Origin of the sequence: Streptomyces sp. NPDC059861 (assembly GCF_042731435.1) — a bacterium.
In the GTDB taxonomy this organism is placed as follows: domain Bacteria; phylum Actinomycetota; class Actinomycetes; order Streptomycetales; family Streptomycetaceae; genus Streptomyces.
In genome coordinates this window covers 167272-224260 of sequence record NZ_JBHWJQ010000005.1, presented here as the reverse complement: position 1 = coordinate 224260, position 56989 = coordinate 167272, and the positions used below count along the sequence as shown (strand labels likewise).

Annotated in this window: 51 protein-coding genes and 2 tRNA genes (2 of these 53 running past the window's edge); 33 read left to right on the top strand and 20 right to left on the bottom strand. The window is 71.9% G+C overall.

Annotated features, from left to right (window positions below):
• Positions 1 to 660: the beginning of a sodium:solute symporter gene (locus ACFV6X_RS06790; RefSeq protein ID WP_385378662.1), read on the bottom strand. The gene continues 801 nt to the left of window position 1, outside the view; the window shows 660 of its 1461 coding nt (coding positions 1-660); its start codon is at positions 658 to 660; the stop codon falls past the left edge of the window.
• Positions 661 to 846: 186 nt separating this feature from the next.
• Between ACFV6X_RS06790 and ACFV6X_RS06785 the strand changes: the two genes are divergently transcribed.
• Together ACFV6X_RS06785 and ACFV6X_RS06780 are read left to right on the top strand one after the other, a co-directional pair.
• On the top strand, positions 847 to 2577 hold the full coding sequence (locus ACFV6X_RS06785) for a helix-turn-helix domain-containing protein (RefSeq protein ID WP_385378660.1): 1731 nt from the start codon (positions 847 to 849) through the stop codon (positions 2575 to 2577).
• Positions 2578 to 2653: 76 nt separating this feature from the next.
• Positions 2654 to 3442, top strand: coding sequence for a phosphatase (locus tag ACFV6X_RS06780; protein ID WP_385378657.1), 789 nt, complete (start codon positions 2654 to 2656; stop codon positions 3440 to 3442).
• On the opposite strand, the gene tesB is transcribed toward ACFV6X_RS06780, so the two are convergent.
• From tesB to ACFV6X_RS06760, 4 genes are all read right to left on the bottom strand, one after another.
• On the bottom strand, positions 3435 to 4307 hold the full coding sequence (gene tesB, locus ACFV6X_RS06775) for an acyl-CoA thioesterase II (protein ID WP_365449742.1): 873 nt from the start codon (positions 4305 to 4307) through the stop codon (positions 3435 to 3437). The two genes, ACFV6X_RS06780 and tesB, sit on opposite strands and share 8 nt — an antisense overlap.
• A 35-nt stretch (positions 4308 to 4342) precedes the next feature.
• Complete coding sequence (locus ACFV6X_RS06770; protein WP_385378654.1) at positions 4343 to 5500, bottom strand: acyl-CoA dehydrogenase family protein; 1158 nt, start codon at positions 5498 to 5500, stop codon at positions 4343 to 4345.
• Between the two features lie 109 nt (positions 5501 to 5609).
• Positions 5610 to 6311 (bottom strand): CPBP family intramembrane glutamic endopeptidase, encoded by a 702-nt coding sequence (locus tag ACFV6X_RS06765; protein ID WP_385378651.1) that lies wholly within the window; start codon positions 6309 to 6311, stop codon positions 5610 to 5612.
• 51 nt (positions 6312 to 6362) lie between these two features.
• The gene (locus ACFV6X_RS06760; protein ID WP_365449736.1) at positions 6363 to 6947 is read right to left on the bottom strand and encodes a TetR/AcrR family transcriptional regulator; all 585 of its coding nucleotides are present in this window, start codon (positions 6945 to 6947) and stop codon (positions 6363 to 6365) included.
• 87 nt (positions 6948 to 7034) lie between these two features.
• On the opposite strand from ACFV6X_RS06760, the gene ACFV6X_RS06755 reads away from it, so the two are divergent.
• The 10 genes from ACFV6X_RS06755 to ACFV6X_RS06710 all read left to right on the top strand — a co-directional run bounded on the left by ACFV6X_RS06755 (position 7035) and on the right by ACFV6X_RS06710 (position 20013).
• Positions 7035 to 8651, top strand: a complete 1617-nt coding sequence (locus tag ACFV6X_RS06755; RefSeq protein ID WP_385378648.1) for a carboxyl transferase domain-containing protein — start codon at positions 7035 to 7037, stop codon at positions 8649 to 8651.
• An 8-nt stretch (positions 8652 to 8659) separates the two neighbouring features.
• A complete protein-coding gene (locus tag ACFV6X_RS06750; protein WP_385378645.1) occupies positions 8660 to 10660 on the top strand; it encodes a biotin carboxylase N-terminal domain-containing protein in 2001 nt (666 codons plus the stop codon).
• On the top strand, positions 10657 to 11604 hold the full coding sequence (locus ACFV6X_RS06745) for a hydroxymethylglutaryl-CoA lyase (protein WP_385378642.1): 948 nt from the start codon (positions 10657 to 10659) through the stop codon (positions 11602 to 11604). The genes ACFV6X_RS06750 and ACFV6X_RS06745 overlap by 4 nt, the downstream gene beginning before the upstream one ends.
• Positions 11605 to 11610: 6 nt before the next feature.
• The gene (locus tag ACFV6X_RS06740; RefSeq protein ID WP_385378639.1) at positions 11611 to 12771 is read left to right on the top strand and encodes an acyl-CoA dehydrogenase family protein; all 1161 of its coding nucleotides are present in this window, start codon (positions 11611 to 11613) and stop codon (positions 12769 to 12771) included.
• Between the two features lie 131 nt (positions 12772 to 12902).
• Positions 12903 to 13949, top strand: a complete 1047-nt coding sequence (locus ACFV6X_RS06735) for an ABC transporter substrate-binding protein (protein WP_385378636.1) — start codon at positions 12903 to 12905, stop codon at positions 13947 to 13949.
• 48 nt (positions 13950 to 13997) lie between these two features.
• Positions 13998 to 14834, top strand: coding sequence for a siderophore-interacting protein (locus ACFV6X_RS06730; RefSeq protein WP_385378633.1), 837 nt, complete (start codon positions 13998 to 14000; stop codon positions 14832 to 14834).
• Positions 14835 to 14980: 146 nt separating this feature from the next.
• Positions 14981 to 16447: a lysine decarboxylase DesA gene (desA, locus tag ACFV6X_RS06725; RefSeq protein WP_385378630.1), complete on the top strand. Its 1467-nt coding sequence runs from the start codon at positions 14981 to 14983 to the stop codon at positions 16445 to 16447.
• Positions 16431 to 17708, top strand: a complete 1278-nt coding sequence (locus tag ACFV6X_RS06720) for a lysine N(6)-hydroxylase/L-ornithine N(5)-oxygenase family protein (RefSeq protein ID WP_385378627.1) — start codon at positions 16431 to 16433, stop codon at positions 17706 to 17708. Before desA ends, ACFV6X_RS06720 begins: the two co-directional genes overlap by 17 nt.
• Complete coding sequence (locus ACFV6X_RS06715; RefSeq protein WP_385378624.1) at positions 17705 to 18244, top strand: GNAT family N-acetyltransferase; 540 nt, start codon at positions 17705 to 17707, stop codon at positions 18242 to 18244. The genes ACFV6X_RS06720 and ACFV6X_RS06715 overlap by 4 nt, the downstream gene beginning before the upstream one ends.
• Positions 18241 to 20013: an IucA/IucC family protein gene (locus ACFV6X_RS06710; protein ID WP_385378621.1), complete on the top strand. Its 1773-nt coding sequence runs from the start codon at positions 18241 to 18243 to the stop codon at positions 20011 to 20013. The genes ACFV6X_RS06715 and ACFV6X_RS06710 overlap by 4 nt, the downstream gene beginning before the upstream one ends.
• Positions 20014 to 20069: 56 nt before the next feature.
• Here ACFV6X_RS06710 and ACFV6X_RS06705 read toward each other — a convergent pair whose 3' ends face one another.
• The gene (locus tag ACFV6X_RS06705; RefSeq protein ID WP_385378753.1) at positions 20070 to 21749 is read right to left on the bottom strand and encodes a beta-N-acetylhexosaminidase; all 1680 of its coding nucleotides are present in this window, start codon (positions 21747 to 21749) and stop codon (positions 20070 to 20072) included.
• Between ACFV6X_RS06705 and ACFV6X_RS06700 the strand changes: the two genes are divergently transcribed.
• The 3 genes from ACFV6X_RS06700 to glmS all read left to right on the top strand — a co-directional run bounded on the left by ACFV6X_RS06700 (position 21748) and on the right by glmS (position 24821).
• Positions 21748 to 22632 (top strand): DUF4429 domain-containing protein, encoded by an 885-nt coding sequence (locus ACFV6X_RS06700; protein ID WP_385378618.1) that lies wholly within the window; start codon positions 21748 to 21750, stop codon positions 22630 to 22632. The two genes, ACFV6X_RS06705 and ACFV6X_RS06700, sit on opposite strands and share 2 nt — an antisense overlap.
• 99 nt (positions 22633 to 22731) lie before the next feature.
• Positions 22732 to 22989 carry a hypothetical protein gene (locus ACFV6X_RS06695; protein WP_385378615.1) on the top strand — a complete coding sequence of 86 codons (258 nt, stop codon included), beginning with the start codon at positions 22732 to 22734 and terminating at the stop codon, positions 22987 to 22989.
• 14 nt (positions 22990 to 23003) lie between these two features.
• Positions 23004 to 24821, top strand: a complete 1818-nt coding sequence (gene glmS / locus ACFV6X_RS06690) for a glutamine--fructose-6-phosphate transaminase (isomerizing) (RefSeq protein ID WP_385378612.1) — start codon at positions 23004 to 23006, stop codon at positions 24819 to 24821.
• A gap of 107 nt (positions 24822 to 24928) precedes the next feature.
• Here the strand turns inward: glmS and ACFV6X_RS06685 are convergent, their stop codons facing one another.
• Positions 24929 to 25486 (bottom strand): GPR1/FUN34/YaaH family transporter, encoded by a 558-nt coding sequence (locus ACFV6X_RS06685; RefSeq protein WP_385378609.1) that lies wholly within the window; start codon positions 25484 to 25486, stop codon positions 24929 to 24931.
• Between the two features lie 150 nt (positions 25487 to 25636).
• A complete protein-coding gene (locus tag ACFV6X_RS06680) occupies positions 25637 to 26164 on the bottom strand; it encodes a universal stress protein (RefSeq protein WP_385378607.1) in 528 nt (175 codons plus the stop codon).
• A gap of 309 nt (positions 26165 to 26473) precedes the next feature.
• Between ACFV6X_RS06680 and ACFV6X_RS06675 the strand changes: the two genes are divergently transcribed.
• From ACFV6X_RS06675 to ACFV6X_RS06660, 4 genes are all read left to right on the top strand, one after another.
• A complete protein-coding gene (locus ACFV6X_RS06675) occupies positions 26474 to 26806 on the top strand; it encodes a hypothetical protein (protein WP_385378604.1) in 333 nt (110 codons plus the stop codon).
• Between the two features lie 377 nt (positions 26807 to 27183).
• Positions 27184 to 28434 carry a helix-turn-helix domain-containing protein gene (locus ACFV6X_RS06670; RefSeq protein ID WP_385378601.1) on the top strand — a complete coding sequence of 417 codons (1251 nt, stop codon included), beginning with the start codon at positions 27184 to 27186 and terminating at the stop codon, positions 28432 to 28434.
• Positions 28435 to 28551: 117 nt separating this feature from the next.
• Positions 28552 to 29160, top strand: a complete 609-nt coding sequence (orn, locus tag ACFV6X_RS06665; RefSeq protein ID WP_385378598.1) for an oligoribonuclease — start codon at positions 28552 to 28554, stop codon at positions 29158 to 29160.
• 108 nt (positions 29161 to 29268) lie between these two features.
• Positions 29269 to 29341: transfer RNA gene (locus tag ACFV6X_RS06660), tRNA-His, on the top strand.
• Between the two features lie 33 nt (positions 29342 to 29374).
• On the opposite strand, the gene ACFV6X_RS06655 is transcribed toward ACFV6X_RS06660, so the two are convergent.
• Positions 29375 to 29671, bottom strand: coding sequence for a hypothetical protein (locus ACFV6X_RS06655; RefSeq protein WP_385378595.1), 297 nt, complete (start codon positions 29669 to 29671; stop codon positions 29375 to 29377).
• A gap of 89 nt (positions 29672 to 29760) precedes the next feature.
• On the bottom strand, positions 29761 to 30816 hold the full coding sequence (locus tag ACFV6X_RS06650; protein WP_385378592.1) for a LacI family DNA-binding transcriptional regulator: 1056 nt from the start codon (positions 30814 to 30816) through the stop codon (positions 29761 to 29763).
• A 360-nt stretch (positions 30817 to 31176) separates the two neighbouring features.
• On the opposite strand from ACFV6X_RS06650, the gene ACFV6X_RS06645 reads away from it, so the two are divergent.
• From ACFV6X_RS06645 to ACFV6X_RS06630, 4 genes are all read left to right on the top strand, one after another.
• Complete coding sequence (locus ACFV6X_RS06645; RefSeq protein ID WP_385378589.1) at positions 31177 to 32478, top strand: ABC transporter substrate-binding protein; 1302 nt, start codon at positions 31177 to 31179, stop codon at positions 32476 to 32478.
• Positions 32479 to 32483: 5 nt separating this feature from the next.
• Positions 32484 to 33518, top strand: coding sequence for a carbohydrate ABC transporter permease (locus ACFV6X_RS06640; RefSeq protein WP_385378586.1), 1035 nt, complete (start codon positions 32484 to 32486; stop codon positions 33516 to 33518).
• Positions 33515 to 34411 (top strand): carbohydrate ABC transporter permease, encoded by an 897-nt coding sequence (locus tag ACFV6X_RS06635; protein ID WP_385378583.1) that lies wholly within the window; start codon positions 33515 to 33517, stop codon positions 34409 to 34411. Before ACFV6X_RS06640 ends, ACFV6X_RS06635 begins: the two co-directional genes overlap by 4 nt.
• Positions 34412 to 34491: 80 nt before the next feature.
• Positions 34492 to 35919 carry a GH1 family beta-glucosidase gene (locus tag ACFV6X_RS06630; protein ID WP_385378580.1) on the top strand — a complete coding sequence of 476 codons (1428 nt, stop codon included), beginning with the start codon at positions 34492 to 34494 and terminating at the stop codon, positions 35917 to 35919.
• 76 nt (positions 35920 to 35995) lie between these two features.
• Here the strand turns inward: ACFV6X_RS06630 and ACFV6X_RS06625 are convergent, their stop codons facing one another.
• The 3 genes from ACFV6X_RS06625 to ACFV6X_RS06615 form a co-directional block, all read right to left on the bottom strand.
• A complete protein-coding gene (locus tag ACFV6X_RS06625) occupies positions 35996 to 37474 on the bottom strand; it encodes a cellulose binding domain-containing protein (RefSeq protein WP_385378577.1) in 1479 nt (492 codons plus the stop codon).
• A gap of 109 nt (positions 37475 to 37583) precedes the next feature.
• Entirely contained in the window at positions 37584 to 38993 is a 1410-nt protein-coding gene (locus ACFV6X_RS06620) for a sensor histidine kinase (RefSeq protein ID WP_385378574.1), read from the bottom strand.
• Positions 38990 to 39694 (bottom strand): response regulator transcription factor, encoded by a 705-nt coding sequence (locus ACFV6X_RS06615; RefSeq protein WP_365449969.1) that lies wholly within the window; start codon positions 39692 to 39694, stop codon positions 38990 to 38992. The genes ACFV6X_RS06620 and ACFV6X_RS06615 overlap by 4 nt, the downstream gene beginning before the upstream one ends.
• 129 nt (positions 39695 to 39823) lie before the next feature.
• Between ACFV6X_RS06615 and ACFV6X_RS06610 the strand changes: the two genes are divergently transcribed.
• A complete protein-coding gene (locus ACFV6X_RS06610) occupies positions 39824 to 40348 on the top strand; it encodes a hypothetical protein (RefSeq protein ID WP_385378571.1) in 525 nt (174 codons plus the stop codon).
• 40 nt (positions 40349 to 40388) lie between these two features.
• Here ACFV6X_RS06610 and ACFV6X_RS06605 read toward each other — a convergent pair whose 3' ends face one another.
• Complete coding sequence (locus ACFV6X_RS06605) at positions 40389 to 41258, bottom strand: spermidine synthase (protein ID WP_385378568.1); 870 nt, start codon at positions 41256 to 41258, stop codon at positions 40389 to 40391.
• Positions 41259 to 41368: 110 nt separating this feature from the next.
• A complete protein-coding gene (locus ACFV6X_RS06600; RefSeq protein ID WP_385378565.1) occupies positions 41369 to 41785 on the bottom strand; it encodes a hypothetical protein in 417 nt (138 codons plus the stop codon).
• Positions 41786 to 42065: 280 nt separating this feature from the next.
• Between ACFV6X_RS06600 and ACFV6X_RS06595 the strand changes: the two genes are divergently transcribed.
• Positions 42066 to 43517, top strand: coding sequence for a hypothetical protein (locus ACFV6X_RS06595; protein ID WP_385378561.1), 1452 nt, complete (start codon positions 42066 to 42068; stop codon positions 43515 to 43517).
• A 127-nt stretch (positions 43518 to 43644) separates the two neighbouring features.
• Here the strand turns inward: ACFV6X_RS06595 and ACFV6X_RS06590 are convergent, their stop codons facing one another.
• A complete protein-coding gene (locus tag ACFV6X_RS06590; RefSeq protein WP_385378558.1) occupies positions 43645 to 44241 on the bottom strand; it encodes a histidine phosphatase family protein in 597 nt (198 codons plus the stop codon).
• A gap of 204 nt (positions 44242 to 44445) precedes the next feature.
• On the opposite strand from ACFV6X_RS06590, the gene ACFV6X_RS06585 reads away from it, so the two are divergent.
• The 7 genes from ACFV6X_RS06585 (at position 44446) to ACFV6X_RS06555 (ending at position 50861) form a co-directional block, all read left to right on the top strand.
• Entirely contained in the window at positions 44446 to 45399 is a 954-nt protein-coding gene (locus tag ACFV6X_RS06585; RefSeq protein ID WP_385378555.1) for a phosphatase PAP2 family protein, read from the top strand.
• Positions 45350 to 46612 carry a hypothetical protein gene (locus ACFV6X_RS06580; protein ID WP_385378552.1) on the top strand — a complete coding sequence of 421 codons (1263 nt, stop codon included), beginning with the start codon at positions 45350 to 45352 and terminating at the stop codon, positions 46610 to 46612. The genes ACFV6X_RS06585 and ACFV6X_RS06580 overlap by 50 nt, the downstream gene beginning before the upstream one ends.
• Positions 46603 to 48249: a hypothetical protein gene (locus tag ACFV6X_RS06575; RefSeq protein WP_385378549.1), complete on the top strand. Its 1647-nt coding sequence runs from the start codon at positions 46603 to 46605 to the stop codon at positions 48247 to 48249. The genes ACFV6X_RS06580 and ACFV6X_RS06575 overlap by 10 nt, the downstream gene beginning before the upstream one ends.
• Entirely contained in the window at positions 48246 to 49589 is a 1344-nt protein-coding gene (locus tag ACFV6X_RS06570; protein ID WP_385378546.1) for an AAA domain-containing protein, read from the top strand. Before ACFV6X_RS06575 ends, ACFV6X_RS06570 begins: the two co-directional genes overlap by 4 nt.
• 99 nt (positions 49590 to 49688) lie before the next feature.
• The gene (locus tag ACFV6X_RS06565) at positions 49689 to 50051 is read left to right on the top strand and encodes a hypothetical protein (protein ID WP_385378543.1); all 363 of its coding nucleotides are present in this window, start codon (positions 49689 to 49691) and stop codon (positions 50049 to 50051) included.
• Positions 50052 to 50215: 164 nt separating this feature from the next.
• Entirely contained in the window at positions 50216 to 50797 is a 582-nt protein-coding gene (locus ACFV6X_RS06560) for a bifunctional DNA primase/polymerase (protein ID WP_385378540.1), read from the top strand.
• Positions 50788 to 50861, top strand: a tRNA-Lys gene (locus ACFV6X_RS06555). The genes ACFV6X_RS06560 and ACFV6X_RS06555 overlap by 10 nt, the downstream gene beginning before the upstream one ends.
• 58 nt (positions 50862 to 50919) lie before the next feature.
• Here the strand turns inward: ACFV6X_RS06555 and ACFV6X_RS06550 are convergent.
• A complete protein-coding gene (locus tag ACFV6X_RS06550; RefSeq protein WP_385378537.1) occupies positions 50920 to 52263 on the bottom strand; it encodes a M6 family metalloprotease domain-containing protein in 1344 nt (447 codons plus the stop codon).
• A 337-nt stretch (positions 52264 to 52600) separates the two neighbouring features.
• On the opposite strand from ACFV6X_RS06550, the gene ACFV6X_RS06545 reads away from it, so the two are divergent.
• Positions 52601 to 54436, top strand: coding sequence for a putative bifunctional diguanylate cyclase/phosphodiesterase (locus tag ACFV6X_RS06545; protein WP_385378534.1), 1836 nt, complete (start codon positions 52601 to 52603; stop codon positions 54434 to 54436).
• Here the strand turns inward: ACFV6X_RS06545 and ACFV6X_RS06540 are convergent.
• The 3 genes from ACFV6X_RS06540 to ACFV6X_RS06530 all read right to left on the bottom strand — a co-directional run.
• Positions 54415 to 55545 carry an LLM class flavin-dependent oxidoreductase gene (locus tag ACFV6X_RS06540; RefSeq protein ID WP_385378531.1) on the bottom strand — a complete coding sequence of 377 codons (1131 nt, stop codon included), beginning with the start codon at positions 55543 to 55545 and terminating at the stop codon, positions 54415 to 54417. The two genes, ACFV6X_RS06545 and ACFV6X_RS06540, sit on opposite strands and share 22 nt — an antisense overlap.
• 104 nt (positions 55546 to 55649) lie before the next feature.
• A complete protein-coding gene (locus tag ACFV6X_RS06535; RefSeq protein WP_385378528.1) occupies positions 55650 to 56381 on the bottom strand; it encodes an aspartate/glutamate racemase family protein in 732 nt (243 codons plus the stop codon).
• Positions 56378 to 56989 carry the 3' portion of an aspartate/glutamate racemase family protein gene (locus ACFV6X_RS06530; protein WP_365449939.1) on the bottom strand. The gene runs 204 nt beyond the window's last position, so 612 of the gene's 816 nt are visible here — the last part of the coding sequence; its start codon lies off the right edge, out of view; its stop codon occupies positions 56378 to 56380. Before ACFV6X_RS06530 ends, ACFV6X_RS06535 begins: the two co-directional genes overlap by 4 nt.

Genomic DNA, 56989 nt, shown 5'->3' with positions numbered 1-56989 from the left:
GCCGATGCCCAGGGGGTCGAAGTACTCCGTGGGCAGCTGGGCCTTCATCTCGCTGAAGCCGCCGGCCTTGACGACCGCGATCGGCAGCAGGAGCAGCAGCACGCCGATCGTCTTGACCACGAACTGCACCATGTCGGTCAGCGTGATCGACCACATGCCGCCCAGGGTCGAGTAGGCGACGACGATCGAGCCGCCGAGGACGATCGCGAGGGTGCGGTTCATGTCGAAGAGGACGTCGAAGATCGTGGCGTACGCGATGGTCGACGTCACCGCCAGCATGAGGGTGTACGCCCACATGACCACGCCCGAGATCACGCCCGCCCGGCCGCCGTAGCGCAGGTCGAGCATCTCGGAGACGGTGTAGACCTTCAGGCGGGCGATACGGGCGGAGAAGAAGATCGACAGGGCCAGCAGGCCGAGGCCGATGGTGAAGACCATCCAGGCGCCGGAGAGGCCGTACTGGTAGCCGAGGCCGACGCCGCCGATGGTGGAGGCGCCGCCGAGGACGATCGCGGCCATGGTGCCGGAGTACATGGCCGGGCCCAGGCGGCGGCCGGCCACCAGGAACTCACTCTTCGACTTGGCGCGGCGCATGCCCCACCAGCCCATGGCCAGCATCCCGGCCAGATAGACGACGATCACGATGTAGTCGACGGCCATGGGGCCCTCCTTCGCGCACTCTCGGTGGCGTGTCGTGCAGATGGGAGTTGTCCGGTGTGACGGCGCGGGGACATCCGCCCGTACCCGCGGCTGCCGGTCTGGACCGACCTTAGGTGGCCGGAAAGCGACTGCGAAGTGTACGTTTCATCCATTCATGCGGAACGGGCTGGAGGAAACGTACACAGCATGTCCGAGACACCGGCCCTCCCTCCGACTCCCGCGGTTCCCCTCTCGGCCCTGCTGGCCAGGGAGGACCTCGCGCTGCGCCAGATCGCCGGGCCGTCCGGTCCCGAAATCGTGCTGCACGGGGCGCACACCTCGGAGATGTCCGATCCGTACCCGTATCTGCTGGGTGGCGAGCTGCTGCTCACGGCCGGGGTGCACATTCCGGATGCGGCGGGGTCGGGCACGTACTTCGACGACTACGTCTCGCGGATCGTCGCGGCGGGCGGCGCGGCCCTCGGCTTCGGGGTGGCCCCGGTGCACGACACGGTGCCGCGCGCGCTGGTCGAGGCCTGCGAGGCATACGGCCTGCCGCTGCTGGAGGTCCCGCCCCGGACCACCTTCTCCGGCGTCGCCCGCGCCGTCTGGCAGCTGATCGCCCGGGCCCGGCTCACCGAGCTGCGCCGGGTGACGGAGGCCCAGCAGAGCCTCGCCACGGCCGCCGCCCGCCCGGACCCGGTGCCGTCGGTACTGCGCCAGCTGTCCCAGCGGGTGAGTGGCTGGGCGGTGCTGTACGGCCCCGACGGCGCCCGGATCGCCACCGCGGGCAGGCCCCCTTCGGACGAGGCACGACGGGCCCTGGAGGAACTGACGGCGGTGGTACGCCCGGGCACCGACCGCCCGTCACCCGCCGAGAGCCGGACCACTCACACGCCGCCTGCCACCCCGCGAGGCACCCCACCGCCAACCGCCACCCACCCCGGGCCCCCGCAGACGGGCACGCCACGCACGACCCCACCGCCCACCAGCGCCACCCACTCCGCCCCACCGACCACCAGCTCTCCGCGCACGACCCCAGCGGCCACGCCGCCCACACGCCCCACCGCACCCGCCACCACCAGCCCTCCGCGCACCGCCCCACCGCCGACATCCCCCTCCCGCCCCGCTCCCTCGTCCGCCGCCGACGCTGTCGGTGGTACGCACCTCTCCGCCTACGCCCTCGGGGCCGGGCAGGGGTTCGTGCTCGGGATCGCCGCCCCCCAGCGTGAACCCGCCGATCACGCGATCGCCTCCGTCGCCTCCGTGCTGCTCTCCCTCCTCACCGGCGAGCACCACAGCGGCGCGGGCGCCGCGCGCTCCTCCGCGCTGGTGCGGCTGCTGCTGGGGGCCGGGCCGGAGACGGTGGCTCCGCTGCTCGGGGCCGAGCGGTGGCTGGTCGTGCACGCGCGGCCGGACGCGCACGCCCCCGACCCGGTCGCCGCCTCGGCGCTCGGCGCGGCGCTGGGCTCGCCGCTGGTGGACGTCGCCAAGGACGTCGTACGCGTCCTGCTGCCCGCCGATCGTGAACCGGCCCCGCAACCCGGCTGGACCCTGGGCGTCAGCGCCTCCGCCGGCCCGCGGGAGTGGCCGGCCGCGGACACCCAGGCGGCCCGTGCGCTGGCCCGCGCCCGGGCCACCCGCACGGCGCTGGTACGGCACGGCGGCCGGCAGGCGCTGGCGGACCTGGTGCCGGGCGGCGAGGCGGAGGCGTACGCCCGCGCGCTGCTGGGCCCCGTGGCGGGCAACACCGCCCTCACCGACACCCTGCGCACCTGGCTGTCGCTGCACGGCAGTTGGGACCGCACCGCCGTCGCCCTGTCGGTGCACCGCAACACCGTCCGGCAGCGGATCACCCGGTGTGCCGCGCTGCTGGAGGTGGACGTGGACGATCCGGACGTGCGGATGGAGCTGTGGTTCGCGCTGCGGCAGCTGTGACCCCGGGTGAGTGACCCACGTCCCAGCGTGCGGGACGCCGGGGACGGGCCCGGGCTCGTACCGCACAATAAGAGCCATGCCGATATCCGGGACACCCAGCCGCGCCGAGCTCGTCGAGCACCTTGTGAAGACCCGTATCGCGGGCGACGTCGCCACCCCGCGAGAGAACAACCTCTCCCACTACCGCCAACTGTCGAACGGCGTCCGCAACTTCTGGCTCGGCCTGGAGCTCGGCGACCGCTGGACCGACGAGCAGGACGTGCTCGCGGTGATGGCGGAGCGGGTCGGCGTGAACGACGACGCCGAGTACCGGCACGGCCAGGACACCATCGACCCCGAACTGACGGTCGCCGCCCTGGAGCGCCTCGCGGCCCGGCTGCGCAAGGCGGCGGACAGCGGGCAGCGGGTGCTCTTCGCGACCGGCCACCCCGGCGGCCTGCTCGACGTGCACCGCGCCACGGCGGCCGCGCTGCGCGCCGCGGGCTGCGAGATCGTGGTGATCCCGGACGGGCTGCAGACGGACGAGGGTTACGTCATGCAGTTCGCGGACGTGGCGGTGCTGGAGCACGGCGCCACCCTGTGGCACACCCACTCGGGCGAACCCATGAAGGCCATCCTCACCGCCCTGGAGCGCGAGGGCCGCCCGCTGCCGGACCTGGTCGTCGCCGACCACGGCTGGGCGGGTTACGCGGGCCGGCACGGCGTCGACTCGGTCGGCTACGCCGACTGCAACGACCCGGCCCTGTTCATCGCGGAGGCCGAGGGAACCGTCCAGGTGACGGTCCCCCTCGACGACCACGTGGTCAGCCCGCGCCACTACGACCCGATGACGGCGTACCTGCTGTCGGAGGCGGGGCTCAGCTAGTACGCGGGATCCGGACGACGCCTTCCTGGATCACCGTCACGGCGAGGCGGCCGTCCTGCGTGTAGATGCGGGCCTGGCCGAGGCCCCGGCCGCCGTACGCCGACGGGGACTCCTGGTCGTACAGGAGCCACTCGTCGGCGCGGAACGGACGGTGGAACCACATCGCGTGGTCCAGCGAGGCCCCGACGACGTCACCGACGGCCCAGCCGCCGCGGCCGTGCGCGAGCAGCACGGAGTCGAGGAGCGTCATGTCGGAGACGTACGTCGCCAGTACGACGTGCAGCAGCGGGTCGTCGGCGAGCTTGCCGTTGGTGCGGAACCACACCTGCGAGTGCGGCTCGCGCGGCTCGCCGAACCTGCCGTACGGCGGCTCGTCGACGTAGCGCAGGTCGACGGCGGCACGCGCCTCCAGGAACTTCTCGACGACCTGCGGCGGGATGTGGCCGTACCCGCGCAGCCGCTCCTCGGAGGTGGGGAGCGTCTCGGGGTCGGGTGCGGACGGCATCGAGTTCTGGTGGTCGAAGCCTTCCTCGTGCTTCTGGAAGGACGCGGAGAGCGCGAAGATCGGCTGCCCGTGCTGGACCGCCACCACCCGGCGGGCGGTGAAGGAGCGGCCGTCGTTCATCCGGTCGACCGTGTAGACGATCGGCGCGCCCGGGTCGCCGGTGCGCAGGAAGTACGCGTGCAGGGAGTGCGGGTGCCGGTCCTCGGGGACCGTACGCCCGGCGGCGACGAGCGCCTGGGCCGCGACCTGTCCGCCGAAGACGCGCGGGACGACGGCGGACCGGGACTGGCCGCGGAAGATGTTCTCCTCGATCTGCTCCAGGTCGAGCAGATCGAGGAGACCCTGTAGTGCCTGGTTCATGGCACCTTTTCTACTGGCCGGTAATTGCGGGAACCTTACAGGCCCATGTCCTTCGCGATGATCGACTTCATGATCTCGCTGGTCCCGCCGTAGATGCGGTTCACGCGGTTGTCCGCGTACAGGCGGGCGATCGGGTACTCGTTCATGTATCCGTAGCCGCCGTGCAGCTGGAGGCAGCGGTCGATCACGCGGTGCGCGACCTCGGTGCAGAACAGCTTGGCGGAGGCGGCCTCGGCGGGGGTCAGCTCACCGGCGTCCAGAGCCTCCGTGGCGCGGTCGGCGACGGCCTCGGCGGCGTCCACCTCGGCCTGGCAGGCGGCCAGCTCGAACTTGGTGTTCTGGAAGTGGGCGACCGGCTTGCCGAAGACCGTGCGGTCCTGCACGTACTGCTTGGCGAACCGGACGGCGGCCTTGGCCTGCGCGTAGGCGCCGAAGGCGATGCCCCAGCGCTCGGACGCGAGGTTGTGGCCGAGGTAGGAGAAGCCCTTGTTCTCCTCGCCGAGCAGGTCCTCGACCGGGACCTTGACGTCGACGAAGGCCAGCTCTGCCGTGTCGGAGGTGCGCAGACCCAGCTTGTCCAGCTTGCGGCCGACCGAGTAGCCGTCGGACTTGGTGTCGACGGCGAAGAGGGAGATGCCGAAACGGCGGTCCTCGGCGGTCGGGGCGGAGGTCCGGGCGCAGACGATGACCTTGTCGGCGTGCACACCGCCGGTGATGAAGGTCTTGGCGCCGTTGAGGACGTAGTGGGTGCCGTCCTCGGAGAGCTTGGCGGTGGTCTTCATGCCCGCGAGGTCGGAGCCGGTGCCCGGCTCGGTCATCGCGATGGCCCACATCTCCTCGCCGGTGACGAACTTCGGCAGGTAGCGCTTCTTCTGCTCGTCCGTGGCCAGCATCTTGATGTAGGGCAGAGCGAGCAGCACGTGCACGCCGGAGCCGCCGAACTGGACGCCCGCGCGGGCGGTCTCCTCGTACAGGACGGCCTCGAACTTGTGGCTGTCCATGCCCGCGCCGCCGAACTCCTCGGGCACGTTGATGCCGAAGATGCCCAGCTCACCGAGCTTGTGGTAGAACTCGCGCGGCGCCTGGCCGGCGGCGAACCACTCGTCGTAGACGGGCACGACCTCGGCCTCGATGAAGGCGCGCAGGGTCTCCCGGAACGCCTCGTGATCCTCGTTGAACACCGTACGGCGCACGCCGCCACCTCCACCGTCACATGTCTAAGCGCTTGCTCACCCAACCGTACCGGCGAGTACGAACCGCCGACAAGACCGGGCCGTGCGTAACGCTCGTCACGCCCGCGACTCAGCCGGCGGGCCACCACCGGGGCGCGGCCCAGGCCAGCGCGTAGCCGAAGCCGTTGACCGCCCAGTGCAGGGCCGCGGGCGCGAGCAGGCTGCCGGAGCGGCGGCGCAGCTCGCACAGCACCACACCGGCGGCGGCCGTGACGGCGACGGCCACCGCCACCGTCACCGCCACGTCCGCCGGGCCACCGCCGAACGCCGTCCCCACGGCGGCGTTGGAGCGGTTGAGGCCACGGGAGGGCAGCACATGCCACAGGCCGAACAGGAGCGAGGAGGCGGCAGTCGCCCACGCCGTGCCCCACCGGCGCCGGACCATGGCCCACAGCACTCCGCGGAAGGCGGTCTCCTCCAGCAGCACGGTGCCGACAGGCACGCGCACGAGGACGCTCCCCAGCAGTTGCCCGCCGGTCAGGCCGGCGGCGCGGGCGTCCTGGAACACCTCCCGGCCGGCCGGGACGGCGAGCAGGAGCAGGTAGCCGGCGAGGACCGCACCGGCCAGGTAGGGCGCCCACCGCGCCCCCCGGCGCAGCCCCGCCGCGTCGAGCCCCAGATCGGCCCGGGTCAGCCCGTCCCGGCGGGCGATCAGCAGCAGGACGGCCGTCGCGACGACGCACGGCAGGACGTACGCGAGGGGGCCGCGCACGAGCCGGTTGTTGACCAGGTTCGCGACGGCCAGGACAGCGACGACACAGACGACCCGCACCCTGCCTCCAGCAGTCCGGCAACACCCTCGGGGCCACTCCCGGCGGAGCGCCTACGCCGAGGCGAACGCCCCCCTGGCCATCCGGTGCAGCAGCTCCGCCGTGGCCTCGCGCCCCGGGAGCGAGCCCGGCCGGCCCAGGTGCGGGGTCGAGTTCAGCAGGCCGAAGACCGAGTGGACGGCGGAGCGGGCCGTCGGCTCGGGCAGTTCCGGGTAGACCTCGCGGACCACCTCCACCCACAGCTCGACGTACTGGCGCTGGAGCTGGCGCACCATCTTGCGGTCGCTGTCGCGCAGCCGGTCCAGCTCGCGGTCGTGCAGCGTGATGAGCGGGCGGTCGTCGAGCGCGAAGTCGATGTGCCCCTCGATGAGCGAGTCGAGGAGCGCCTCGGGGTCCCCGTCCGCCTCCGCCACCCGGCGCTTCCCGCCGGTCAGGAGCTGACCGCTGATCCCCACCAGCAGCTCGGCGAGCATCGCGTCCTTGCCCGGGAAGTGGCGGTAGAGACCGGGGCCGCTGATGCCCACCGCGGCGCCTATCTCGTCCACCCCCACGCCGTGGAAGCCGCGCTCGGCGAAGAGCCGCGCGGCCTCCTTGAGGATCTGTTCGCGGCGGGTCGGGGCGTCGGTTCGCGTGGCCATGGAACCAATTCTAGACAGGGAGGTTAGCGGTCGTTAACCTGAAGGAAATGCGTTAACGCTCATTAACAAGGTGAGGGGACCGCAAGGATGGACCAGGCACCGGAGCTGCACGGCGCGGCGGACCCCGCGTCGGCGGCCTGGCGGGTCAACGAGGCAGCGCACCTCGCACTCGTGGAGGAGCTGCGCGGCAAGCTCGCCGCCGCCCGGCTCGGCGGGGGCGAGAAGGCACGCGCCCGGCACACCGCGCGCGGCAAGCTGCTGCCGCGCGACCGGGTCGACACCCTGCTCGACCCCGGCTCGCCCTTCCTGGAGCTGGCCCCGCTCGCCGCCGACGGGATGTACGACGGCCAGGCCCCGGCCGCCGGCGTCGTCGCCGGCATCGGGCGGGTCGGCGGCCGGGAGTGCGTCGTCGTCGCCAACGACGCCACCGTCAAGGGCGGGACGTACTACCCGATGACGGTGAAGAAGCATCTGCGCGCGCAGGAAGTGGCCCTGGAGAACCGGCTGCCCTGCCTCTATCTGGTGGACTCCGGCGGCGCCTTCCTGCCCATGCAGGACGAGGTCTTCCCGGACCGCGAGCACTTCGGCCGGATCTTCTACAACCAGGCCCGGATGTCCGCCGCCCGGATCCCCCAGATCGCCGCCGTCCTCGGCTCCTGCACCGCCGGCGGGGCGTACGTCCCGGCGATGAGCGACGAGGCCGTCATCGTCCGGAACCAGGGCACGATCTTCCTCGGCGGCCCTCCGCTGGTGAAGGCCGCCACCGGCGAGGTCGTCACCGCCGAGGAGCTCGGCGGCGGCGAGGTGCACTCCCGTGTCTCCGGCGTCACCGACCACCTCGCGGAGGACGACGCCCACGCCCTGCGGATCGTGCGGAACATCGTCGCCACCCTCCCCGCGCGCGGACCGCTGCCCTGGGAGGTGAAGCCGGCGGTCGAGCCCAAGGCCGACCCGTACGGGCTGTACGGAGCCGTGCCCGTCGACTCCCGCACCCCCTACGACGTCCGCGAGGTCATCGCGCGCGTGGTCGACGGTTCCCGGTTCGCCGAGTTCAAGGCCGAGTTCGGGCAGACCCTCGTCACCGGCTTCGCCCGGATCCACGGCCACCCGGTCGGCATCGTCGCCAACAACGGCATCCTCTTCTCGGAGTCCGCCCAGAAGGGCGCCCACTTCATCGAGCTGTGCGACCAGCGCGGCATCCCGCTGCTGTTCCTGCAGAACATCTCGGGCTTCATGGTCGGCAAGGACTACGAGGCCGGCGGCATCGCCAAGCACGGGGCGAAGATGGTCACCGCCGTCGCCACCACACGGGTCCCGAAGCTGACGGTCGTGGTCGGCGGATCGTACGGCGCGGGCAACTACTCGATGTGCGGCCGGGCGTACTCGCCCCGCTTCCTGTGGATGTGGCCCAACGCCAAGATCTCCGTCATGGGCGGCGAACAGGCCGCCTCGGTCCTCGCCACCGTCAAGCGGGACCAGTTGGAGGGCCGCGGCGAGGCCTGGCCCACCGAGGACGAAGAGGCCTTCAAGGCGCCGATCCGCGAGCAGTACGACCGCCAGGGAAATGCCTACTACGCGACGGCCCGCCTCTGGGACGACGGGGTGATCGACCCCCTGGAGACCCGTCAGGTGGTCGGCCTGGCCCTGACCGCGTGCGCCAACGCGCCCCTGGGTGACCCCCAGTTCGGCGTCTTCCGGATGTGAGGGGACCGATGTTCGACACCGTTCTTGTGGCCAACCGCGGCGAGATCGCGGTCCGGGTCATCCGTACGCTCCGCTCGCTGGGCGTGCGCTCGGTCGCCGTCTTCTCCGACGCCGACGCCGACGCCCGGCACGTGCGCGAGGCCGACACGGCGGTACGGATCGGGCCGGCGCCGGCCGTCGAGAGCTACCTGTCCGTGGAGCGCATCCTGGAGGCGGCGGCCACGGCGAAGGCCCAGGCCGTCCACCCGGGGTACGGCTTCCTCGCCGAGAACGCCGCCTTCGCGCGCGCCTGCGCCGACGCCGGACTGGTCTTCATCGGGCCGTCGGCCGACGCCATCGCCCTGATGGGCGACAAGATCCGCGCCAAGGAGACCGTGGCGGCGGCCGGCGTCCCGGTCGTCCCCGGCGGCCGCGACCCCGAACTCGCGCGGGCCGCGCGGGAGCTGGGCGCCCCCGTGCTGCTCAAGCCCTCCGCGGGCGGCGGCGGCAAGGGCATGCGCCTGGTGCGGGACCTCGGCGTGCTCGACGACGAGATCGCCGCCGCCCGGCGCGAGGCCGCCGCCTCCTTCGGCGACGACACCCTCCTCGTGGAGCGGTGGATCGACCGGCCCCGCCACATCGAGATCCAGGTCCTGGCCGACGGCCACGGGGGCGTCGTCCACCTCGGCGAGCGCGAGTGCTCCCTCCAGCGGCGCCACCAGAAGGTCGTCGAGGAGGCGCCGAGCGTGCTCCTGGACGAGGCCACCCGCGCGGCGATGGGCGAGGCGGCGGTGCAGGCGGCCCGCTCCTGCGGGTACGTCGGGGCGGGCACGGTCGAGTTCATCGTCCCCGGCGGCGACCCGGACGCGTACTGCTTCATGGAGATGAACACCCGCCTCCAGGTGGAGCACCCCGTCACCGAGCTGATCACCGGGCTCGACCTGGTGGAGTGGCAGCTGCGGGTCGCGGCGGGCGAGCGCCTCGCCTTCACGCAGGACGACATCACCCTCACCGGCCACGCGATCGAGGCCCGCGTCTGCGCCGAGGACCCGACCCGCGGCTTCCTGCCGTCCGGCGGCACGGTGCTCGGCTTGCGCGAACCGCAGGGCGACGGCGTCCGCACCGACTCCGGCCTCAGCGAGGGCACGGAGGTCGGCAGCCTGTACGACCCGATGCTGTCGAAGGTCATCGCCTACGGCCCCGACCGCGCCACCGCCCTGCGCAAGCTGCGGGCCGCCCTCGCCGGGACGGTCGTCCTGGGCGTGCCCACGAACGTCGGGTTCCTGCGGCGGCTGCTCGCCCATCCGGCGGTCGCCGAGGGCGACCTGGACACCGGGCTGGTCGAGCGGGAGGTGGCGGGCCTCGTGACGGACGAGGTCCCGGACGAGGTCTACGCGGCGGCGGCGCTGCTGCGCCACGGCGCGTTGTCCCCCGCGCCCGGCAGCGGCTGGATCGATCCGTTCTCCGTCCCGCGGGGCTGGCGTCTGGGCGGCGAGCGGGCCTGGACGGCGCACCACTTGCGGGTGCCGGGGCACGACCCGGTGACCGTACGCCTGCGCGGCGCGGCGGACGGCGGGTTCGAGCTGCTGCTCGACGGCGCCGGGGCCCCGGTCCCGGTGTCCGCGGGCCCGGCCCCGGCCGGACCCGGTTCCCCGTTCACGCTCCGGCAGGGCGGCGTCGCCCACACCTTCGCCGCCCTGCCCGACGGCACCTGGCTCGGGCGCGACGGCGACGCCTGGCAGGTGCGCGACCACGACCCGGTCGAGGCGTCCCTCTCCCGCACCGCCCATGCCGGTGCCGACTCGCTGACCGCGCCCATGCCGGGCACAGTGACGGTGGTGAAGGTCGCGGTGGGCGACGCGGTCGAGGCCGGTCAGAGCCTGCTGGTGGTGGAGGCGATGAAGATGGAGCACGTCATCTCCGCCCCGCACGCCGGGACGGTCGCCGAGCTGGACGTGGCCCCGGGGACGACCGTCGCCATGGACCAGGTCCTCGCCGTCATCACGCCGACCGAGGAGGAACCGGCATGAGCACCCCCGACCCAGCCCTCCCCATGGTCGTACCGGCGCCGGGCCTGCCCGCCCGGATCCGGATCCACGAGGTCGGCCCCCGCGACGGCCTGCAGAACGAGAAGGCGCAGGTCCCGACGGAGGTCAAGGCGGAGTTCATCCGCCGGCTGGCCGAGGCGGGTCTGACGACGATCGAGGCCACCAGCTTCGTCCACCCCAAGTGGGTGCCCCAACTGGCGGACGCCGAGGAACTGTTCCCGCTCGTGCGGGACGTGCCGGTGGCCCTGCCGGTGCTCGTCCCCAACGACCGGGGGCTGGACCGGGCGCTGGCCCTGGGCGCCACCCGCGTCGCCGTCTTCGCCAGCGCCACGGAGTCCTTCGCGAAGGCCAACCTCAACCGCACGGTCGACGAGGCGCTGGCCATGTTCGACCCGGTGGTCTCCCGGGCGAAGGCCGAGGGGCTCCAGGTCCGCGGCTATCTGTCGATGTGCTTCGGCGACCCCTGGGAGGGCCCGGTGCCGGTGCACCAGGTCGTGCGGGTCTGCAAGGCCCTGCTGGACATGGGCTGCGACGAGCTGAGCCTGGGCGACACGATCGGCGTGGCGACCCCGGGCCATGTCGCCGAGCTCCTCACCGCGCTGAACGCCGACAAGATCCCCACCACCGCCCTCGGCGTGCACTTCCACGACACCTACGGCCAGGCACTGGCCAACACCCTCGCCGCGCTCCAGCACGGCGTCACGACGGTCGACGCCTCGGCGGGCGGCCTCGGCGGCTGCCCGTACGCCAAGAGCGCCACCGGCAACCTCGCCACCGAGGACCTCGTGTGGATGCTGCACGGCCTCGGCATCGACACCGGCGTCGATCTCGGCCGTCTCACCGCCACCAGCGTGTGGATGGCCGGCCGACTGGGCCGACCCAGCCCGTCCCGCACCGTAAGAGCCCTCTCCCACCAGGAGCAGTGACGCACCATGGACCACCGCCTCAGTCCCGAGCTGGAAGAACTCCGCCGCACGGTGGAGGAGTTCGCGCACGAGGTCGTCGCCCCCAAGATCGGCGACTACTACGAGCGGCACGAGTTCCCGTACGAGATCGTCCGCGAGATGGGCAGGATGGGCCTGTTCGGGCTGCCGTTCCCGGAGGAGTACGGCGGCATGGGCGGCGACTATCTCGCCCTGGGCATCGCCCTGGAGGAACTGGCCCGCGTCGACTCCTCGGTGGCCATCACCCTGGAGGCGGGCGTCTCGCTGGGTGCCATGCCGATCCATCTGTTCGGCACCGAGGAGCAGAAGCGTGAGTGGCTGCCCCGGCTGTGCTCCGGCGAGATCCTCGGCGCCTTCGGCCTGACCGAGCCCGACGGCGGTTCGGACGCGGGCGCGACCCGCACGACGGCGCGGCGCGACGCGGAGACCGGCGAGTGGGTGATCAACGGCACCAAGTGCTTCATCACCAACTCGGGCACGGACATCACCAGCCTGGTGACGGTCACGGCCGTGACGGGCCGCAAGCCGGACGGCACGCCGCAGATCTCCGCGATCATCGTCCCGACCGGAACGCCGGGCTTCACGGTGGCACCCCAGTACTCCAAGGTCGGCTGGAACGCCTCCGACACCCGGGAGCTGTCCTTCGACGACGTCCGGGTCCCGGCGGCGAACCTGCTGGGCCAGGAGGGCCGCGGGTACGCCCAGTTCCTGCGCATCCTCGACGAGGGCCGGGTCGCCATCGCGGCGCTCGCCACCGGCCTGGCGCAGGGCTGTGTGGACGAGTCGGTGAAGTACGCGAAGGAACGTCACGCCTTCGGCCGGCCGATCGGCGCCAACCAGGCCATCCAGTTCAAGGTCGCCGACATGGAGATGAAGGCCCACACGGCCCGCCTCGCGTGGCGGGACGCGGCCTCCCGGCTGGTGGCGGGCGAGCCCTTCAAGAAGGAGGCGGCCCTGGCGAAGCTGTACTCCTCCACCATCGCGGTGGACAACGCCCGTGACGCCACCCAGATCCACGGCGGGTACGGCTTCATGAACGAGTACCCGGTGGCCCGGATGTGGCGGGACTCGAAGATCCTGGAGATCGGCGAGGGCACCAGCGAAGTGCAACGGATGCTGATCGCCCGCGAGTTGGGGCTCGTGGGCTGAGCCACCGCCCGCCCGGCCGACGGACGGCGGCGCCCCTGGAGGGCCCGCCCCTGGACAAGTTCTGAGGTTAGGCTAACCTACCTTCGAATTGTCCGGCGGGCCCTCCGCCCTGTTCGAAAGCAGCCATTCCCATGTCCAACGCCCGTGCCACCCACCTCACCCGTCGCGGCATCCTCGCCGCCGGCGGTGCCCTCGGCCTCGGTGCCGTGCTCGCCGCCTGCGGCGACGAAGACACGAACAGCGGCGGCTCGGACGCGAAGGCCTCCGCCAAGGCCTCCGGCCCCTGGTCGTTCAAGGACGACCGCGGCGAGACCGTGAAGCTGGACCAGGCCCCGGCGAACATCGCCGCCTTCGTCGGCGTCGCCGCCGCCCTGTACGACTACGGCATCGAGGTCAAGGGCGTCTTCGGCCCGACCACCACGCAGGACGGCAAGGCCGACGTCCAGGCCGGCGACATGGACGTCAGCAAGCTGACCGTCTTCGGCAACGTCTGGGACCAGTTCAACGTCGAGCAGTACGCCGCCTTCCAGCCGGACGTGCTGATCTCCACCACCTTCGACAGCGCGGGCACCCTGTGGTACGTCCCCGAGGCCTCCAAGGACAAGATCGCCAAGCTCGCGCCGAGCGCCGCCATCTCCGTCTACGACCGCCAGCTGACCGCGCCGCTGCAGCGCATGTGGGAGCTCGCGGAGTCGCTCGGCGCGGACATGAAGGCCGACGAGGCCGTGAAGGCCAAGCAGGAGTTCGAGGCGGCCGCCGAGCGGCTGCGCAAGGCCGCCAAGTCCCGGCCCGAGATCAAGGTGCTGGCCGGCTCCGCGAGCCAGGAGATCTTCTACGTCTCCGGCACCAACCTCTCCATCGACCTGGAGTACTTCAAGGCGCTCGGCGTGAACTTCGTCGAGCCGCCGGAGAAGGCCAAGTCCGAGGGTGGCGGCTGGTTCGAGTCGCTGAGCTGGGAGAACGTCGACAAGTACCCGGCCGACATCATCATGATGGACGACCGTTCCTCGACGATCCAGCCCGCCGACATCGCCGAGGGCACGTGGAAGAAGCTGCCCGCGGTGAAGGCGGGCCAGGTCATCGCGCGTTCCCCCGAGCCGATCCTGTCGTACGCGAAGTGCACGCCGCTGCTGGTCGATCTGGCCGAGGCCATCGAGAAGGCCAAGAAGGTCAGCTGACACCCGCGCCCAGGTGATCCCCCCTGACGTCGCATCAGGAGCCACCCCATGACGACGGCCGTGGCCGCCCCGTTCCGTTTCTTCTCCCTGCAGGTCGTGCGGACGAGGCGGCTCGGCCCGTCTCTCGTCCGGGTCACCTTCGCCGGGGAGGACCTGCGGCACTTCTTCTCCGACGGGCGCGACCAGTCCCTGTCGCTGTTCCTGCCGCAACCCGGCCGGCGCGAGCCGCGGGTTCCGGTCGAACTCGGTGACGGGTGGTGGCAGGGCTGGCGTGAACTCCCGGACGGCGTACGGGCCGTGATGCGGTCCTACACGCTGCGGGCACTGCGCCGGAATCCCGACGAGATCGACATCGACTTCGTCCTGCACACCCCGGCCGGACCCGCCTCCCACTGGGCCTCCCGGGCCGCCGCCGGGGACCGGGTGCTGCTGCTCGGACCGGCGGTCGCGGACAACCGGGCGATCCGGTTCCGTCCGCCGCAGGACACCGACCTGGTGGTCGTCTGGGGCGACGAGACCGCCCTACCGGCCGTCTCGGCCATCCTGGAGTCGCTGCCGGCCGGCCTGCGCGTGCGCGTCTGGCTGGAGGTGCACGACGCCGGGACCATCCAGGACCTGGCGACCGCGGCGGACGCCGACATCACCTGGCTGGTGCAGGACGCACAGGCCGCCGAGAGCTCCCCCATGGCTCTCGGCCCTCTGCGCGACGCCCGACTGCCGCCCGCCGAGCGCCCGTACGTCTGGATCGCGGGCGAGTCCTCCTGCGTGAAGCGGTTGCGCCGGCACTTCGTGGGCGAGCGCGGCATCGACCGCCGCCGGGTCACCTTCGTCGGTTACTGGCGACAGGGGCTCAGCGAGGAGCAGTTGCGCGAGCGGGGCGAGTAACTGCCCGCCGCCAGGCGGTCGTTCACAGTGACGGCTGTCACGGCACGGGGCCGCGTTTGACCAGAGGTACTTAGCTTAGGCTAACCTAAGTTAAACGCGGCCTTCACCCGTCCCGTCACGGACCGTCCCCACCGGAGGACCCCCCCATGCGCTCGCACCTGCTCAATGACACGACCGCGGAGCAGTACCGCCGCTCCGTGACCGATGGAGTAGAGCGGGTGGCGGCGAAACTCGCCACCACCGACCGTCCGTTCACCGGCGTCACCGTCGACACCCTCTCCCCCCGCATCGAGCAGATCGACCTCGACCAGCCGCTGCACGACACCACCGCGGTGCTGGACGAGCTGGAGGACGTCTACCTCCGCGACGCGATCTACTTCCACCACCCCCGCTACCTCGCCCACCTCAACTGCCCGGTCGTCATACCGGCGGTGCTCGGCGAGGCGATCCTCTCCGCCGTCAACTCCTCCCTCGACACCTGGGACCAGTCGGCAGGCGGCACCCTGATCGAGCGCAAGCTCATCGACTGGACCACCGAGCGAATCGGCCTCGGCCCCGCCGCCGACGGGGTGTTCACCTCGGGCGGCACCCAGTCCAACCTCCAGGCGCTGCTGCTGGCCCGCGAGGAGGCCAAGCCAGGGCCGGCGGGGTGGGAAGAAGGGCGCTCCCTGGCGAAACTGCGCATCTTCGCCTCCGACGTCAGCCACTTCAGCGTGAAGAAGTCGGCGAAACTGCTCGGCCTCGGACCCGACGCCGTCGTGGCGATCCCCGTCGACCACGACAAGCGGATGCAGACCGTCGCGCTCGCCAACGAGCTGGAGCGGTGCAAGGAGGACGGCCTCGTCCCCATGGCCGTCGTCGCCACCTCCGGCACCACCGACTTCGGCTCGATCGACCCGCTCCCCGAGATCGCCGAGCTGTGCTCCCAGTACGGCACCTGGATGCACGTCGACGCGGCCTACGGCTGCGGGCTGCTCACCTCGCTCAGGCGCCGGGCCCTGCTGGACGGCATCGAGCGGGCCGACTCGGTCACCGTGGACTTCCACAAGTCCTTCTTCCAGCCGGTGAGTTCGTCGGCCGTGCTGGTCCGGGACGCCGCCACCCTGCGCCACGCCACCTACCACGCGGAGTACCTCAACCCGCGCCGCATGGTGCAGGAACGTATTCCCAACCAGGTGGACAAGTCCCTCCAGACCACCCGCCGCTTCGACGCCCTCAAGCTCTGGGTGACCCTGCGCGTGATGGGCGCCGACGGCATCGGACAGCTCTTCGACGAGGTGTGCGACCTGGCCCAGGAGGGCTGGAAGCTGCTCGCCGCCGACCCGCGCTACGACGTCGTGGTCGAGCCCTCCCTGTCCACCCTGGTCTTCCGCTACATCCCGGCCGCCGTCACCGACCCGGCCGAGATCGACCGCGCCAACCTCTACGCCCGCAAGGCCCTGTTCGCCTCCGGCGAGGCCGTCGTCGCGGGCACCAAGGTGGGCAACCGCCACTACCTGAAGTTCACCCTGCTCAACCCCGAGACCAAGGCGTCCGACATCGCCGCCGTCCTCGACCTGATCGCCGGCCACGCCGAGCAGTACCTGGGAGAATCCCTTGACCGCGCTTCCTGACACCACGAAAAAGACCTACGACTTCGTGGGGATCGGGCTCGGCCCCTTCAACCTCGGCCTCGCCTGCCTGACCGAGCCCATCGCCGAACTCGACGGCGTCTTCCTGGAGTCCAAGCCGGACTTCGAGTGGCACGCGGGCATGTTCCTGGACGGCGCCCACCTCCAGACGCCGTTCATGTCGGACCTGGTGACGCTGGCCGACCCGACCTCCCCGTACTCCTTCCTGAACTACCTGAAGGACAGGGGACGGCTGTACTCGTTCTACATCCGCGAGAACTTCTACCCGCTGCGCGTCGAGTACGACGACTACTGCCGCTGGGCCGCGAACCAGCTGAGCAGCGTCCGCTTCAGCACGACGGTCACCGAGGTGACGTACGAGGACGAGCTGTACGTCGTGCGCACCACGGCCGGCGAGGTCTTCCGCGCCCGTCACCTGGTCCTCGGCACCGGCACCCCGCCCCACATCCCGGACGCCTGCCAGGGCCTCGGCGGTGACTTCCTGCACAACTCCCGCTACGTCCAGCACAAGGCGGAGCTCCAGCGCAAGGAGTCGATCACGCTGGTCGGCAGCGGCCAGTCCGCCGCCGAGATCTACTACGACCTGCTCGGCGAGATCGACGTGCACGGCTACCAGCTGAACTGGGTGACGCGCTCCCCGCGGTTCTTCCCGCTGGAGTACACCAAGCTCACGCTGGAGATGACCTCCCCGGAGTACATCGACTACTACCGCGAGCTGCCCGAGGCGACCCGCTACCGCCTCACCACCGAGCAGAAGGGCCTGTTCAAGGGCATCGACGGCGATCTCATCAACGAGATCTTCGACCTGCTCTACCGGAAGAACCTCGGCGGGCCGATCCGCACCCGGCTGCTCACCAACTCCGCGCTCACCGGCGCCCGGTACGAGAACGGCACGTACACGCTGGGCTTCCGCCAGGAGGAACAGGAGCGGGACTTCGAGCTCGACACGCAGGGCCTGGTGCTCGCCACCGGCTACAAGTACGCCGAGCCGGAGTTCCTGAAGCCGGTCCGCGACCGTCTGCGCTACGACTCCCAGGGCAACTTCGACGTCGCCCGCAACTACGCCGTCGACGTCACCGGCAGAGGCATCTTCCTCCAGAACGCCGGCGTCCACACCCACAGCATCACCTCGCCCGACCTGGGCATGGGCGCGTACCGGAACTCGTACATCATCCGCGAGCTGCTCGGCAGCGAGTACTACCCCGTCGAGAAGTCCATCGCGTTCCAGGAGTTCGCCGTATGAGCATCGGCAAGTTCACCGTCCGCCCCCTCGACCCCCTGAAGGACGCCGAGCTGCTGCACAGCTGGGTCACCCACCCCAAGGCGGCCTTCTGGATGATGCAGGACGCGAAACTGCAGGACGTCGAGCGCGAGTACATGCGCATAGCGGCGCACGAGCACCACCACGCCCATCTCGGCCTGCACGACGGCGCACCGGCCTTCCTGATGGAGCGGTACGACCCCCGTCACGTCGAGCTGGTCGGCCTGTACGACCCCGAGCCCGGCGATGTCGGCATGCACTTCCTGGTCGCCCCCACGGACCGGCCGGTGCACGGCTTCACCAGGGCCGTCATCACCGCCGTGATGGAGGAGCTGTTCGCCGACCCGGGCACCCGGCGGGTCGTGGTCGAGCCCGATGTGAGCAATGAAGCGGTGCACGCGCTGAACGAGGCCGTCGGTTTTGTGCCCGCACGAGAGATCGACAAGCCGGAGAAGCGCGCGCTGCTCAGCTTCTGCACGCGCGAGCAGTTCGTGGCCGCCCGAGGAGTAGCCGTATGACCCTGTCCGACGCCGTGGCGCACCTTTCCCCCCACCGCTGGGCGCGGGCCAACCGCCTCCTGATCCGCAAGGCCCTCGCCGAGTTCGCCCACGAGCGGCTCCTGTCGCCGGAGTCCACCGGTGACGGCGGCTATGTCGTCCGCAGCGACGACGGCCTGACGCGGTACACCTTCACGGCAGTGGTCCGGGCCCTGGACCACTGGCAGATCGACGCCGACTCCATCGCCCGGCACCGCGACGGCGCCGAGTCGGCTCCGGCCGCGCTGGACTTCTTCATCGAGTTCCGGCAGGCGCTCGGCCTGAGCGACGAGATCCTCCCGGTCTACCTGGAGGAGGTCTCCTCGACCCTCTCCGGCACGTGCTACAAGCTCACCAAGCCGCAGATCCCGGTCGGCGAGCTGGTGACCGGCGGTTTCCAGGCCATCGAGACCGGCATGACCGAGGGCCACCCCTGCTTCGTCGCCAACAACGGCCGGCTCGGCTTCGGGATCCACGAGTACCTCTCGTACGCCCCCGAGACCGCGAGCCCGGTCCGGCTGGTGTGGCTGGCCGCGCACCGCTCGCGCGCCGCCTTCACGGCCGGCGTCGGCATCGAGTACGAGTCGTTCCTGAGGGAGGAGCTGGGCGCGGAGACGGTCGAGCGGTTCGGCCGGCAGCTCACGGACCAGGGCCTCGACCCCGCCGACTACCTCCTCATCCCCGTCCACCCCTGGCAGTGGTGGAACAAGCTCGCCGTCACCTTCGCCGCCGAGGTGGCCCAGCGGCACCTCGTCTGCCTCGGCGAGGGCGACGACGAGTACCTGGCCCAGCAGTCCATCCGTACCTTCTTCAACGCCACCCACCCCGAGAAGCACTACGTGAAGACGGCCCTGTCCGTCCTCAACATGGGCTTCATGCGCGGGCTCTCGGCCGCCTACATGGAGGCCACCCCGGCGATCAACGACTGGCTCGCCCAGCTGATCGAGGGCGACCCGGTGCTGAAGTCGACGGGCCTGTCGATCATCCGGGAGCGCGCGGCGGTCGGCTACCGGCACCTGGAGTACGAGAAGGCGACGGACCGCTACTCGCCGTACCGCAAGATGCTGGCCGCGCTGTGGCGGGAGAGCCCGGTGGCCTCGCTCCGGCAGGCCGAGTCGCTCGCCACCATGGCCTCGCTGCTGCACGTCGACCACGAGGGCCGGGGTTTCGCGGCCGCGCTGATCGAGCAGTCGGGCCTCACCCCGCAGGAGTGGCTGCGCGGCTACCTGCGCGCCTACTTCACGCCGCTGCTGCACAGCTTCTACGCCTACGACCTGGTGTACATGCCGCACGGCGAGAACGTCATCCTGGTCCTGAAGGACGGCGCCGTCGAGCGCGCGATCTACAAGGACATCGCCGAGGAGATCGCCGTCATGGACCCGGACGCGGTGCTGCCGCCGGCGGTGGAGCGGCTGCGCGTCGACGTCCCCGAGGACAAGAAACTCCTGTCGATCTTCACGGACGTCTTCGACTGCTTCTTCCGCTTCCTCGCCGCGAACCTCGCCGACGAGGGGGTCCTGGAGGAGGACGGCTTCTGGCGCACGGTCGCGGAGGTCACCCGTGAGTACCAGGAGTCGATGCCCGAACTCGCCGACAAGTTCCGGCAGTACGACATGTTCGCCCCTCGGTTCGCGCTGTCCTGCCTGAACCGGCTCCAGCTGCGCGACAACAAGCAGATGGTGGACCTGGCCGACCCGGCGGGCGCGCTCCAGCTGGTCGGCGATCTGGAGAACCCGATCGCCGGGTTCTGACCCCCAAGGACAGGCGGGCACCCCGGAGTACGGTCCTGCGGGGTGCCCGCCGTCATCTACTCAGCCGGCCAAGGGACCTGCGGCGCCCGGTAGTACCCGATCCCGAGCGCCTCCCACCGCGGCCCCTGGGCCGCGAGCCGCTGCTTGTAGCCGTCCCAGCCGTGAGCGGCACGGGGCGACCAGCCGAGCTCGGCGACGCCCGGCAGCCTCGGGAAGGCCATGTACTCGATATGGCGGGAGTTCTCGAGGGTCTCCGACCACAGCGGCGCCTCGACGCCCTTGACCGCCGACGCGGGCGCTCCAGGAAGATAGGCGCCCGGGTCCCAGTCGTAGGACCGCCGCACGTCGACGTATCCGGCCCAGGACAGCCCGAGCGGGGTCTGGGCGTCGTACTTCATGTCGAGGTAGACCCGGTCGGCCGGGGACAGGACGAGCCCCGTGCCGTTCCGCGCGGCGGCCGCGACCTGCTCCTTCTCCGCGGCGCCGGTGCCGTCCAGGCCCCAGTACTGCGCGATGGCGCCCTTGGCCGGGGTCGCGCCGGTCAGCTGGTGCCAGCCGACGACCGTCTTGCCGTACTTGGCGACGACCGGCTGCACCCGGTCCATGAACTTCACGTAGTCCTCGTGGCTGGTGGAGTGCGCCTCGTCGCCGCCGATGTGGAGATGGCGGCCCGGGGTGAGCGCCGCGATCTCCCGCACCACGTCGTCCACGAAGTCGTACGTGATCTCCTTCGGCACGCACAGCGAGCTGAAGCCGACCTGGGTGCCGGTGTAGAGCGGGGGCGCCACGCCGTCGCAGTTCAGCTCGGCGTACGAGGCGAGGGCCGCGTTGGTGTGGCCGGGCATGTCGATCTCGGGGACGACCTCCAGGTGCCGGGAGCCCGCGTAGCGCACGATCTCCTTGTAGTCGGCCTTGGTGTAGTAGCCACCGGGACCGCCGCCGACCTCGGTCGAGCCGCCGTACGTCGCCAGCCGCGGCCAGGAGTCGACGGCGATCCGCCAGCCCTGGTCGTCGCTGAGGTGCAGATGCAGCTTGTTGAACTTGTAGAGCGCCAGCTGGTCGATGTAGCGCTTGACCTCCTCGACGCGGAAGAAGTGCCGGGACACGTCCAGCATCGCGCCGCGCCAGCCGTAGCGCGGGGTGTCCTTGATGGTGCCGCCCGCGACGACCCAGGGGCCGGGCTGTACGGAGTCCCGCTCGACGGCGGCCGGCAGGAGCTGGCGCAGGGTCTGGACGCCGTGGAAGAGGCCGGCCGGGCGGGCGGCGGTGATGGTGACGCCACTGCGGCCGGAGTCCAGGCGGTAGCCCTCGTCGCCGTAGGGGCCCTTGGCGAGCCGCAGCCGGATGCCTCCGTCGCCGTGGGTGGTGACGGGGAGGCGGTAGCCGGTCGAGGGGCGCAGCACGTCCGCGAGATAGCCGCCGACCCCGCGGGCCTCACGGGAGTCGTCGACGCGGATGCGGGTGCGCTCGGTGATGCGGTACGGCGATCCGCCAGGGTCGACGGAGGCCGGGGCGGGGATCACGTCGCCGAGCGCGGCCCGGGTGCCGGAACCGGCAGCGGTAGCAGGCGCCGCCGCGGTGAGGGAGGCGCCGACCGCGGTGACGAGCAGCAGCGAAGCCAGAAGGCGAGGCGCTCGATGGTGCAGTTTGCGGTGCTGTCTCACAAACGTCCCTTCCTGGAGCTCCAACAGGTATGGACCACTCTCTCGCGAGACCGGTGAAACAATCCCTCGCATGGCGGAAATCATCCAGAAGGACGGCACGTGGATCTTCGACGGCGACGCCCTGCGCCTGACTCCCGGACGGGACAAGAACGTCGGTCTGCTCCGCAGGACACTGGGTGAACTGGTCGTGCCGCTGCGGGCGTTGGCGGGCATCTCCTTCGAGCAGGGCCGCAGGGCAGGGCGGCTGAGGCTGCGGTTGCGGGACGGCGCCGACCCGCTGCTGCACGCCACCGCCGGCCGGCTCGACGAACCCCACGACCCCTACCGGCTGACCGTCGAGTCCGACCGCTACGGCGTCGCCGAGTACCTGGTGGACGAGGTGCGCCAGGCGCTGCTGCTGGACCAGGTGCCCTCGGACCCGGTCTCCGAGTACCTGCTGCCGGGCCCGTCCGTGCCGTTGTCGGCCGCCGCCGGGGACGGCACCGCGAGCTTCGACGGCGAGCAGGTCCGCCTGGAGTGGAACTGGAAGACGGAGGACGCCAAGGCAGCCGCGGGCACCCGCACGCTCGCCGTCACCGACATCGCGGCCGTGGAGTGGCATCCGGCGGCCGGCCTGGAGAACGGCTACCTGCGCTTCACGGTGAAGAACGCCCCGACCAAGGCGCCGCCCAAGTACGACCCCAACTCGGTCGAGCTGTGGGGCTTCAAGAAGGACCCCCTGATGGCCCTGATCGCCGCCGCCGTCCAGGCCCGGCTCCCGCACCCGGCGGCCCCGGCGCCGGCCGCCGCCCTGCACGGCCCCGCGCAGGAGCCGGAGCCCGCCGCGGGCGCCCGCGAGGACGACCACGACGCGCTGCTGCGGCGCCTGCGCGAGCTCGGCGAACTGCACCGCACCGGCGTGCTGACCGACGAGGAGTTCGCCCTGGCCAAGCAGGCGATCCTGAAGCGGATGTGACCCCGCCCGGCCGATCGGCCGAGGACACGACACCGCCCCCCTGCCCGAAATCGGGCAAGATTGTTGCGAAAGCTTCGCCGGTACCCCAGGATCTACCGGGTGCACGACGAACTCGTTGATCATCTGACGCGCTCCACGCCCCTCAACCGGGGTGAGGCGCTGCGCGTGATCCAGGACGTGCTCGCCTACTTCGACGAGACGACCGAGGAGTTCGTCCGTCGCCGCCACCGCGAGCTCCAGGCCCAGGGTCTGGTCAACGCGACGATCTTCGAACAGATCTCGGCGGACCTGAAATACCGGGCGGTGGCACCGCCGGAGCTCACCCTCCGGCAGCTGCGCCGCATCGTCTACGGCTGAGGGAATACATCTCTATGTGCGGAATCGTCGGATACATCGGGAAGCGCGACGTCGCCCCCCTGCTCCTGGAAGGCCTGCAGCGCCTGGAGTACCGCGGCTACGACTCGGCCGGCATCGTCGTCACCTCCCCCAAGGCCGCCGGCCTGAAGATGGTCAAGGCCAAGGGCCGGGTGCGCGACCTGGAGGCCAAGGTCCCGGCGCGCTTCAAGGGCACCACCGGCATCGCCCACACCCGCTGGGCCACCCACGGCGCCCCGTCCGACGTCAACGCCCACCCGCACCTGGACGCCGAGGGCAAGGTCGCCGTCGTCCACAACGGCATCATCGACAACGCCTCCGACCTGCGCCGCAAACTGGAGGCGGACGGCGTCGAGTTCCTCTCCGAGACCGACACCGAGGTCCTCGTCCACCTGATCGCCCGCTCGCAGGCCGAGAAGCTGGAGGACAAGGTCCGCGAGATCCTCCGGCTCATCGAGGGCACCTACGGCATCGCCGTCCTGCACGCCGACTTCCCGGACCGCATCGTCGTCGCCCGCAACGGCTCCCCCGTCGTCCTCGGCATCGGCGAGAAGGAGATGTTCGTCGCCTCGGACATCGCCGCGCTGGTCACCCACACCCGGCAGATAGTGACCCTCGACGACGGCGAGATGGCCACCCTCAAGGCCGACGACTTCCGCACCTACACCACCGAGGGCACCCGCACGACGGCCGAGCCCACCACCGTGGAGTGGGAGGCCGCCTCCTACGACATGGGCGGCCACGACACCTACATGCACAAGGAGATCCACGAGCAGGCCGAGGCCGTCGACCGCGTCCTGCGTGGCCGGATCGACGACCGCTTCTCCACCGTGCACCTCGGCGGCCTGAACCTCGACGCCCGCGAGGCCCGGCGGATCCGCCGCGTGAAGATCCTCGGCTGCGGCACCTCGTACCACGCCGGCATGATCGGCGCCCAGATGATAGAGGAGCTCGCCCGCATCCCCGCGGACGCCGAGCCTGCCTCCGAGTTCCGCTACCGCAACGCGGTCGTCGACCCCGACACCCTCTACATCGCGGTCTCCCAGTCCGGTGAGACCTACGACGTGCTGGCGGCCGTCCAGGAGCTGAAGCGCAAGGGCGCCCGGGTGCTGGGCATCGTGAACGTCGTCGGCTCGGCGATCGCCCGCGAGGCCGACGGCGGCATCTACGTGCACGCCGGCCCCGAGGTCTGCGTGGTCTCCACGAAGTGCTTCACCAACACCTGCGTGGCCTTCGCCCTGCTGGCCCTGCACCTCGGCCGCACCCGCGACCTCTCCGTGCGCGACGGCAAGCGGATCATCGAGGGCCTGCGCAAGCTGCCCGCGCAGATCGCCGAGATGATGGAGCAGGAGGGGGAGATCGAGGAGCTGGCCAAGGGGTACGCCGACGCCCGCTCGATGCTCTTCATCGGCCGGGTCCGCGGCTACCCGGTCGCCCGCGAGGCCTCCCTCAAGCTCAAGGAGGTCTCGTACATCCACGCCGAGGCCTACCCCGCCTCCGAGCTGAAGCACGGCCCGCTCGCCCTGATCGAGCCCGCGCTCCCGACGGTGGCGATCGTCCCCGACGACGACCTGCTGGAGAAGAACCGCGCAGCGATGGAGGAGATCAAGGCGCGCAGCGGCAAGATCCTGGCGGTCGCCCACCGCGAGCAGGAGAAGGCCGACCAGACGATCGTGGTCCCGAAGAACGAGGACGAGCTCGACCCGATCCTGATGGGCATCCCGCTCCAACTCCTCGCCTACCACACGGCACTTGCCCTCGGCCGGGACATCGACAAGCCCCGCAACCTCGCCAAGTCGGTGACGGTCGAGTAGTTCCCTGCTCCGAGGCCGGACAAGAGGACGGACCCCATGTGTCGCCACCGAACACAGGGGGTCCGTCTCGTGTGCCGGGAAGCCGCCCAACTCCCCGGCCTGCGCCGCTAACCGGCAGCCGTCACCCCCCGGCCCGCGGCGCGTCGCGGAAGTGCCGTCGGCCAGTGCGCCAGCGCCGCGGTCGCCGCGTACCAGGCGACCGCCCCGGAGGCGACGGCGAACCAGCCGCCCGCCTTGCCCAGCGCCCCGCTGTCCGCGAACTGCCCGATGGCGAGCAGCAGGAGCGCGACGAAGAACAGTCCGTACATGGCCTGCCCGAGCGTGTCCCCACCGGCGAGCGTGAGGGTGAGGACGACGAGGGCGAACAGCAGCAGGAACAGCCCTGCGGCGTTGTCGGAGACGTCGGGCGAGACGGCCCAGGTGAACCAGAGCGCGCCGAGCGCGGCGAACGCGGTGCCCGTCCCGGCGTCACCTTCCCGGAACGCGAACAGTCCGGCGACGAACAGCGCGACGCCGCCTACGTAGTGAGCCAGTGTCACGGCGTCCGCCGCCGTCACTCCGTCGATCAGCCCGGTGTGACCGAGGCCGACGGCCAGCAGGGTGACACCGAGTGCGAGTCGGCCGACGATCGTGGTGGTGCTTCCCGCAGAGACGACGTTGTCCACGGCGGGCTCCCTTCATGCATGTGCAGTTGTACGGTGACCGGTATATGCCCTTCACAAGGGCACAAACACCTCTACGCGCCAGTAGATTCGCGTTGCGCACAAAGGGGGACGGCCCTGCCCACGGGGCATCTCACCTGGGCCAACGGGGAGTTACGGAATGACAACGACAGGACGCTTGGCACGCTTGGCCAACCGCCCCGCGACGGAGCCGAAGATGCGCCCGACGATGCCGTGCGTGGAGCCGACGACGATGGCGTCCGCCTCGTACTCCCGCCCGACCTCCTCGAGTTCGTGGCAGATGTCCCCGCCACGCTCGACGAGGATCCAGGGCACCTCTGCGAGATAGTCGGCGCAGGCCAGCTCCAGGCCGAGCACCTCGGTGCGGTGGTCCGGCACGTCGACGAAGACGGGTGGCTCGCAGCCGGCCCACACCGTGGTGGGCAGCCGGTTGGCCACATGGACGATGATCAGTCCTGAGCGGGAGCGGAGCGCCATCCCGATCGCGTACGCGAGGGCACGCTCGGAGGAGGTGGAGCCGTCGAAGCCGACGACTACGCCGTGCTTGAAGGCGGGATCGCACGCGTGGCGTGACTCTTCCGCCGCCAGGGGATCGGCCGCCGTCGGGTCGACGACCGGCCGCTTGCGGTCCGCGGGTTCGAAGAATTCGTGACCGGCCATGGCTGTCTCGGCGTTGTGATCCTTTATGGGTGGGACGACACTGTGCGGCGGAGCTGTGTCCGGGAATAATCTTCCCAACCCCATACCCCCAAGGGTACGGCGGCACGCCTCCTTCGCCCAGATCCCGCTCACGTCCGCGGCGGGTTCCAGGGAGCATGCACGAGGGGGCGCCCGTAACGCAATGGTTGCTGCCCCGTACAGGCGGTTCGCTCAGGATTCACCTACGCCGCCGACCCGACCCTGTATAGCAGTGACCGACCGGTGCGCCGGGCGTTGATCCACGTGAGCCCGCCACGACAGGGAGTAGTGATGTCCGCACCCCGCCCGACCCCCGAGACGCGCCCCGGGACCGCGTCCGGACCGGACGCGGTGACCGACCTGGTGCGGTGGGCCGTCTTCAGCTGCCTGCTCGTACCGGTGGTCCTCCTGTGGTGCGGCAGCTCCCTCGCGGGCGCCACCGGCACCGCCGTCGGCCTCGCCGCCGTCACGGCGGCCTGCCGGGCCCTGCTGCGCGGATCCGAGCGAGGCGCCGCCCGGCTGCGGGCGGCGGAGGGGGCGCCGCACCGGGGCCGGCATCAGCGCAGCGGTTCGGGGGCACACAGGGGTGGGCGACGCCCTGGCGGGCATACACCGGTCGCCTGACCGGTTTCCGCGCACGCGCCCGTATCTTTTCAGCCAACTTCTGGGGAGTGTGCATCAGCACCCCTCGGCACCCCCCAACCCCCGTTCGACCTGCACGGATAGGACCCCAGGGGGCGCACGCACCCTATGTGGATTGGCCACTGCGACAAGGCGCACTTCCCTGCGCGGCCCGCTAGTGCAACGCTTCGTGATCGAATGCTTCACGCCAAGTTGCCAAGTCGACAATGCGCCGGGTGATGAACTGGCCACACCGGCACAACGCGACACAGTAGATTCGATCTTGACTGTCTACGGCGGGGGACTCGTGCAGGACCGAGGGGAAACGTGCAGGAGCGACACAACCGAGGAGCCGCGACCACCGAGGGGGGCTTAGCAGTATGAGCCACGACTCCACTGCCGCGCCGGATACCGCGGCCCGGAAACTGTCCGGGCGCCGCCGCAAGGAGATCGTCGCGGTGCTGCTGTTCAGCGGCGGCCCCATCTTCGAGAGTTCCATACCGCTGTCGGTGTTCGGGATCGACCGCCAGGACGCCGGCGTCCCGCGTTACCGACTACTGGTGTGCGCGGGAGAGGAAGGCCCTCTGCGGACCACAGGGGGCCTTGAACTCACCGCGCCGCATGGCCTGGAAGCGATCTCCCGCGCGGGCACGGTGGTCGTGCCCGCCTGGCGATCGATCACCTCGCCACCGCCGGAGGAGGCGCTCGACGCCCTGCGGCGGGCGCACGAAGAGGGCGCCCGGATCGTGGGCCTGTGCACGGGGGCGTTCGTCCTCGCGGCGGCGGGCCTGCTGGACGGCCGCCCGGCCACCACGCACTGGATGTACGCGCCGACACTGGCGAAGCGCTACCCGTCGGTCCACGTGGACCCACGGGAGCTGTTCGTCGACGACGGCGACGTGCTGACGTCGGCGGGCACGGCGGCCGGAATCGATCTCTGTCTGCACATCGTGCGGACGGACCACGGCAACGAGGCGGCCGGTGCGCTGGCCCGCCGGCTGGTGGTCCCGCCGCGCCGGGCCGGCGGGCAGGAGCGCTACCTCGATCGGTCTTTACCCGAGGAGATCGGCGCCGACCCGCTCGCCGAGGTCGTCGCCTGGGCGCTGGAGCACCTCCACGAGCAGTTCGACGTGGAGACGCTCGCGGCACGCGCGTACATGAGCCGTCGTACGTTCGACCGCCGCTTCCGCTCGCTGACGGGCAGCGCGCCCCTGCAGTGGCTGATCACCCAGCGGGTGCTCCAGGCGCAGCGCCTGCTGGAGACGTCGGACTACTCGGTGGACGAGGTGGCGGGCCGCTGCGGCTTCCGCTCGCCGGTCGCGCTGCGCGGCCACTTCCGCCGCCAGCTGGGCTCGTCCCCGGCCGCGTACCGGGCGGCGTACCGAGCACGCCGCCCGCAGTCCGAGCGCCCCTCGGACAGCGACGGTCCGTCGAGCACGTCCGCGCCGATGACCGGCCCGCCGCAGCAGGCAGGCCCGCCGTCCACCCCGCTGCACCCGGAGGGCCCGGTGCCGATCCAGGCCCGCCGCACGGCGGCGGCCGGCGCGGTCGGCTCCGCGTCCCTGCCGGGGGACCACGCCCGGGAGACGTACGCCCGGGCCAGTCTGCCGGGGCAGCGAAGCGGGTCGTGACGGCGGCAACGGTGTGACGGGGTCCACAGGGTGCAAACCGCCCCTGTGGGCCCCCGGTACGGTCCCGGCGCCTGCACGGCAGACCTCACACGCGCGTCTCGGCCGTAGGGTGGACGCATGAACGATCGCATGGTGTGGATCGACTGCGAGATGACCGGTCTCTCGCTGTCCGACGACGCTCTCATCGAGGTGGCCGCCCTCGTCACCGACTCCGAGCTGAACGTACTCGGCGAGGGGGTGGACATCGTCATCCGCCCGCCGGACCGGGCGCTGGAGACGATGCCGGAGGTGGTCCGTCAGATGCACACCGCGTCCGGCCTGCTCACGGAGCTCCCGGGCGGCACGACCCTCGCGGACGCCGAGGACCAGGTCCTCACCTACGTACGTGAGCACGTCAAGGAGCCCGGCAAGGCCCCGCTGTGCGGCAACTCGGTCGGCACCGACCGCGGCTTCCTGGTGCGCGACATGCCCACGCTGGAGGACTACCTCCACTACCGCATCGTCGACGTCTCCAGCATCAAGGAGCTGGCCCGCCGGTGGTACCCGCGGGCGTACTTCAACAGCCCCGAGAAGAACGGCAACCACCGCGCCCTGGCCGACATCCGCGAGTCCATCGCGGAACTGCGCTACTACCGCGAGGCCGTCTTCGTACCGCAGCCGGGCCCCGACTCGGACACCGCGAGGACGATCGCCGCCAAGCACGTCCTGCCTGCTCAGCCCGCCTGACGAAGCCCGCGTGAGGGGCGCCGCGAAAGCCGTGCGCGAGCACCCCTTCGGACCCTGTACACTTTTTCTCGGCCGGTCGGGGAAACGACAGTAGAACCGCCGGTCATGGTGGGTGTAGCTCAGCTGGTAGAGCACCTGGTTGTGGTCCAGGATGCCGCGGGTTCGAGTCCCGTCACTCACCCTTTCCGACGGAGGGCTGATCCCTGATGAGGGATCAGCCCTCCGTCGTGTCCCGATGCGCCTCCGGGTCCGGCAGGACCTTCCGCAGCTCGGCCTCGACCTCCGCGCGCGTCGTCCCCTTCTCCTTCGCGTACTCGGTCACCGTCTGACCCAGATCGCGGTCGAGGTCGCGCCAGGCCCGCCACGCCGTCTCGTACGTCTCGCGCTGAGGCGCGTTCCAGCCGCCCTCCCGGGTCGGCGCACCGTAGGAGTCCCGAAGCTCCAGGACCCTCGTGTGCGCCTCGTCCGCGGCCCGCTGTTTCGCCAGAAGTTCCTCGAAGGTATGTGCCACGCGCGGATCCTATGCGCGGCCCCGGCGGCACGCGTCCCGACCGGGCCGTCCGCGCGGCGCCCCCTGACTCACCCGGCGCAAGCCGGCCGCTACGACGAGGCGCGCTCCACCAGCTCGGTCGCGAGCACCATCTGGCGCCGCTGCGGCCCCCGGGACACCACGGGGCGCCGGTCGGCGATCTCGGTGAGCAGCAGGTCGATCATCCGGCGGCCCATCTCCTCTATGGGCTGGCGGACGCTGGTGAGCGGCGGGTCCATGTGGCGGGCGATCGCCGAGTCGTCGTAGCCGACCAGGGCCACGTCCTCGGGGATACGGCGGCCGGCCTGGCGCAGGGCATGGCGGGCGCCGGCCGCGGTCACGTCGGAGGCCGCGAAGACCGCGTCGAGGCCGGGGGCGCGGCCGAGCAGCTCGGTCATGGCGCGCCGGCCGCCCTCCTCGGTGAAGTCACCCGCCTCGATCAACCGTTCGTCGGCCGGGTGCCCGGCGTCGCGCAGCGCGTCGCGGTAGCCGTCGATGCGCCGCTGGGCGCCGTAGACGTCGAGGCGGCCGGTGATGTGCGCTATCCGCCGGCGGCCCCGGGCGACCAGGTGCTCCACGGCGGACCGGGCGCCGCCGTAGTTGTCCGAGTCCACCGACGTGAGGGTCTCCTCGGCGGACCGCGGACCGCTGATCACCGCCGGGATCTCCAGCTGGGACAGCAGGTCCGGCAGCGGGTCGTCCGCGTGCACCGAGACCAGCAGGACGCCGTCCACCCGGTGCGCCGCGAGGTACTGGGCCAGGCGCCGGCGTTCCCGGTCGCTGCCCGCGAAGATCAGCAGCAGCTGCATCTCGGTGTCGGACAGCTCGGCGCCGACACCGCGCAGCATGTCGGAGAAGTACGGTTCGGCGAAGAACCGGGTCTCCGGCTCGGGGACGACGAGGGCGATCGCGTCGGTGCGGTTCGCGGCCAGGGCGCGGGCCGCGGTGTTCGGGACGTAGCCGAGTTCGGCGACCGCCGCCTGGACCGCCGCGCGGGTCGCGTCGCTGACCCGGGGCGAGCCGTTGATCACCCGGGAGACCGTGCCCCGGCCCACTCCGGCGCGCGCGGCGACCTCCTCCAGGGTGGGCCGGCCACCGCTCCGGCCCCGCGCTCCGTGGCCTGCCATGGGCTCCGCCTTCCGCCGCCGTTCATCACGCTGGCCTGGAATCTAACAGCCCCGCGTGCTGGGGTGACCTGCACCGCGGGCGCCCCGGACGGGCCAGAACCCGTCGCCCGCGCCCGCCGGACCGGACCCTCAGGTTCCAGTTAACAGCCCGATAACTGAACGCATCTTGCGCTGTCCGCTCCCTTGACACCCCCGCGGGAAGCGACGACTCTTCAACTCATCACTGGTGGGAGCGCTCCCACGGTACCTGACACCTACACAACCCGCACGTTCCCCGCCCGAGCCGCAGCGAGTACAACTTACGGGACCAACCATGCAGTTGGCCGGGGGGTCGGCACGTCAGGGCAACAGGAGGACGCAATGCGAGCACGTAAGTCGGTGGTCCTCGCGGCCATCGCGACGCTGGGCGCCGGGCTGCTGGCCGGCTGTGCCGACGACGGCGGCGACGAGGGCGGCTCCGGCTCGTCGGGCGGCGAGGGCAAGACCACGATCACCCTCGGCCTGTTCGGGACGATGGGCTTCAAGGAAGCCGGTCTCTACGACGAGTACATGAAGCTCAACCCGGACATCACCATCAAGGAGAACGTCACCGAGCGCAACGAGAACTACTACCCCGCGCTCGTCAACCACCTCACCACCAACAGTGGCCTGATGGACATTCAGGCCGTCGAGGTCGGCAACATCGCCGAGGTGGCCAAGACCCAGGGCACCAAGCTGCTCGACCTGTCGAAGTACGGCAAGGAGAGCGACTACCTGGAGTGGAAGTGGAAGCAGGCGGCCACCGCCGACGGCCAGACGATCGGTCTCGGCACCGACGTCGGCCCGATGGCCATCTGCTACCGCAAGGACCTGTTCGAGAAGGCCGGACTGCCCACCGACCGTGAGGAAGTGGGCAAGCTGTGGGCGGGCGACTGGGCGAAGTTCGTCGACGCCGGCCGCGACTACCAGAAGAAGGCGCCCTCCGGCACCACCTTCATGGACTCCCCCGGCGGTCTGATCCAGGCGATCCTCAGCAGTGAGACCGAGCGCTTCTACGACTCCTCCGGCGAGGTCATCTACAAGACCAACCCGGCCGTAAAGTCCGCGTTCGACCTGACCGCGGCCGCCGCGGAGGACGGACTGGTCGGCAACCAGACGCAGTTCCAGCCGGCGTGGGACACGACCATCGCCAACAGCAAGTTCGCCGCGATGTCCTGCCCGCCGTGGATGCTCGGCTACATCAAGGGCAAGTCGAAGCCGGACGCGGCGGGCAAGTGGGACGTGGCCGCGGCGCCCAAGTCCGGCAACTGGGGCGGCTCCTTCCTGTCCGTGCCCAAGTCCGGCAAGAACGCGGAGGCGGCGGCGAAGCTCGCCGCCTGGCTGACCGCGCCCGAGCAGCAGGCCAAGCTGTTCAAGGTGCAGGGCAACTTCCCGAGCACGCCGGCCGCGTACGACATGGACGAGGTCAAGAGCGCCAAGAACGAGATGACCGGTGACGCCCCGATCGGCGAGATCTTCGCCGAGGCCGCCAAGAGCGCCCCGGTCCAGGTGATCGGTCCGAAGGACCAGATCATCCAGCAGGGTCTGACCGACAACGGCGTGATCCTGGTCGCCCAGGGCAAGTCGGCCAAGGAGGCCTGGGAGACGGCCGTGAAGACCATCGACAACAACCTGGACCAGTGACCCGTATGACCACTGGGCACGACACCGCCGCCGCGTCCCCCTCGAAGGAGGGGGGCGCGGCCCCGGCCCGCCCGTCGGCCGGCGCGTCGGTCTCCGAGCAGGAGCGGCGGCGCCGGGCCCGGCTGTCCCGCCGCTGGCAGCGGGACATGCGCTGGAGCCCGTACGCCTTCGTCTCGCCGTTCTTCCTGTTGTTCCTCGCCTTCGGCCTGTTTCCGCTGGTCTACACGGGGTGGGCCTCGCTGCACCAGGTGGAGCTGACCGCGCCCACCGACATGAACTGGGTGGGCCTGCGCAACTACACCCGGATCTTCGACGACGACTTCTTCTGGAACGCGGCCCGCAACACCCTGACCATCGGCATCATCTCCACCGTTCCGCAGCTGCTGATGGCGATGGGCCTGGCCCACATCCTCAACTACAAGCTGCGCGCCTCGACCTTCTACCGGGTCGTGATGCTCGCTCCGTACGCCACCTCGATCGCCGCCGCGTCGCTGGTCTTCGTGCTGCTCTTCGGCCGCGACTACGGCATGATCAACTGGGCGCTCGGGGCCGTCGGCATCGACCACGTCGACTGGCAGAACGAGAGGTGGCCCTCCCAGATCGCCGTCTCGACGATCGTCATCTGGCGCTGGACCGGCTACAACGCGCTGATCTACCTGGCCGCGATGCAGGCGATACCGCAGGACCTCTACGAGTCGGCGGCGCTGGACGGGGCCAACCGCTGGCAGCAGTTCATCCATGTGACGCTGCCGTCGCTGCGGCCGACGATCCTGTTCACCGTCGTCGTGTCGACCATCGGCGCCTCGCAGGTGTTCGGTGAGCCGCTGCTGTTCGACGCGAACAAGGGCGCCTCGGGCGGATCCCAGCACCAGTTCCAGACGCTCGGCCTGTACCTGTACGAGCAGGGCTGGGTCAACCAGCACCTGGGCCGCGCCTCCGCCATCGCCTGGACGATGTTCCTGATCCTCATCGTGATCGGGATCGTCAACTACGTCATCTCGCGCCGGCTGCGCGCCAGTAGTCAAGGAGACCGGCCGTGACGACGACACTGACCAAGCCCCCGGCCGGGGAGGTCAAGCGCCCCCGGCGGCCCAAGGCCGCCCGCGCCGGCGGGACCCTGCACGCCGGGCCCGTCGCCTACGTGATCCTCGCCCTGTTCACCATCGGGTCGCTGTTCCCGCTGGTGTGGACGGCGATCGCCGCGTCCCGCGACAACCAGCGGCTGGCCGAGACGCCACCGCCGTTCTGGTTCGGCTCGAACCTGATGAACAACCTGGAGATCGCCTGGAAGGACGCCAACCTCGGCGAGGCCTTCCTCAACACCACCATCGTGGCCGGGATCTCGGCGCTCACCATCGTCGTGCTGTCGACGATCGCCGGGTTCGCCTTCGCCAAGCTGCGCTTCCGGGGCCGTAACGCGCTGATGCTCGTCGTCATCGGCACGATGATGGTGCCGCCGCAGCTCAGCGTGATCCCGCTGTACATGATGGTCGCCGAGCTGGACTGGACCGACCAGCTCCAGGCGGTGATCCTGCCGTCGATCGTGAGTGCCTTCGGTGTCTTCTTCATGCGCCAGTACCTGTTGCAGGCGCTGCCGGACGAGCTGATCGAGGCCGCCCGGGTGGACGGGGCGAGCAGCTGGCGCGTGATCTGGCACATCGTGTTCCCGGCGGCGCGGCCGGCGATGGCGGTGCTGGGCATGCTGATGTTCGTCCAGACGTGGAACGACTTCCTGTGGCCGTTCCTGGTGCTGACCCAGACGGGCAACCCGACCGTGCAGGTGGCGGTCGCGGGCCTGGGCCGCGGCTACACCCCGGACCAGTCCCTGATCATGGCCGGTGCACTGCTCGGCACGGTGCCCTTGCTGCTGGTCTTCGCGATCTTCGGCAAGCAGATCGTGGGCGGCATCATGCAGGGCGCGGTCAAGGGCTGACGCCCTGCCTTCTCGCGCAAGGGGCCGGGTCACCGCCGCCTCGGCCCCTCTTTCTCACGACCTTCCTTGGGAGCGCTTCCATGCCTGAACCCGAATCGCCGGTGTCCTTCCCGCCCGCCTTCCTCTGGGGCGCGGCCACCTCCGCCTACCAGATCGAGGGCGCCGTGCGGGAGGGCGGCCGCACCCCGTCCATCTGGGACACCTTCAGTCATACGCCGGGCAGGACGGCCGACGGCGAGACCGGTGACATCGCTGTAGACCACTACCACCGCTTCCGCGAGGACGTCGCGCTCATGGCCGAGCTGGGCCTGACCGCGTACCGCTTCTCCGTCTCCTGGTCGCGGGTGCAGCCCACGGGCCGCGGCCCCGCCGTCCAGGTCGGGATCGACTTCTACCGGCGGCTGGTCGACGAGCTGCTGGCGGCCGGGATCAGGCCGGCGGTCACCCTCTACCACTGGGACCTGCCGCAGGAGCTGGAGGACGCGGGCGGCTGGCCGGAGCGGGACACGGCGTTCCGGTTCGCGGAGTACGCGCAGATCGTCGGCGAGGCGCTCGGTGACCGGGTGGAGCAGTGGATCACGCTCAACGAGCCCTGGTGCAGCGCCTTCCTCGGATACGGCTCGGGGGTGCACGCCCCGGGGCGTACGGAACCGGCCGCCGCGCTGCGGGCGGCCCATCACCTGAACCTGGCGCACGGGCTGGGCACGTCCGCGCTGCGGTCCGTGATGCCGGCCCGCAACACGATCGCGGTGTCCCTCAACTCGTCGGTGGTCCGCCCCGTTTCGCAGGACCCGGCGGACCTGGCGGCGGCGCGGAAGATCGACGACCTGGCCAACGGGATCTTCCACGGCCCGATGCTGCACGGCGCCTACCCGCAGACCCTGGCGGCCGCGACGGCGTCGGTGACGGACTGGTCGTTCGTCCAGGACGGCGACCTGGCGGCCTGCCACCAGCCGCTGGACGCGCTGGGCCTCAACTACTACACCCCGACGCTGGTCTCCGCGGCGGACCCCGAGGCGAAGGGCCCGCGCCCCGACGGTCACGGCGCCAGCGCCCACTCCCCCTGGCCGGGCGCGGACGACGTGGCGTTCCACCAGACTCCTGGTGAGCGCACGGAGATGGGCTGGACCATCGACCCGTCCGGCCTGCACGAGCTGATCATGCGGTACACGCGGGAGGCGCCGGGGCTGCCGCTGTACATCACCGAGAACGGCGCCGCCTACGACGACAAGCCGGACCCCGACGGCCGCGTCCACGACCCCGAGCGCATCGCCTATCTGCGCGGCCACCTCGCGGCGGTCCGCCGGGCCCTCACGGACGGCGCCGATGTCCGGGGCTACTACCTGTGGTCGCTGATGGACAACTTCGAGTGGGCCTACGGCTACGGAAAGCGGTTCGGCGCGGTCTACGTCGACTACGCGACGCTGGAGCGGACCCCGAAGTCGAGCGCCCGGTGGTACGGGGAGGCGGCGCGGTCGGGGACGCTGCCGCCGGTCGAGGGCGCGTAGGCGGTCCGGGTCACCTGGGGGAGGAGGTCGGGGCGCGGCACCGGTGGGGGGAGTGCCGCGCCCCGGGCTTCGGTGGTTACTCGTAGGCCGCGAACGCCTTGGAGAAGGCGAACGCGCCCTGGTCGACCGAGCTGCAGGTGGCGTCGGCCGCGGGCTTCGGGCCGCCCGGGCACGCCTTGTCGCGGGTGCCGGACCACATGGACAGCCAGCCGAGGCCCTTCGACTTGGCGAAGTTCACCAGCTGGGTGGCGTCCTCGACCGTGAAGACCTCCGTGACGACGTCGTTGACGCCGATCATCGGCGTGACCGCGACCGTCTTCCAGGCCGCGCCGTCGGACAGGCCGAGCACGCTCTTGATCTGGGCCTGCGTGGCGGTGGCCGCCTGCTCGGCGTAGGTGCCCATGTCGCCGCTGTACGCGGGGCCGTAGTCCATCGCCATGATGTTGACGGCGTCGATCTTCACGCCGTTCCGCTCGGCGTCCGCGAGCAGGTCGACTCCCGGCTGGGTGAGGCCCTCCGGCATCGCCGGGAGGGTGAAGGAGACGTCCAGGCCGGGGTGTTCCTTCTGGAGCGTGGCGACGGCCTGGGCACGGCGGGTGTTGGCGGCCTTGTCGGGCAGCGCGCCGCCCTCGACGTCGAAGTCGACCTTGGTGAGGTCGTAGGCCTCGACGACCTTCCCGTAGGCCGCCGCCAGCGCCTCCGCCGACGAGCACGCCGTGGCCAGCTCGTTGCCGGCCGCCCCACCGAAGGACACCCGGACGTCGCCGCCCTTGGCCCGCAGGGCGCCTATCTGGCGGGCCACGGCGTCGCTCGCCAGGTCCGTCACCCCGCCCCACTTCGGCGTACAGCCGCCGCCGTCGGTGACGAAGGCGAGGTTGTAGTCCTTCACGCCGGTCGCCTCGGCGGCGGCGAGCAGGTCGAACGCCGGGTGGAGGGAGGTGTCGACGTACGGGGCGAAGCCGGCGGTCGCGGGGGTGCCGGTGCCGGTGCTCTGGGAAGGGGCGGCGGTCGGGGTGCCGGCCGGCGGCGCCGTGGGCTCCTGCGTCGGCGAGGCGGTCGGGGTTCCCGCCGGGGTTCCGGTCGGGGACGGGGCCTCGGTCGGGCGGCCCGTCGGCTCCGGGGTGGCGGAGTCGTCTACCGAGCACTTCGCGCCGTCGATCACGCAACCGGTCGGGGCGGCCGAGCCGTTGACGACCAAGCCGACGGTCACCGACTCGCCGGCGGCCAGGCCGTCCTTGTCCCAGGACGGCGGCCGCACGGTGACGTGCTGTCCGCTCACGCTCGACTCGCCGTTCCACAGTGAGCTGAGCTTCGCACCCGAGGGAAGGTCGAACTCCAGCGTCCAGCCGGTCTTCTCCCGGCCGCTGTTGTTCGTGACGACGTACTGCCCGGTGTACCCCGTCGACCAGTCACTGGTCCTGGTGTACGCCGCGCCGATCCCGGCCGCCTGCGCCGTACCGGTGAACAGGAACGCGCCGCCGCCCGCCACGGCCGCGGCGACGACACCGCCGATCGCCTTGTTCCTGCCGCTGATCCTGCGCCGGTGCGTGCTCATCACGTGCCTGCCTTCGCTGTTCACGGGGGTGTGTCGCGGCAGCACGCTAGCGAGCCGGAATCGGGCGAAGCGCCTGATCCAGACGATCGTCGGGGAACTTATGGTGCGCTTAAGAGAGGGATCCGGGGCGGTTAATGGTCGCGCTCGATCTGCCCGGTCCGCGGCGTCTCATGGACCCGCGGTGGCTGCGCCGCCCGGGCATCCGCTCGCGCGCGTCCAGCTGGATCCAGATCCGCACCTCGGTGCCGCCCAGCACCGACGAACCGATCCGTACGTCGCCGCCCGTCGCCTCCGCGAGCCGGCGCACGATGTCCAGCCCCAGGCCGGTCGACCCGTCGCTGCCGGAGCCCCGGCCACGCGCCATCGCCGCCTCGGGGTCGGCTATGCCGGGGCCCGCGTCGGAGACGAGCACGATCACCGCGTCCTCGCCGTTGTGCACGTCGACCGCGAAGGCGGTGCCCTCGGGGGTGTGCCGGAAGACGTTGCCCAGCAGGGCGTCGAGGGCGGCGGCCAGGTCGGCGCGGGCCACCGGGATGCGCACCGGCCGGTCCACGCCGGCCGTCCGCACCTTGCGGCCCTCGTCCTCGGCCAGCGCCGACCAGAACTCCATCCGCTCCCGCACCACCTCCGCCGCGTCACAGCCGGCGCCGGGACCGACCGCGGCGGTCTGCGGCTTGGCCTCCCGGGCGGTCCGGATGATCGTGTCGACCTCACGCTCCAGCTGGGCCACCGCGGCCCGGGTCTGCTCGGCGGCCGGCCCGTCCCCGAGCGAGGCCGCGTTCAGCCGCAGCACGGTCAGCGGTGTCCGCAGCCGATGGGACAGGTCCGCCGCCAACTCCCGCTCGTTCGCCAGGAGCTGGACGACCTGGTCGGCCATCGAGTTGAACGCCACGGCCGCCAGCTGCAGTTCCCGCGGTCCCTTCTCGGGCACCCGGGCGCCCAGCCGGCCGTCGCCCAGCTCGCGCGCGCCTTCGACCAGCCGCTGCGCCGGGCGCACCATCCGCGCGCCCAGCCGGTCGGCGACCGCGACCGACCCGACGATCAGCGCGAGCCCGACCCCGGCCAGTACCGCCCACGCCCTGCCCACGCCCTTGGTGACGGCCGCGTCGGGGATGAACACCTCGACGACGGCGAACTTGCCCGAGCTCAACGCGACCGGCTGGAGCAGCGCCGACCCGCCGGGCGCCGCGGCCGTCGAGGCACGGCCCATCTCCCGGGTGGCCTCGATGTCCGCGTCGGCGGCCCGCTGCCGCCCGACGCCGATGGCCTGCGCGCCCTCGCCGCCCGGTATGTGCAGGGCCATCATGTCGCCCGACCCCGCGGCGGCGACCGCGCGTTCGAGCTGGGCGCGGTCGGTGGTGATGGACAGCGCCGGCGCGATCTCCGCCGCGTCGCGCTCGGCGTTGGAGAACGCGCGGTCGCGGGCCATCTCCTTGACGACCAACCCGAGCGGCACCGCGAAGGCGACCACGACCATGGCGGTGACCGCCAGCGAGACCTTGACCAGTGCCCACCTCATGGCCGCGCCTCCGCTCCCGGCGGTTCCAGCTTCACACCGACGCCGCGCAGGGTGTGCAGATAGCGCGGCCGCGCGGCCGTCTCGCCCAGTTTCCTGCGCAGCCAGGACAGATGGACGTCGATGGTCTGGTCATCGCCATAGGACTGCTGCCACACCTCGGCGAGCAGCTCCCTGCGGGACACGACGACCCCGGGCCGCCCGGCAAGGAAGGCCAGCAGGTCGAACTCGCGCCGGGTGAGGTCCAGTCGGACGCCGTCCAGCTCGGCCTGGCGGCGCAGCGGGTCCACCGTCAGTCCGCCGACCCGCAGCACCGGGGACGGCGGGGCGTCGCCCGCGGCGGCCCGGGAGCGGCGCAGGACGGCGGCGATCCGGGCGGAGAGGTGCTCCACGGAGAAGGGCTTGGTCAGATAGTCGTCCGCGCCGTCGTTCAGCAGCCGGACGACCTCCGTCTCGTCGTCCCGCGCGGTGGCGATGATCACGGGGACGTCCGTGATGCCGCGCAGCATCTTCAGGGCCTCGGATCCGTCGAGGTCGGGCAGGCCGAGGTCCAGGATGACCACGTCGAAACGGAAATGGGCGACCTCGCGCAGCGCCTCCAGCGCCGTACCGACACTGCGCACGGTGTGCGAGGCGTCGGTCAGATGCCGGATGAGCGCCGAGCGTACGAACTGGTCGTCCTCGACCACGAGAACACTTGCCATGCGCCGCACCGTACGCCATACGAGAGAGCCGGGTCCGGCGCCTGTGGACAACCTGACGCCTGTGGACAACTCGTTGTCCACCGTGACCGGTGGGACGGCGGTGGCGTGGGTGAGGCAGTATGGCCCGCGATGCTCAGAGGAGTCGTACACGTACTGGCCTGGTCGCTCGCCACGGGCGCGGCGACCACCTTGTCGTGGTGGGGTGTCCACTCGGTCATGGCGGGCACGGTGTACGACCCGCCGCGTGCCCTGCCCGTCACCGCGGCCGACGCGAGCACGCGTGAGCCGGAGCCGCGGTCCACCGCCGCGAGCACGCGCCGGCCCGAACCGTCGAGGAGCCCGAGCTCCTCGCCGGCCACGCGGAAGCCGGCCACCTCCGCCTCTCCGAGAACCTCCCCGAGCCCGAGCGCTCCCGCCTCCGCTCGCGTGTCCGGGCATGTCAAGAGCTACGCCACCGAGGGCGGCCGGGCCGTCTTCGACCTCGGCGAGGCCTCCGCGACGCTGGTGTCGGCGACCCCGGACGCGGGCTGGTCGATGCAGGTGTGGAAGACGGAGACGTGGATCCGGGTGGAGTTCGCCGCGGGCGCCGAGCGGGTCTCGGTGTTCTGCACGTGGCACGACGGGCCGCCACGGGTGGAGATCGGTACCTACTAGGCCGCCCCCGCGTACAACGCCCTTGCCCCGCGCCTGGCGTTCAGCGGAAGACCGAGGGTGGCGGTGCCGGTGAGGCGACCGCCGCGGCGTCGGTCACCGGGGTGGCGCCTCCCGTGAAGTCGGAGAGCCTGCTGCCGTGTTCGACGCGGCCGGGGTGCGGGTCGGAGGCGGCGCGGCGGGTCAGTTCGGCGATCGGGAGGGGCTGGTCGCCGGCGACGAGGACCGCGTTCCCGAAGCGCTTTCCCCGGAGCACCGCCGGGTCGGCGATCAGGGCGAGCTCGGGGAAACGGGCGGCGGCCGTGGCGATCTGGCCGCGCAGGTGGGCGAGCGGCGGGCCGTCGGCGAGGTTGGCGGCGTACAGCCCACCGGGCCGCAGCGCCCGGCGGGCCTCGTCGAGGAACTCGGTCGAGGTGAGATGGGCCGGCGTGCGGGCCCCGCTGAACACGTCGGCGACGATCAGGTCGGCCCAGCCGTCCGGCACCTTGGCGAGCCCTTCACGGGCGTCCGCCGACCGCACTCGGATGCGCGCGCCCGGCGCCAACGGCAATTCGCGGCGGACCAGTTCGACGAGGGACGCGTCGCGTTCGACGACCTGCTGGGTGGAGCGGGGGCGGGTGGCGGCGACGTAACGGGCGAGCGTGAGGGCGCCGCCTCCGAGGTGCACGGCCTGGAGCGGCTTTCCGGGCAGGGCGGCGAGGTCGATGACGTGGCCGAGGCGCCGCTGGTATTCGAAGGAGAGATACGCGGGGTCGTCCAGATCCACGTGGGACTGCGGAGCCCCGTCGATCAACAGGGTCCAGGCCCGCGCCCGGTCCCGGTCCGGTATCAGCTGGGCGAGGCCGCCGTCGACGGTCTCTTCGACGGCTGCGAGTGCGGCCTGCGCCCGCCGCGGCTTTCTGGACTTTCCCACTCCACCATTATCGGCGGGTACGGCGGGGTCGGCTCAGTCGGCGTCGGCACGGGTGAGCGGGGCACGGCGGCGCTGCCCGAGGACGCCGTCGGCCGTGCGGCCGGTGGCCGTCAGCGGCAGTTGTCCGCCGCCTCGATCGTCCGTGCCGCCTGGCCCAGCGCCCGGCGCAGCACCGCCGGGTCGGTCGCCGGCTCTGCCTCACCGGGCGGCAGCAGCCAGGCCGAGCCGGGCTGCGCCTCGGGTCCGCCGGCCGGCGGCTCGGGGGCCAGCCGCAGTCCTCGTCCGTCGGTCTCCGTGCAGGTGCTGCCCGGCATGTCCCACGCCGCCGCCGTACCGGGCGGGACCACGAAGCAGAGGGTGTCGCAGTCGTCGTCGTGCAGGACCGGGCCCACGGCCTCGATCTCACCGCGCCGGATGATGTCCACCGCCTCCAGCCCCTGCCGGGCGGGAACCGTCACGAGGTCGCACGCCGGCAGCGGCGTACACGAATCGATGCTCCGGCTGGTCTCCATCCCGGCCTCCACCACGGAACCCCTCCTTGAGCGAGCAGGTCGGGAGTCGGGCGGCTCCCGGTCCACGAAGTTCAACGCCGGACGGCGTCAACGGCTACGGCGGAAGTGCGCCGCGAAGGATGGCAGTTCATGGCAGATCCTGGATGAGATATCCGATTTGTAGCCAAACACAGCGTGCCGTACCCGTCACAGCAGGTACGTTCTTGCCCGCCGGAATCAGGGCGTCACATTGGACGGACAGTTCAACTCACCCCGATCCGGCATGGTTCGACGGTTCGCACGAGAGGACCCGGCCATGACGTCGTCAAGCGTGACCTCGTCCCAGCCCAACCGGCCACCGCGGCCGAACCTCGCCTTCAGGCGCCTGCGCGGCAGGCGTTCACCTGCCGAGTTCGCCGCGGCGGTGCGGCGCGCCGCCCGCGAGATCGGCGAGCGGGTCAGCTGTGACGCGCGCTACATCGGCCGGGTGGAGGCGGGCGAGATCCGCTGCCCCAACTACGCCTACGAGCGAGTGTTCCTGCACATGTTCCCCGGACGCACGCTCACCGACCTGGGGTTCGCACCCCGCTCGTCCGTTCGCGGACGGGGGCGCGGGGCGCTCACGGACGAGGACACGCCCCCCGCGCACTCCCAGAGCCCGGCGCAGATCACGAGTGAGACACGCGGGGCCGGCGAGCCGTATGACACCACGCAGAACCCGTACGACACGCACATCAACTACGAGGAGAGCGACGTGCTGCGTCGCGCATTCATGACCGGCGGGGGCGCCACCGTGGCCACCGCCTCGCTGGGTCCCTTCGGGCTCGCACTCGACGCCCCGGCGGTGGAACGCCCCGTGCGGCGCGCCGGGACGAGCGAGGCGGGCGCACTCGAAGAGGCCGTTCGCAGAATCAGGTTGCTCGACGACCGGCACGGCGCGGACGGGTTGTACCGGCGCGCGGCGGCTCCCCTGCGCGCCGCGTACGCGCTTCTGGACGCCGGCGCCACGCGGCAGGCGACCGCCGACCGGCTGCACTCGGGCGCCGGTGAACTGGCCATCTCCGTGGGGTGGCTGGCGCACGACTCGGGACGGTTCGACGACGCGCGCTCGCACTACGCTGAGGCGCTGGCGACCGCGCGGATGACCGGCGATCCGGGGCTGGAGGCCCACGCCTTCTGCAACACGGCGTTCCTGGCTCGCGATGCCGGGCGGCCGCGGGAGGCCGTGCGGGCGGCGCAGGCCGCGCAGCGGATCGCGCAGCCCCTGGGGTCGGCCCGGTTGATGTCGCTGCTGGCGTTGCGGGAGGCGGGGGGATGGGCGGGGCTCGCCGACACCACCGGGTGCGCACAGGCGCTGACGCGCGCGCACGCCTTCTACGACCGGGGTCCCTCGGACGCCGACCCCGAGTGGATGACCTTCTACGGCGAGGCCGAGCTGGAGGCGCTGGAGGCGCAGTGCTGGTCGACGCTGGGTGACTGGACGCGGGCATCCCGGCACGCGCGGCGGGCGGCGCATCTGCAGGATCCGCACTTCACCCGGAACATCGCGCTGTACACGGCGGAGCTCGCCGACGATCTCGCGCGCGGGGGCCGGCCCGACGAGGCCGCCGCCGCGGGGATGCGGGTGCTGGACCTGCTGGACGAGGTGCAGTCGTCGCGCATCCAGGCGATGGTGGCGGGGACGGCGCGGGTGCTGCTGCCGCACAGGCGGGCGTCCGGGGTGTCGGAGTTCCTGGAACGGCATGCTTCGGCGCCGCGCCTGGTGTGAGGCGGACCGCCTGGTCGGGCGCGAGCCTGGTGGCGGACGCCTGGTGAAGCGAACACCTGGTGAAACGGACGCCTGGTGCGAGGCGGACCGGGGGTGCCGCCGCGCCCGGCATGGCGCCTTCTGCCGGCTAGCCCGCCAGGTGGCCCACGTCGTTCCAGCTCTCGATCGCCGGCTCGCCGTAGGCCCAGCCCAGGACGGACAGGGACGTCGGGTTGAGGCGGATGCGGGCCGCGAAGTCGAGGGGGAGGTTCAGCCAGCGGGCGCCGATCGAACGCAGGATGTGGCCGTGGGCGAAGATCAGGACGTCGCGGTCCTGTGCGCGGGCCCAGTCGACGACCTCGTCCGCGCGGGCGGTCACCTCGGCCAGGCTCTCGCCCTCGGGGACACCGTCGCGCCAGATCAGCCAGCCGGGGCGCAGGGCCTGGATCTCGCCGGGGGTCAGCCCCTCGTATGCGCCGTAGTCCCACTCCAGGAGCGCGTCCCAGGTGCTCGCGCGGGCGCCGAAGCCGGCCAGCTCGCAGGTCTCCCGCGCGCGGGAGAGGGGGCTGGTGCGGACCTCGATGCCGCGGAGCCCGGCGTACGGCGCCTGGTGCAGGCGTTCACCGAGGAGTTTCGCGCCGCGCCGCCCCTCGTCGAGGAGCGGTATGTCGGTCCTGCCGGTGTGCTTTCCGGCCAGCGACCACTCCGTCTGCCCGTGCCGGGCGAGCAGGATGCGCGGTGCCATGAGGGGACGGGACCTTTCCTGGAGAAGAACGGGGCGGGAACCTCTCCATCATCGCGCACCCCGTCCAGGGGCAACCCGGGGGGCGATCTCGGCGTCTATCAGGGCCGGAAGGGCACCCGTAGGGTGACGGCACATACACCGTAAAGTGGTTCGACCGGCCGCCGGGCCGAGGGGCGCCGCGAGGAGAAGGGGGAGGGCGATCGGATGCCGCACGCCGAGACACCGGGCATCGAGGCGGCTCCACGCCCGCGGTTGCGCTGGTGGTCCGAGCTGCCGCTGATCCTGCTGGTGTACGCCTGCTACTCGGCGGGCCGGCTGTTCGCCCGGGGGGATGTCACCACCGCCGTCGACCACGGCCTGGCGATACTGCGCATGGAGAAGGCCCTGCACCTCAACGCCGAGCACCCGCTCAACCGTCTGTTCACGCGCGAGGCGTGGATAGGCATACCGGCCGACTTCTGGTACGCCTCGCTGCACTACCTGGTCACACCGGCGCTGCTCGTCTGGCTCTTCCGGTCCCGGGCCGTGCAGTACCGCGCGGCCCGCACCTGGCTGATGACCTCGACCTTCATCGGCCTCATCGGGTTCACGCTGATGCCGACCTGCCCGCCCCGGCTGCTGTCCGCCGGGTACGGCTTCGTGGACACGATGGCGCAGTACAGCACGTACGGCTGGTGGGCCGGCGAGGCGAGCGCGCCGCGCGGACTGGGCGGCATGACCAACCAGTACGCCGCGATGCCGAGCCTGCACGTCGGCTGGGCACTGTGGTGCGGGGTGATCCTGTGGCGGTACGGCGGGACGCGCCTCGCCAAGGCCGCCGGCGTGGCCTATCCGCTGGTGACCACGATCGTGGTGATGGGCACCGCGAACCACTACTTCCTCGACGCGGCCGCGGGCGCCGCCGTGATGGGCGCCGGACTGCTGCTGGCGCCGTACGTGACGCTGGCCGCGAACCGCGTGCGGACGTCGCTGAGCGCGCGCACCGCACCGGCCACAGCGGGCTCTCTTGCCGCTCGGGCCTCGATTGTCAGTGGTGGATGTCAGACTTCGGCGGGTGAACGAATTCCACGGCAGCGCGAGTCGCGGTTCGCAGCGGGAGCCGAGCCAGGTGCCTCCCCCTCGGACGCGGGGGACGGCGCTCCGGCAGCGGCTCGCTGAGCTGCGCGGCCCCGACGTCCCGGCCAAGGCGCTGGACGCCCGCGCCCTCGCGGCCCTCGCCGCCAACCCGGGATGCAGACGGCGCGCGATCCTCGACGGCGCCGGGGTGAACAAGGCGGCGCTGGCCGGTGCGCTGGGCTCACCTTCGGGGTTCGGGCAGTCGCAGTTCGCCTTCATGCGGGGCAACGCGTTCGAGGCGCGGGTCAAGGCGGACGGCGGCGCGGACCTGCTGCGGCTGGCGCACGAGAAGCTCGACCCGGGCGCCGAGCCTCCTGCGCGGGCGCGCGTGCCGGAGCTGTCCGCCATCGGCCCCGAGGGCCGTGCCGCGCGTACGGCGCTGGCGCTGCGCGAGGCGGTCGAGGCCGGCGGATGGACACTGCTCGACCATCCGATGCTCGCGCTGGACGTCGCGGGCTCCCCCGCGTTCCTGGAGCCGGACGCCGTGGTCGTGCACCCGGACGGCGGCTGGACGGTCGTGGAGATCAAGTCGTTCCCCATGGTGGACGGTTCGGCCGACCCCGCGAAGGTGGGCGCGGCCGCGCGACAGGCGGCCGTGTACGTGCTGGCTCTGGAGGAGGTCGCCGCCCGCCTGGACCCCGCCCCGCCGGTACGGCACCAGGTCCTGCTGGTCTGCCCGAAGGACTTCTCGAACCTCCCCACCGCCTCCGCCGTCGACGTGCGCAAACAGCGCGCGGTCACCCGGCGCCAGCTGACCCGCCTGACCCGTATCGAGGACATCGCCGACACGCTCCCCGAGGGCACGTGCTTCTCCCCCGAGCTGCCCCCCGACCAGCTCACGGCCGCCGTCGAGTCGGTCCCGGCGACCTACGCGCCGGAGTGCCTGTCCGCGTGCGAGCTGGCCTTCCACTGCCGGGAACGCTCCCGCGCGGGGGGCGCGGTGACCTCGCTCGGCCGCTCGCTCCGCGCCGAGCTGGGCGGCCTGACCACCGTCGAGGACATCCTGGCGGCGTCCCGCGGCGAGACCGGCGACCCGGACGACCCGGCGGTGGCGGCCCTGCGCCGGGCGGCCCACCTGCGCGCCGAGGCACTGGGCAGGCAGCGGCCCGGAACACCCGACGGGCAGCACCCAGGGGCACCCGGCACCCAGCACCCAGGGGCACCCAGCACCCAGCACCCCGGGACAGCCGACCCCCAGCACCCCGAGGCACCCCGCCAGCGCGCCGAGTCCCCGGAGGCGGCGCGGTGTCACTGATCTCCACCCTCGCCCGCCTCGAAGCCGTCGACACCGGTCGTGCCCAGCCAGCCGCCACCGTCCGGCACCGGCACCTGTCCGAGCGCCCGCTCGTCCTCGTGCCGCTGACCACCGCCGGTGAGGTCGGCGCCCCGCTCGGCGCGCTGGTCGGCACCGACCGGGACGCGCCCCGCCTGCTGGCCGTGCCGCAGCCGCGCGACCGCGACCTCAGATTCACCTTCCTGGCCGAACTGGCGGAGGTGGTCCTGCCCTACATCGACGCGCACGCCGAGACCGTCGAGGCGGCCGAGCGCACCGACACCGACCCGGAGACCGGCAAGCGGGTCAAGGTCGAGGTCGAACTGTGCGCGGACGCCCCGCAGTTGATCGTGCCGAGCCGCCCGGGTGTCGACCTCGTACGGCTGCTCGGGCGCTCGATGCGCTTTCGCCGTACGGCGGAGCAGGACCCGGAGACCCCCCACCCCGCGCCGCCGCGGGTGCCGCTGCTCGGCCGCTGGCTGACGCACTACGGGGAGCGCGCCCGGGTCCCCGGCTCCTCGCTGCTGCTGGCCCTGACGGACGTGCTCTCCCGGCACTGGGCGACCGGCCAGTCCAGCCTGGAGGACCAGCACCTGGGCGCGCTGCTCGCCTGGATCGACCCGCCGGACGGCGCCACCGGCGCCGAGGCCGCGCTGCGGGCCGAGCTGGACCGGGACGGACAGGGCCAGCTCCTGTGGCCACCGGCGGGACCGGCAACCGACCCCGCGTTCGACAACAAGCTGCTCGCCCCGGCCATCGAGCGCTACGACCGCGCGCGTAAGGCACTCGCCGCCGCCGAGGACGGTCTGGAGGCGGACGACCGGCTCGGGGACGCCACCGCCGCCGAGCGGGAGATCCGGGCCCTGGTCGAGCGGGTCACCCGCCCGACCTGGGACGCGGTCTGGCAGGGCCTGGACCTGCTGCGGGAGCTGCCCGAGGGGGCCCGGGTCGAGGAGCGGTGGACGCGCGACCGCTGGTCGTTCACCGGCCATCGGGACCGGGTGCTGGCGGGCGAGCCCCCGCAGCCGCGCCGCGACGACGCGGTGACGGCGGCGAACAAGCTGGCCGCGCGCGAGCGCGAACAGGCGCGTCTGGAGGCTCAGGAGGCTCTCGACGATCCGCTGGTGATGGCCGGGCGGCGGCTGTCCGGGGAGGCGTTCGCGGGCGAGGTCACCGACCTGGTCATGGCGTACGGCGAGGGCAGGCGCCCCAGCCCGCGCCCGCTGGTCACCGTCCGCACGGACGACCGGCCCCATCTGGGCGAGCGGGCGAAGGTGTACCGCTCGCTGGGCGGAAAACCGCAGGCCGCCGAGTTCGTCGGGTACGAGGACGAGGGGGCGCCGCAGGGCGCCGGCAGCGCGCAGGACGGCGGCGCCCTGACCGGCAGCACCCTGGTGGTCCTGCGGATCCTCGACAAGATGGGCCGCGGCAAGGAGCCCGAGGCCGGGTCCGTGCCGGAGAAGGGCGACACGCTGTGCTTCACGCTGTTCGAGCACGAGCAGCGCGGCGGCGCGAAGCTGCCCGACCCGGAGGAGACGCCGTGGACGCACGGCGGGCCGCCCGGTGAGCGGACCGACCCGGAGCCCGCCGATCCCGTCACCGAGGAGGACGTCCTGTGACCACGGAGACCGCCTTCGACCCCGGTGCCGCGGCGGCGCGCGCGACCGACGAGGTCCTCCGCGACACCCTGCACGGCCCACACCGCGGTGTCGTCGTGGACTCCCCGCCCGGCGCGGGCAAGTCCACGCTGGTGGTGCGCGCGGCACTCGAACTGGCCGAGGCGGGCCGCTCGCTGATGGTCGTCGCGCAGACCAACGCCCAGGTCGACGACCTGGTGCTGCGGCTCGCCGAGAAGAACCCCGAGCTGCCGGTGGGCCGGCTGCACAGCAGTGACGCCGACCCGTACGACAAGGCCCTGGACGACCTGCCCAACGTACGGAAGTCGGCGAAGGCCGGGGAGCTGACCGGGGTGCCCGTGGTCATCTCCACCGCCGCGAAATGGGGTCATGTCAAGGCCGACGAGCCGTGGCGGCACGCGATCGTCGACGAGGCGTACCAGATGCGGTCGGACTCGCTGCTGGCCGTGGCCGGGCTGTTCGAGCGGGCGCTGTTCGTGGGGGACCCCGGGCAGCTGGACCCGTTCGCGATCGTGGGCAGCGAGCAGTGGGCGGGGCTGTCGTACGACCCCTCGGCGTCCGCCGTGACGACCCTGCTCGCGCACAACCCCGAGCTGCCGCAGCACCGGCTGCCGGTCTCCTGGCGGCTGCCCGCCTCGGCGGCGCCGCTGGTCTCGGACGCGTTCTACCCGTACACGCCGTTCCGCAGCGGCACCGGTCACGGCGACCGGCGGCTCGGCTTCGGTGTGCCGTCGGACGGCTCCGGCCCCGACCGGGTGATCGACGAGGCGGCGGAGTCGGGCTGGGGCCTGCTGGAACTGCCCGCCCGGCACACGCCGCGCACCGACCCGGAGGCGGTGCGGGCGGTGGCGTCGGTGGTACGGCGGCTGCTGGACCGGGGCGGCGCCGCCACCTCGGAGCGCTCCCCCGGGCCGACGCCGCTGACCGCCGACCGGATCGCCGTCGGCACGGCCCACCGCGACCAGGCGGCCGCCGTCCGGGCGGCCCTCGCCGAGCTGGGCGGCGTGCGCGAGGTCACGGTCGACACGGCGAACCGGCTCCAGGGCCGGGAGTACGACGTCACAGTCGTCCTGCACCCGCTCTCCGGCCGCCCCGACGCCACCGCCTTCCACCTGGAGACGGGCCGCCTGTGCGTCCTGGCGTCCCGCCACCGGCACGCGTGCATCGTGGTCTGCCGCGCGGGAGTGGGCGACCTCCTGGACGACTACCCGTCGACGGAGCCGGTCCAGCTGGGAACGGTGGTCAAGTTTCCCGACGGGTGGGAGGCCAACCACGCGGTGCTGGCGCATCTGGCCGAGCACCGGGTCAGCTGGACACCATGAACGGGCCCAGGGGCCCCCTTGCGCGGGCGCGAGAGAATTGAGGGTGGTCCACCCTGGACGGGTGGTGCCGTCGGAAACGTACGAGGAGGAGATGAGGACATGGCGGAGCCCACGCCGCGTCGGAACGAACCGCGGCTACGCCCCGCGCCCCTGCTCTTCGAGCCCGCGGAGGCGGCCTCCGATCCGGAGCACTTCTTCGACCTGGAGTCCATCGACGACCCCCGGACGCTGCTGGCACGGGCCACGGAGCTGACACAGGCGTTCCGGGCCGCCGCGGACCGGGCGGTGGAGTTCCAGGCCATGGCCGCGGCGCAGCTCGCCGATCCGCGCCGGTTCGACCGGCTGACGTCGGCGGACATCGCCGAGCAGGCCGAGTGGACCGAGGACTACGCGAAGAAGATGGTGGAGTTCGGCCGGGATCTGCTGCGGGGCGTCGAGGCGCGGGGCCCGGATATCGTTTGAGGGACGGTGGCGGAGGCCATGGGCGGCAGGATGTCGCTCATGCCGCCCACGACCACCCTTTCGGCATATGCCAGCCGGGCAAGGTACCCCTTCCCGCCCGCTCCTGTCCCGGTTTCCGGCAACCCGTGGAAACGTGACGTTCACTCCCGGTACCTGTAGGTGCCATGAGCAGCAGCACAGTGACCTCGGACGGCGCCGCCTGGCTCGCCTCGGCAGGAACGTATCCGCGCAGCACCCTCGCCTTCTGGGAGGAGCAGCCGGACGCGCCCGTGGTGCTGCCGTGCGGTTCCGCCTTCGACATCGTGAGCGCGCCCGCGATCTTCGGACGCCGGATGCTGGACCGGTTGTGGGACGACGGACCGGGCTCGGGGCCGGTCGCGGTGTTCCGCGGCCGGATGCTGCTGTTCGCCACCCCGGGTACGGCACAGCGGCTGCCGTCGCTGCTGGAGTGGGAGGAGTGGGGGTCCACGGGCCCGGCGTCCCCCGGCCGGACGGCCGCGATCCCGTCTCTCCTCTGCCACGGAACGGGCGACGCGGTCACCGTCCCCGCGCCCGCCGCCGCGGAGTCGGAGCAGGCGTCCGGATCCCGCTGGCTCGTCGCCCCCGACACCCGTCACCCCTGGCTCCCGGGCCCCGAAATCCTGCTCTGGGCGGCGGTCCGGGCGGCCCGCTCAACGGTGCGGATATCGATTTTTCCTCCCCCCGACCTGGATGCTAAGGTCTACGACGTCAGCAGGCGCCGCTAGCTCAGTTGGTTAGAGCAGCTGACTCTTAATCAGCGGGTCCGGGGTTCGAGTCCCTGGCGGCGCACGACACCGAGAAAGCCCCTCGCGGACGCGGGGGGCTTTCTCATGCCCCGGCGCGGCCGCTATTCGTTGGCGATCTTCACCGTCCACCCGCCGGACGCCGTGCGCCCCTCCACGTCCAGCCGCACGGTCGTGCCCGGCACGGTGAAGCTCTCGCCGAGGGCGACCGGTGCGTCCGCGAGGGGTGGGTACACCGAGCCCTCCCAGCACGCCTCCGTGTGCGGGTGGGCGTCGATCACCTGGACCGGGCCGCCGCCGGACTCGGCGCCGGCGTGGACGCGGTAGACGAGGACGCCCTGGCGGCAGCTCTGCTGATCGTTGCCGACCGAGCCACGGGCCTCGACGGCGAGGGCGCTGTCGGACCCCGTGCGCACCACCGCCAGCTTGGTCCCGCGGCCCAGCCCGAACGCGGGGGCGCCGGCCGGTGCGGTGGACGGCAGCCCGGGGGCGGCGCCGAGCGACTCCAGCGTCAGCCGTACGGGCCGGTCGCCCCGGACGCAGACCACCTGCCGGGGCTCCAGCCAGCCCAGCTTCCACTTGTGCCAGCCGAACAGATCCGGGGCCAGTCCGAACTGGCTGCCCATCAGGTCCCAGTCACCCACATGGGTGTCCCAGTCGCCCTTTCCGTCGTCCGGGCGGTGGTAGAGGTCCGGCAGGTCGAAGACATGGCCGGTCTCGTGGGCGAGGACGAGCCGGTCCGGCGGGTGGTTCTCGAACACCGTGACGACCCGGCGGATGTCGGTGCCGTCGGCGCGCAGCGGGGTGTCCAGATTGACGACCTTCGTGGCGTCCGAGTCGACGCCGGGGGCGTGCGGGTCGGCGACGAAGTAGACGACGTCGTAGCGCGAGAAGTCGACGTGGCCGTCGGCGACGGCGAGCGCGTCCCGCAGATAGGCGGACCGGTGGGCGGGGCCCCAGTCGCGCTGTATGGCGTAGGCGGTGGAGGGGCGCGGCATGCTGATCCAGTGCCGCACCGGGTGGGAGCGAAGACGGAACTTGCCGTAGGAGGCTCGTTCGAAGTAGCGACTGGTGGCCGGGAAGTGGTCGGCGGCCAGCTCGGTGGGTGAGGTCAGCGGGCGGGCGTCCGGGAAGGACAGGAAGACCATCACCGCGTCCAGCGTGCCGGCCGGCCGTGGGTAGGCGGCGTTCCAGGTGTCCAGGCCCTCGGAGTGGTGGGCCTGGGTGCGGGTCAGGGCGCAGGGCGCCGCCGCGAAGGGCTCGGCGACCGAGGGGCACGCGATGAGGGAGGTCGCCGCCACCGCCGTCAGCGTGGTGAACACGGCCGCGGTGCTGCGCAGTCGGGGGCGGGCGGCGACGCGTCCGAGCCCCTGGAGGGCCTCACGGGTGCGTTCCCCCAAGGGCAGCTGGCGCGGCACAAGGACCTCCGGATGCGGTTCGCGGGACACCGCATCCAGACTGTGTGAATTTATTGTTGTATGCCCTGTTTGTCTGCACCGGACGAGTGAGGGGACCGAGGCCGAACGGGGTCACCAAACCGGCCGACACCCCCGAACCGCTCACGGTCCGTCACAATCGGTCGTTGGGCGGGAGAACCGGGCCTCAGGCGGGCAGAAACGATCTGTCAGGAGGGCGGGTCGTTCCGCGCGTGTTCCGCGACACTGGACAGTGGGCTGCGAGCGGCGGGAGCGGCCCTCTATGATCGGCACACTTTCCTGACCCTTTCCTGCCCGGACAGAGATCGAGCAGAGATCGAGCAGATCGAGTGCACTGCGGGAGCGAGCGGTGAGCGGAACGTCCGAAGGGCCGACGCCCGCGGCAGACCTCATCGGGCCGGCCGTCACAGACAGTAACCACCAGGCGTCGCGAAGTACCGGGGCCGACGCCTCCGACTCCTACCGATCCGCCTTCGCCGCCGCACCACTGGCGATGGCCGTCGTCGACCGCGAAGGCCTCGTGGTCAGCGCCAACGCGGCACTCGCCGACCTCCTCGGTACCGGTCCCGGCGATCTCACCGGACGGATCGCCGCCGACCTGGTCGACCTGGCCTCCGACGCCCGTACCTGGCACGCGTACCGCGAGGTGCTGCGCGGGCGGGAGGCCAAGCTGCGGTGCAGCCGGCGGCTGAAGCACCCCGAGGGGCACAGCGTCTGGGTGCAGGTCACCGTCGCCCCGCTCCCGGACGGCGCGCGGGGCGTGCTGCTGACCGCCGCCGACATCAGCGCGCGGCGCGAACTCCAGGGCAGACTGCGGCACTTGCAGATGCACGACCCGGTGACGCGGCTGCCCAACCGCACGCTGTTCTTCGAGCGCCTCTCGGCCGCCCTCGACGTGGAGTCGTACGAGCGGGGCGGCACCGGCCGGATCGGCCTGTGCTACCTGGACCTGGACGGCTTCAAGGCGGTCAACGACACCCTCGGCCACCGGGTCGGCGACCGGTTGCTCGCCGCCGTGGCCGAGCGCCTCGGCCGCTGTGCGGACGAGGCCGGTTTCGCCAGGGCGAGCGCGCCGCTGGTGGCCAGGCTCGGCGGTGACGAGTTCGCGCTGCTGGTCGAGGACTCCACGGGCACCGAGCAACTGGCGGAGCTGGCCGAGTCGGTGCTCACGGCCCTCCAGGAACCCTTCGATCTGGCCGGTCAGCGGCTGTCGTTGTCGGCGTCGATCGGCGTCGTCGAGCGGCAGGCGTCCGGTACCACCGCGACCGGTCTGATGCAGGCCGCCGACACCACGCTGTACTGGGCGAAGGCGGACGGCAAGTCCCGCTGGACGCTGTTCGACCCCGAGCGCAACGCGCACCGCATGACCCGCCAGGCGCTCGCCTCCACACTGCGCCCGGCCATCGACCGGGGCGAGTTCGTCCTGGAGTACCAGCCGCTGGTCGGGATGGCGGACGGACGGCTCAGCGGGGTCGAGGCGTTGGTCCGTTGGAACCATCCGCAGTTCGGCATGCTGACGCCGAATCGGTTCATCGGATTGGCGGAGGAGGACGGCGCGATCGTCCCGCTGGGCCGCTGGGTGCTCGCCACCGCCTGCCGCCAGGCCCGCCGCTGGCAGCTCGAACGCCCCGACGAACCACCCCTGTTCGTCTCCGTCAACGTCGCCGTGCGTCAGGTCTGGGACTCCGACCTGGTCGCCGACGTCGCCGAGATCCTCGCCGAGACGGACCTCGCCCCGCAGCTGCTCCAGCTGGAGCTCACCGAGTCCGCGGTGATGGGCTCCGCCGGCCGCCCGTTGCAGGCACTCCAGGCGCTCAGCGACATGGGCGTCCGGATCGCCATCGACGACTTCGGCACCGGCTACTCCAACCTCGCCTACCTCAGCAGACTGCCGGTGTCGGTGCTGAAGCTGGACGGATCCTTCGTCCGGGGCTTCCAGTACGAGGACGCGGGCACCCACGCCAGTCCGGCCGACGAGGTCATCGTCGAGGCGATGATCCAGCTGGCGCACCGGCTGGGGCTGACCGTCACGGCGGAGTGCGTCGAGACCTCCTCGCAGGCCGGCCGGCTGCGCCGGATCGGGTGCGACACCGGGCAGGGGTGGCTGTACTCCCGGCCGGTGCCGCCGGATCGCATCTCCGAACTGCTGGCGTGTCCGTCCGGTCAGGCGGTCGGCAACCCGTAGGCGTCCGCGACGAGTTCGTAGGAACGGAGCCGGATCTCGCCGGTGTGCGCGTTGGCCGTGAGCATCAACTCGTCGGCGCCGGTGCGCTTGTGGAGGCCGTCGAGGCCCGCGCGGACCTCGTCCGGTGTGCCGTGGATGACGTTGGCGTTCCAGGAGGTGACGAACTCCTCCTCCAGCGGGCTGAATTCGTGCGCCTCGGCCTCCTCCGGAGTGGGCACGAGACCCGGCCGTCCGGTGCGCAGCCGGATCATGCTGAGCGCGGCGGCGCGGACCTGGCGCCGGGCCTCCCTCTCGTCCTCGGTGGCGAGCGCGGAGACGCCGATCAGGGCGTAGGGCTCGTCGAGGAGGGCGGACGGCTTGAAGGACTCCCGGTAGAGGTCGAGCGCGGGGATGGTGTTCTGCGCGGAGAAGTGGTGCGCGAAGGCGAAGGGCAGGCCGAGCAGGCCGGCCAGCCGGGCGCTGAAGCCGGAGGAGCCGAGCAGCCAGACCGGCGGGCGGTGCGGGGACTGCACGCCACCGGGCGAGGTGGCCTGGACGGGGCCGGGGACCGCGTGGATACGCCGGTAGGGGTGGCCGTCGGGGAAGTCGTCGTCCAGGAACCGGGTCAGCTCGACGAGCTGCTCGGGGAAGTCGTCGGCGCCCTCGTTGAGACGCTCCGTGCGGCGCAGGGCCGCCGCGGTGGCGCCGTCGGTGCCGGGGGCGCGGCCGAGGCCCAGGTCGATCCGGCCGGGGGCCATCGCCTCCAGCGTGCCGAACTGCTCGGCGATCACCAGCGGGGCGTGGTTGGGCAGCATCACGCCGCCCGAACCGAGCCGGATGCGCTCGGTGTGGGCGGCGAGATGGGCGAGGATCACGGCCGGGGACGAGGAGGCGACGCCGGGCATGGAGTGGTGCTCGGCGACCCAGTACCGGTGGAAGCCGCGGGCCTCCGCGACCCGGGACAGGGCGACGCTCGTGCGCAGTGCGTCGGTGGCGGTGCGGCCCGCGCCGACGGTGACCAGATCCAGTACGGAGAGGGGGACGGGAGCGGTGCCGAGTGCGGTGCCGCGGATCCCGTTCTCGTCGCGCCCGCCGCGCTCTTCGTGCTCGTCGTGCTGGTCGTAAGGCAAGGGGTGCCTCCTGGTTTTCGGCCGTGCGGTGTCCTCAGGCCGCTAACAGGAGACGGTCCCCGCTTATTCCCGTCGGGGCGTCCGTGGGGTGTCCGCCCGCTCCCTCACACCTGCACGATCGGCTCCCTGGTGAACAGCGCCCCCAGCCGCGGCGCGTTCACCCGGCGGTCCGCCAGCCGCAGCGCCTCCCAGACGGTGACCTGGTTGGCGGTGAGGACCGGCTTGCCGAGCTCCTTCTCCAGGGCCGGGATGTGGGCGGCCGTGTGCAGCGCCGTGTCCGGGAGGAGGACGGCCTGCGCGTCGGGGGCGTCGGCCGCGCGGGCCAGCGCGAAGACCTCGGCCTCGCCCCAGGTGCCGACCTCGGCCGCCGTGATGATCCCGGAGCTGCGTACGCCGGTCACCTCGATGCCGGCCGCCCCGAGGAAGTCCACGAAGAGCCGGGCCACGTCCTCGGGGTAGGTGGCCCCGACCGCGACCCGCCCCGCGCCGACCTCCCGCACGGCGTGCACGAACGCGAAGGACGTCGAGGACGCCGGCATGCCCGCGGCCTGGGCCAGGGTGCGCACCTGCTCGTGTGCACCCTCCCAGCCGTGCACGAAGCTGCCGCTGGTGCACGCCCACACCACGGCGTCGGCGCCGGCGTGCCGAAGCTCCTGGACGCCGGCGGCGAGGCGGGCCGGGGCGCCCATTTCGAGCAGGGCGTCCACCCGGTGGGCGTCCTCACCGATGTCGGTGTGCACCAGGTGTACCCGGATGTCGCTGCCCAGGAGCTGTTCGATGCGCGGATAGTCGTCCTCGGCGGAGTGGCCCGGGTAGAGGAATCCCAGTGCTGTCATGTCCAGCCTTCCTGCTGCTGCTCTTCTTCCGGCACTACGGCGCCGGGGGTCTCCCCCGACAGGACGGGACCGGTGCGCGCCGCCGGATCGATCAGCGCCTGATACGGCCCCACCGCACGGGTACCCAGTCGGCGCAGTGCCGCCCACATCGTCACTTGGTTGGCCGAGATCACCGGTATGCGCAGCTCGGCCTCCAGTTGCGGGATCACGTCGTAGGTCGGCAGGTTGGTGCAGCTGATGAACAGGGCGTCGGCGGCGCCCCGCACCGCCCGCCGGGCCATGTCCACCACCTCGCGGTAGGGCACCTTCCAGATGTGCCGGGTCAGCCCCATGAAGGCGCAGCCCGTGACGGCGACGCCGGCCTCGGCGACGTAGCTCTCCAACGCCCGCGTCACCGAGACCGTGTACGGGGTCACCAGCGCCACCCGGCGTACGTCCAGCTCGACCAGCGCCTCCAGCAGCGCGCCGGAGGTGGTGATCGCCGGCACGTTGCCCGCCCGGCTCATCGCCTCGCACATCGCGCGCTCGCCGACGATGCCGCCGACGAAGCTGCCCGAGGTGCAGGCGTAGCCGATCACCTCGGGCTCGACCGCGTTCAGCGTGCGCAC

Coding starts and splice junctions, on each gene's coding strand:
- ACFV6X_RS06715 (WP_385378624.1), top strand. CDS start 17,705: ATGAGCATCGGCAAGTTCACCGTCCGCCCCCTCGACCCCCTGAAGGAC.
- ACFV6X_RS06740 (WP_385378639.1), top strand. CDS start 11,611: ATGGACCACCGCCTCAGTCCCGAGCTGGAAGAACTCCGCCGCACGGTG.
- ACFV6X_RS06560 (WP_385378540.1), top strand. CDS start 50,216: ATGAGCAGCAGCACAGTGACCTCGGACGGCGCCGCCTGGCTCGCCTCG.
- ACFV6X_RS06675 (WP_385378604.1), top strand. CDS start 26,474: ATGTCCGCACCCCGCCCGACCCCCGAGACGCGCCCCGGGACCGCGTCC.
- ACFV6X_RS06705 (WP_385378753.1), bottom strand. CDS start 21,749: ATGCGAGGGATTGTTTCACCGGTCTCGCGAGAGAGTGGTCCATACCTG.
- ACFV6X_RS06590 (WP_385378558.1), bottom strand. CDS start 44,241: ATGGCACCGCGCATCCTGCTCGCCCGGCACGGGCAGACGGAGTGGTCG.
- ACFV6X_RS06710 (WP_385378621.1), top strand. CDS start 18,241: ATGACCCTGTCCGACGCCGTGGCGCACCTTTCCCCCCACCGCTGGGCG.
- ACFV6X_RS06670 (WP_385378601.1), top strand. CDS start 27,184: ATGAGCCACGACTCCACTGCCGCGCCGGATACCGCGGCCCGGAAACTG.
- ACFV6X_RS06630 (WP_385378580.1), top strand. CDS start 34,492: ATGCCTGAACCCGAATCGCCGGTGTCCTTCCCGCCCGCCTTCCTCTGG.
- desA (WP_385378630.1), top strand. CDS start 14,981: ATGCGCTCGCACCTGCTCAATGACACGACCGCGGAGCAGTACCGCCGC.
- ACFV6X_RS06595 (WP_385378561.1), top strand. CDS start 42,066: ATGACGTCGTCAAGCGTGACCTCGTCCCAGCCCAACCGGCCACCGCGG.
- ACFV6X_RS06620 (WP_385378574.1), bottom strand. CDS start 38,993: ATGAGGTGGGCACTGGTCAAGGTCTCGCTGGCGGTCACCGCCATGGTC.
- ACFV6X_RS06535 (WP_385378528.1), bottom strand. CDS start 56,381: ATGACAGCACTGGGATTCCTCTACCCGGGCCACTCCGCCGAGGACGAC.
- ACFV6X_RS06640 (WP_385378586.1), top strand. CDS start 32,484: ATGACCACTGGGCACGACACCGCCGCCGCGTCCCCCTCGAAGGAGGGG.
- ACFV6X_RS06565 (WP_385378543.1), top strand. CDS start 49,689: ATGGCGGAGCCCACGCCGCGTCGGAACGAACCGCGGCTACGCCCCGCG.
- ACFV6X_RS06745 (WP_385378642.1), top strand. CDS start 10,657: ATGAGCACCCCCGACCCAGCCCTCCCCATGGTCGTACCGGCGCCGGGC.
- ACFV6X_RS06700 (WP_385378618.1), top strand. CDS start 21,748: ATGGCGGAAATCATCCAGAAGGACGGCACGTGGATCTTCGACGGCGAC.
- ACFV6X_RS06780 (WP_385378657.1), top strand. CDS start 2,654: ATGCCGATATCCGGGACACCCAGCCGCGCCGAGCTCGTCGAGCACCTT.
- ACFV6X_RS06735 (WP_385378636.1), top strand. CDS start 12,903: ATGTCCAACGCCCGTGCCACCCACCTCACCCGTCGCGGCATCCTCGCC.
- ACFV6X_RS06645 (WP_385378589.1), top strand. CDS start 31,177: ATGCGAGCACGTAAGTCGGTGGTCCTCGCGGCCATCGCGACGCTGGGC.
- ACFV6X_RS06730 (WP_385378633.1), top strand. CDS start 13,998: ATGACGACGGCCGTGGCCGCCCCGTTCCGTTTCTTCTCCCTGCAGGTC.
- ACFV6X_RS06610 (WP_385378571.1), top strand. CDS start 39,824: ATGCTCAGAGGAGTCGTACACGTACTGGCCTGGTCGCTCGCCACGGGC.
- ACFV6X_RS06680 (WP_385378607.1), bottom strand. CDS start 26,164: ATGGCCGGTCACGAATTCTTCGAACCCGCGGACCGCAAGCGGCCGGTC.
- orn (WP_385378598.1), top strand. CDS start 28,552: ATGAACGATCGCATGGTGTGGATCGACTGCGAGATGACCGGTCTCTCG.
- ACFV6X_RS06750 (WP_385378645.1), top strand. CDS start 8,660: ATGTTCGACACCGTTCTTGTGGCCAACCGCGGCGAGATCGCGGTCCGG.
- ACFV6X_RS06755 (WP_385378648.1), top strand. CDS start 7,035: ATGGACCAGGCACCGGAGCTGCACGGCGCGGCGGACCCCGCGTCGGCG.
- glmS (WP_385378612.1), top strand. CDS start 23,004: ATGTGCGGAATCGTCGGATACATCGGGAAGCGCGACGTCGCCCCCCTG.
- ACFV6X_RS06785 (WP_385378660.1), top strand. CDS start 847: ATGTCCGAGACACCGGCCCTCCCTCCGACTCCCGCGGTTCCCCTCTCG.
- ACFV6X_RS06585 (WP_385378555.1), top strand. CDS start 44,446: ATGCCGCACGCCGAGACACCGGGCATCGAGGCGGCTCCACGCCCGCGG.
- ACFV6X_RS06760 (WP_365449736.1), bottom strand. CDS start 6,947: ATGGCCACGCGAACCGACGCCCCGACCCGCCGCGAACAGATCCTCAAG.
- ACFV6X_RS06650 (WP_385378592.1), bottom strand. CDS start 30,816: ATGGCAGGCCACGGAGCGCGGGGCCGGAGCGGTGGCCGGCCCACCCTG.
- ACFV6X_RS06625 (WP_385378577.1), bottom strand. CDS start 37,474: ATGAGCACGCACCGGCGCAGGATCAGCGGCAGGAACAAGGCGATCGGC.
- tesB (WP_365449742.1), bottom strand. CDS start 4,307: ATGAACCAGGCACTACAGGGTCTCCTCGATCTGCTCGACCTGGAGCAG.
- ACFV6X_RS06615 (WP_365449969.1), bottom strand. CDS start 39,694: ATGGCAAGTGTTCTCGTGGTCGAGGACGACCAGTTCGTACGCTCGGCG.